We start from the raw sequence: 57,671 nt of genomic DNA on the forward strand, positions 1-57,671 counted from the left end.
TCCATGGTAAAAGCTTTCGGCTAACGTGAGGAAACGGTCATCGCCAGAATCCTCTGCCAAATCTGTGAGGACTTCATTCATACCGCCGAATTCACAGCGCAGCACCTCTTGGATCTGATCTTTATTCAGCCCTGCAAAAATATCTTCAAGCCACATTCCAAGCTTCGTTTCAATAACGAGCGCCTTCTGATTTCCGGCCAATCGATAAGCATCACGAAGACCCGCAAACAGCTTATGCATCGTGTACACCGGTACCCAGCCACCGTTAAGGTCAAAGCCTTGTGAGCGAATGTCGCCTACCTTCACTTCCTCAAACAGCTCTTTGCCACGAGGAATACCGGAAATGAAGCCATTACCATGCACATCCTGACAATGCTCCAATTCGTCTACTACATAATTCACGCGGGTGAGCAGCTCTTCATTCCCTGTAGAGGCATACATTAACGCACATCCAGAGATATAATGGCCTAGCGTATGGCCGCTAATGCCTTGAGATTCCCAGCCTTCATAATGAGCAGCCTTAGGCTCTAAGCCAGCATATTGGCGAAAACGCGACAGAAGCCGATCTGCCTCAAGCTTGAGTAAATAATCCGTGTTTAACTCCATCGCATGGAGAAGTGGACCTGAATCAATGCGTACATTCTGCAAATCAAAAGCTTGCGTCTTCAATGAAATCGCTCCCTCGCAATCTTGTCAGGGTGATATGACAAGTGTATATTTGTATCCATAAGATAACATCGGAACGTTGATTTGTCGGTAGATCAGCCATACAAATAGTGGACAAACCCGACTTATTGATTGCTAGGAGGACCGCATGACCTATTTAAAAATTAATGTAGATGTACCTGTTCATTTTACAGCGGCAGGTGAATTTATCTCAGAAACACCATGGAAGCATGTGGAGCGTGTTATGGGGAACTACGAACTAATCATTGGCGTGAACGAAACGGTATATTTGAGTGAGCAAAACAAACAATTTGAAGTAGGCCCTGACGAAGCCCTTTTACTTATGCCTAATCGCACACATGTCGGCTATAGAGAGTCACGACCCGGGGTTAAGTTTTATTGGTTTCATTTCGAACTGACAACCGAGGGGTTATTACTGAGTGAGGAGGAAATGAAGCCTGAGGCAGAAGAAATCTTTTCGCGCACACAGCGCTTATGGTCCGTACATGATCTATATCTACCACAGTTCATAAAGATCGAGCACAGTGACCGGATTCATATCCTAGCGAATCAAATCCTCCATGTGGCTAACTCAGGATATTTGACCTATTCCAGCGTTAATTATTTGTTGACCTCACTCTTAATTGAGTTATCTGAGCATGCACTTCAGCCGTTCGCCAGTAAGCTAATCCGTGCGCAGCAAGATGTCACCTTTGTAAAAATAGCCGAGTGGACAAGAATACATGCAAGTGAACCTCTTACGGTGGCAATCATCGCGGAGAAATTCAATTACAACAAGGATTATTTAGCTCGGCTATTTAAACAACATACCTCGATGGGGCCTTTGGAGTATATTCATTCAGTACGTGTGACTAAAGCGAAGGAGCTGCTAACCAGAACCGCCCTCAGCGTGAGGGAAATCGCGACAGAGACGGGGTTCACCGACGATAAATATTTCATGCGACTCTTCCGAAAATACGAAAACATGACACCGACCCAATATCGTAACGCCTATCATAAGACGTTTATGAATAATGATTGAAGTAAAAAACTGCGGCAGGCTTCAACGTTTTGAAAAGAGTTTGAAACAACACTCCGTCCGCGGAGCCCCCTCGCCATGGGTTGAAGAAGGGGGAAGCGGATCCTCCGATAGATAATCAGGGAATTTCTCCCTAAAAAATCTGATATTCTGTTCATTTGTCTAGTGATTAGGGAATATCTCCCTAAAATTCGACCAATTTGTTAAAAAGTATAGATATTACCCCGATTTTAGGGGAAAATTCCCTAATTTCATTCGTTTAAAGCAAAAATCAGTATTTTTCAGGGATTTTTTCCCTAATTACTCTCAAGAAAAGAAGCTGCCTCTAAGTAGCATTCACTACTTTTGAGACAGCCCCTTCTCTAACTTACAATCTTTAAATTATTGAATCGTTTGCGAAGAAGAATTCCATCGCCAGCGCGGAGTTGATCCTTGCAGATGCACCCCGCCATACCATTCATCGATTCCTTTTTTCTGAACCCAGTCTTCATTTCCAGCCAATACACTTTTGCCTAGCTCGGTTAATGCAAGCTCGTAGTCTATGAATGGCATTACTGGATCGTTATAACCAGGAAAATCATTGAACCCATGGGTTTGCAGCAAAGGGTACGGGCGTTGTGCCATCTGTCTTAGAATATGCCAATATTGCAAATCGCCCATGCCTAAGATATGAAGTTTATCTCCCACATTTTTGAATAGCTCATAGGGTGATTTTATTCCCTTATGAATCATCTCCAGAGTCATCTGTTCAACAATACCAAGTCCATTAGAGGTCGATGGGAACCGAGATAAATGCGCTATGAAGGCGTCATGTGCAAATGGCAATGCGGATGTATCCTTAGTTAGTAGCTGTTGTAATGATTCTGGATTCGGTGATACATAGGCTTCCCAGAGTGCTTGGCCTACCTTTAGCTCCTTGTCGCCGATTAACTTCCACGTTCCTGATAAAGTCTCCATTTGCTCTACAGATAGTTGTCCAAGTCCTCGAAACAGCTCAATGCCGGGATATTTTCCAATGCACAATAAACTCAGCTTCGTGGATCCCTTCTTCTGCTTCGAGAACCAATGGAGCAAATAGCACAGCATCGTCTGATCGAATAGATCATGCTCGAACCATAATACAACTTCATCATATTTATGAAAATCAGCTAAGATCTTTTCCTGTTCCTTACTGATCTGTATAAATTCCTTCTGCGGAATCCCCATCGTTTGTTCTAAATAATGCGCTCTTACTAAGCGGTTATTCTGTTCCGCAGGCTCTAAAAAGACCGGACCATGAGAGTAGACCTCTCTCCATACTAATACATCCCCTTGCACAATTCCCTGACGCAGCTTCTCTCCCACTACATCTCCATTTACAATATGAAGCACACCTTTTCCCCCTTCGTACAAATGGTTGAATACGGAAAGAACATCTGCCACAGGCAATGCACCTTTCAGTTTGCGGCGGGCATCAAAAAGTCGTTTCTTCAATACCGGGACTGAAGTCCCCAGAAAGTCAGCAATCTCTTGAAGAGAGTATCCCTGAAAATAATATAATTGAACGGCGATCCGCATATTGGATGTCAATGCAGCTATAGACTCGTGAAGCAGTCGTCGCGCTTCTTTTTTCTCAATAATGTCTGTCACATTAAATGAAGATTCTCTCGATTCCACTGCTTCATCGTAGGGTAATGCAGGATGCTGCTTTCTTCGCAAGATGCGATAACATTGCCGCACCACAATAGCTTTAAACCAGCCCGGGAATGCCTCTACTGCTCGTAATTTATTCAAATGCAAAAAGGCTTCTGTGAAAGCTTCCTGCACAGCATCTTCCGCTAATTGATAGTCACGCAGCTTTTCGAACGCAACTGCATTGGCCATCGGTGTAAAGTGCCTAACAATCTGTTCAAAAGCTTGTCGATCTCCTTGTTTAGCCTCTTCGATATACTGAAGCATTTTCTCCCCCGCTCCCTTCTTTCGTATTATATACAAGTGCCAATGAAGTTCCTAAAGGTTACGGATGGGATTGAAAAGTCAGACGTTATTTATTTTTTCCTATTACATCCTTTGCAACCTCTAGAGCTGAAGAGGCTCGCGGCCAACCTACATAAAAAGAAAGGTGGGTGATAGCCTCCACGATTTCTTCAAGTTGTAAGCCATTCTCTAAAGCCAAGCGCAGATGATAGGGGAGTTGTTCCGTCATGCCCCCCATCACCAAAGCAGAAATCGTAATCATGCTACGATCCCGAAGTGATAATTGCTCACGTCTCCATAAGTCCCCAAATAACACATTTTCCGAGTAGTCGACGAATGCCGGAGCGAACTCCCCTAACGATTCCCGTACATTTGTGACGATTTTCTGATGCGCCATATTACACCTCCCTAACCGGAGGTTGTAGCATTTGAGCAACACCGTTACCAAACGACCAATCTTCGAATTCCGTATCGACGAGCACAATGAATATATCTTCTTTTCTGATGTTTAGCGTCATCGATAATTCCTCGGCTAGCCTCGCGTAAAAGCTTTTCTTCTGTTCCGTTGATCTTCCGGATTTTAGCGTAACTTGGATATATATCAGTCCGTCGCTTCGTTCAATATTTAAATAATCTTTACTATAAAAAAATCCCCCCGCTTTATGCGCATGAAAAACCTGAAACATATCATCCTCCGGTACATGGAAATGCTGAATTAACGCGCTCATAATCGCTCTGCATATTCCTTCTAGCTGATGATTGTCGTATTGTTGCTCCAGATAACTGACTCTAATGAATGGCATTTTAATTCACTCCTTCTATGGAATTCTTTTATTGTACTCTCAGTATTTTGATTTATATAATTGAATAAGATAATAATCTTAATCAATTATACCGATAGAGGTGACAATCGATGGATCTAAAAGAACTGATGGCTTTTAAGACCATTCTTCAAGAAGGCACTTTCTCACGCGCTGCCGAGAAGTTGAATTATGCACAGTCTACCATTACCAACCAAATTCAACGACTTGAAAAAGAACTGGGCATACAACTCTTTCACAGAGGCTGGGAAGTAGAACTGACAAGTGCTGGGCAAGTTTTTGCAGCGGAAATCGATAACCTTATTCAACATTGGAACTATGTATCAGAACTCACCAAGGCTTTACAGCATGACGAAATTGGCACACTTCATATCGGAGGCATTGAATCCATGATGGAATCCGTCCTACCGAACGCCTTGCGAAAGTTTCAGGAGCAAAAACCCAAAATGGCATGTAACTTCATTCAGGGTAACACTGATTCCCTCTCACAACTTGTTCTACAAAGTGAACTGGATTTCGCCATCTGCGGTGAGCCGTCCGACCTGTCTTTCTTTTATTTCGAACCTCTCTATCACGAAAAGATCGCTTTTATAGTAGATGAAAATCATCCTTTAAGCGGACGAGACGATATTTCATTTCGAGAAATTCTTGAATATCCAATTATAGCTGGAGGACGCACTTGCTTATATTACCTTCGGTTAGCTAAGCAATTTTCCAGATTCGAATCAAAGCCCACTTTATCCACCATAAGCCAAATTTCTGCTATTCCTCATTTTATAAGAAAGAACCCTGGGGTGGGGGTAGTGCTTGATTCGACAGCTTTAATGACAGATATCGTAAAAATCGATGTTGAACTAAGCGAGCCGTTCATTCAAGTTGGTATATTGCAGCGGCGCAACCGAGAATATCTAGCAACATCATCAAAAAAACTATTCATACAAATCATAAAAGAGGAAATTGAGAGGATTAGTAACGCTAATCCTACTCTCCATATTTGAACCTCAAGCTAGTTCCATATATGATAGCTATATCATTGTTCTCAGGGAGGATTCACCCAAGTGGCCGTATTAATTAACGAACAAATTAGAGCATCCGAAGTAGTACTTACTGGACTTAGAGGTGAAAAGCTGGGGATTGTGTCCAGAGAAGAGGCGCTGGCCATGGCTCGTTCAGCAGGTGCTGATCTGGTATGCACCTCACTAATGAGCAGCCCACCGCCCTGCAGCCTAACTGCAAAGGGCAAAGCAAAAGCGGCCGCGCAGAAAGAAGCAGCCTCAGCACGCAAGGCTAGTGGTGGCTCAGCAGCAAAGGGCGGCAGCAAGGAGAAGGTCAAAGAGCTCCGCTTCACGGCTCATATTGAAGAGCATGACTACGATACGAAGCTCCGTCAGGCTGAGAAGCATCTCCGCTCCGGCAAGCCGGTGCAATTAGTCGTGAAGGCATCCGGCGCCAAAGAAGCGGCTGCCTCCAAGGCCGTATTGGAGCGACTAGTGACTGACTTGAAGGAAGTTGGAACGAAGGACACTGGCATCCAGACAGGTGGTAAAGGGTCACAGGTGAAATTAAATCCACGTTGAAGAGTGCTCTATTCGTTCCGATCATATAGAGCTAGTAAAAAGGCCATCCTCTGTGGGATGGCCTTTCACTTCATAGGCAATGTTCTTACTCACTCTTAAGCATTCACTTTAAACATGATTGCCCATTAATCCCCTCGGGCGATAGTTCATGCCGCTAGCATAAAGGTGGGAGACATCTCCTAGTCCAATACATCTAGGAACCGCAAAGTTCTCGCTGCGCTCTTCAAACAAGATCGTCGTTACCGAGCTTGGCGCTAACCAAAATACGGACCAAGCCAAAGCTAAAGGAATCTGTAATAAATGAGCTAGCCATGCGAGACCAAAGCCGCCATGGCATACTACTCCAATCTTCTTGGTAGAAGGCTCAAGGATCCTATACAGGCCATCTTCTCTTTTATAATGGTGTCGAAGTAAGAATTGATCTGAAGCCACTTGTAATTCGCTGAACCGCAATCTGTATTCCTCTTGCTTCAACCAATGATCTGTTTCATCAGACCATACTCTCTTTCCACTCGATAGTTCGCTAATATGTTCTCCGGGGCTATCCCAAATAGACGACAATTGTCCATCTAACATAATCTCTGTCCAATCCAGTTCACAAGTCCAAGGTTCTGTCTGAATTACAAGTCCCGTCTCTTTGGCCACATAACTGGCTGTTGTCTGTGCTCTACCCAGTGGTGAAGCATATAGTTCATCCAGACCGATAGATGCCATGCGTTTTCCTAGTGCTGCTGCTTCCTGATGCCCGAATTCTGTTAGACCATCTATGGAATAGTCCGGATCACCATGACGAATCAGAAATATTTGCATAATAATGCCCTGCTCCCCTCAAATCCAGCCTTTTTCCTCTGCCAGTCGTACCGCCTCAATTCGACTTTTCACTTCCAGCTTATTGAGTATTTCTGAAATATAATTGCGAACAGTTCCGTAAGAAAGGTGTAGCGAAAAAGCAATCTCCGCCGCCGTTTGCCCTTCACCAGCCAACTTTAAAATCTCTCGTTCCCGTGCTGTTAGTGGATTTTCTTCCCGCAGGCTACCAAAAACTAACTCGGGGGATACCTCCCGATGTCCAGCCATTACACGGCGAATAGATTCAGCCAGCTTATCTACAGGCTCGTCCTTCAACAAATACCCTTGTATACCAGCCTTCACTCCACGCTCGAAATAGCCCGGACGGGCAAAGGTAGTCAAGATGATAATTCGAGTCGGACAACCTTTACTCCGCAATATTTCTGCAACCTCCAAACCGCTCTTGAACGGCATTTCAATGTCCATGAGACATACATCCGGCTGAAGCCTGTCGATTAAAGCTAACGCCTCAGCTCCATCACAAGCCTCTCCGACGACTTCGATATCATCCTCAAGATCCAGCAGCGATGCCATCGCTCCCCGAAGCAGACGTTGATCCTCCGCTATAACGATGGTTATCATGCACTCTCACCTCCTGTTGCTTCCTTAACGATTAGAGGGATCATAACGATCAGCGTAGTTCCCTGACCTTCTTCTGAGCTTAGCGACAGAGAGCCATCAATCAGGGATAGACGTTCCGCCATCCCCTTCATACCATTTCCATCACTAAGCTCACCATTACATCTCTCACCGTTCTGGAGGCCAATTCCGTTATCTTTAACGGTAACTCGAACTTCTCCGGCGGTCTTTACCACCCCGATGAAGCATTTATCCGCTCTACTATGCTTCACAATGTTAGTCACTGCTTCTTTAATACAGAGGCTGAGAATATTTTGCGTCAGATCGGATACTCCCTCTAGCGAGATGTCCCCTTCCACTTCCAAGGCAATCTCCGCCGTGCGCAGCATTTCCCCGGTTTCTGCCAGTTCTTCTGCTACTGAGATCGCACGCATTTCCGACACTAGCTCGCGCACCTGACGGAGCGCAGCCCGCGAAGTACGCTGAATTTCCCGCGCCTCCTCTTGGGCTCGCTCCGTATTTTTGGTCACCAGCTTCTCTACGAGTTGGCTTTTTAATGTAATTAAGGACAGCGTATGCCCGAGGGTATCATGTAAATCACGAGCGATTCTCATGCGTTCCTCACGCTTCACCAACTCTTTAATCACCTCATTAGCTTGATCTAGCTCTTTCTCCAGCTTCTGATGTTGATGCATGGATCTTACGCCGAATGGCATAATCAGCATAATAACGATAAACGGGATTAAAAACATAATACTAACCCATTCCAACTCACGGCCTACTAAGACCAGCACCGCAAGTACCATAACCACAAAAGAAGTAAATGCAATTTTAAACCCTTTATTCTCCGTATAATAAGCTATAAAATTCACGGTGAAAAAGCCCATATACAGATTAAAGGGCGTATAAAACAAGCTAAGCACCACGATGATCACCATTTGAGTCGTTAACCAAACATTAAACACGCCACCCCGAACCCAATACAGCTGGCGATAGCTGATGGCAAACACCGCTATCATAATCCCACCTAGAATGAGCTTCATTCCAGTCTCCCCGCGCAAATTCAGGATGGGCAAAATCAGATAAACAGCCCATACATAAGGGAAAAACCCCTGACTTCTCGGAAATAACTGGAACTGTCCACGCTCGGTCATTACTTTACACCGCTTCCTGTTTTTTTCGAATATAAACCGATAGTAACATAAAAACTACCAAATATCCGAGCAAAATCAAGACATTACTCCAATGTGGGGCTGAACCACGTACAATCTCCCACGCCCCATTTCCATAGTTATAAGAAGGTAACCAATGACCAATCTTCTGCATTAAACGTGGTAAAATCTCAATTGGCATCCACATGCCCCCCGCTACAGCAAGCGCCATATAAATCACGTTACTGACTCCACTAGCCGTATCTACCCGTTTCATAGCACCCACAAGCGTACCAATCGCCAAAAATGGAAGGGAACCGATCAGGATCCAAAGCCCACTAAGCACCCATTGACCCGCAGATAAGGAGACACCATTGATTAAATATCCTGCGGCAAAAATACAAATGACCGAAAACAGATGCATCATCGTTTGCCCGAACATTTTTCCGAAGAAATAGACGGAACCCGGTAGCGGGGTAATCCGAATAAAGGTAGTCCAGCCTTGTGTTCGTTCTTGCACTAAACGGATGCCAAGCGTCATGATCGCAGAGCCCATTACACTAAAGGTTGCCATCGACATTAAGTAGTGAGCGCGCCAAGTCGGGTCATCGTTACCTGTATTAACCACGCGGGTGAAGATGAAGTAGAACATAATGGGCATGAGCAATGACCAGAATACGTAATAAGGATTACGGATGATCCTCAGCATCTCGGCTTTACACTGTACAGTAATTAATCTCATCTTTAGATAGCCTCCTCTTGGTTCATGGTCAATTGTTCAAAAGCGTCATCCAAACGTCCCTGATCTATACGAACATCCTTCACGGGAAGTCCAGTAACAAAAATCGCTCGCAGCGCTTCATCTGTATCGTCTGTCGTCACATGAATTCGGCCTTCTTTTTCATAACAACCCTCAATAGCGGTTAGTTCCAGCAGGCTCCTGCGTAATTTTGATCGATCACCTATTGGCAAAAAGGACAGCGAACGCTTCACAATCCGCGATTTAATCTCATCTGGACTTCCGTCTGCAACTAAATGGCCTTTGCTAAACAATAGAATACGATCCGCAATATCTTCAGCTTCCTGTAAGTAATGTGTCGTGAACACAATCGTCTTGCCCTGCTCCGCAAGTCCACGAACCGTATCCCAGAACCGCCGCCGGGAGGTAATATCAAGTCCAACCGTAGGTTCATCGAAGAAGATCAGCTCTGGATCACCAGCCAGGGCCAGCGCGAAGCCTAGACTACGCTTTTGACCGCCCGAGAGCTTCTCGGCGTATCTATTCAGATCCGCTGGCGCAAGCCCTGTAGCTTTAATTAGAAACTCCATATCCATCGGCTGTGGATAATAGCTACGGATCAGAGCAATGATCTCCCGAACCTTCAGCCGATCCATCACACTTACCTCTTGCAGCATCGCACCGGTCTTTTCACGTACAATTTTATCTTTTGGATGTTGTCCAAATATTTTCACTGTACCTTCAGTGGGCTCTAATAACCCCAATAACATTCCCAATGCCGTTGTTTTGCCTGCTCCGTTTGGTCCAAGAATAGCTGTAATCGAACCTTTGGCAATGTTGAAGCTGATATTATCTACTGCTTTCTTATCCTTATATAATTTGCTAACTCCATTCATCTCAATAACACTATCCATTTCGTAACCCCTCCGATTCCGAATGCGTTTGATCTATTTCAATCATATGGAAAAAGGAGACCTGACATTAGTATGGACTGTCATTTCTTTAAGATGACAACTGTCACCTTCATGCCTCAGGGTACGAAAAAGAGGTTGCCCTACCCGTAGTTTTAACTACGGATAGGGCAACCTCTTTAATAGAAAATACTAGATTACCTCTTAAAGAATCCTTTTCCGAGAAGGAATTCCTTCATATGCATTCGCGCTGGCTGTGCCAACCGTTCTGCCATAATCACAGACCAAGGTGTATCCTTGGCACCATGAGTCCGCTCACGCATATAGTCTGAAGAGACTTTATCGTAAGTCTTGACCTGCTCCACTGTCGTTTCGGCATTGTAGCGATTACGATGTAGAACAGCCTCTAATGGCAGACGCGGACGCAGGCTTGTGGCTCCATCAGGGTAGCCCACACACATTCCAAATATCGGGTAAACCAGCTCGGGCAGTCCAAGCAGCTCAGAAACCTCCGCAATCCGGTTACGGATTCCGCCGATATAAACAATTCCGAGCCCAAGCGATTCCGCAGCTACAGCAGCATTCTGAGCAGCAAGCGCAACATCAACGGTAGCTACAATAAGGTTCTCAGCAGAATCTTCATACGATGTCTCTCCCTGCAAATGAGGTTTTGTCACCTCACGCAACCGATACAGATCCGCGCACCAGACCAAGAAGACTGGGCATTGTTCTATATAAGCCTGATTACCCGCTAATCCGGCAAGCTCTGCTTTTATAGCCGGGTCAGTCACTGCAATAACACTATAGGCTTGTACACTGCTGGAAGTCGAAGCCATTTGGCCTGCTTCAATAATAGCTGCAAGCTGCTCTTCACTTACTGGCTTATCCTGATACTTGCGGACAGATGCATGGTTCATTAATAGAGATATTGTCTCGTTGTTTTCTTGCACAGCGGCCACTCCTTACATAGTTAGGTTTCTCTTAAAGCTTTACCCGCTGCAAACGAAGTGCATTCAAGACGACGGACACAGAACTGAATGCCATCGCAGCTCCAGCTAGCCATGGAGCTAGAAATCCGAGTGCAGCAATCGGTATACCTATTGTATTGTATGCAAGTGCCCAGAACAAATTCTGCTTAATATTACTCATCGTTTTACGGCTCATCATAATGGCATCGGGTATGCTCTTCAGATCTCCCCGCATCAGTGTAATATCTGCAGCCTCCATTGCTACATCCGTCCCTGTACCAATCGCCATGCCCGTATCTGCAGTAGCCAGTGCAGGAGCATCATTGATGCCATCCCCAACCATAGCTACCTTTGTCCCATTCCGCTGCAGCTTACGAACTTCCTCCGCTTTGCCTTCTGGTAGAACCTCTGCTAACACTTTTCGAATACCTGCTTGCTTCGCAATAGCTTCTGCGGTGATTTTATTGTCACCTGTAATCATAATGACCTCTATGCCCATCGCATGAAGCGCAGCTACAGCTGCTTTTGAGGTTGGCTTAATCGTATCCGCCACAGCGACAATCCCGGCAATCTCATCGCCCACCGCTACAAGCATAGCTGTCTTTCCTGCCTCTTCCAGTCTCTTCATGACTGGGGTCCACTCTGTGATGTCCAATTGATGATCTTCCATCATACGCCGTGTACCCACCCTAACTTGTTGATCGGAGACAACAGCCATAATTCCCCGTCCAGGTACATTATCAAACTGTTCAGCGGTGGGTAAGATCAAACCTCTGTCAGCGGCTCCTGCTACGATAGCTTCCGCAAGCGGATGTTCTGATAATTTCTCGGCTGCCGCAGTTAAAGCTAATAGACGATTCTCTGCACTTTCTTTACCATAAGCGGCAATTCCAGTGGTAGTCACGATATCAGTCAGCACGGGCTTACCATTTGTAACCGTACCTGTCTTATCCAAAACAACGATCTTAATCCCTTGTGCGCCTTCTAAATGCTCACCACCCTTGAACAGAATACCAAGCTCCGCAGCGCGGCCCGATCCCGCCATAATGGAGGTCGGCGTTGCAAGACCTAACGCACATGGACAAGCGATTACGAGCACCGCAATAGCTTTTTCAAGGGCATCGGCAAATTGACCAGGTGCTGCCCAGAAGTACCAGACCAAGAAAGTGATCATCGCAATGCCTACAACAATCGGTACAAAAATACCTGAGATGACATCCGCGATCCTCTGGATCGGCGCTTTGGAGCCTTGGGCCTCCTCCACTACTCTAATGATTTGAGCGAGTGCAGTGTCTCTTCCTACTTTGTTGGCTTTGATTCTTAAGATCCCATTCTTATTTAATGTAGCACCGATAACGGTATCTCCAGGTTTTTTCTCTACAGGAATACTTTCTCCGGTCAACATAGACTCGTCCACAGAAGAGGAACCCTCTACTACCTCGCCATCCACCGGCACCTTTGTTCCGGGCTTCACCAATACAATATCGCCGGGAATCACTTCATCTGTCGAAATATTCATTTCTTTGCCATCGCGGATCACGAGAGCCGTCTTTGCCTGAAGCCCCATTAAGCTCTTAATGGCGTCAGAGGAACGTCCTTTGGCTAGCGCCTCGAACCATTTACCGACGAGGATGAGTGTGATGAGTACAGCACTCGTCTCATAATACATTGGGGCGGTATGATTCATTCCCTTCATACTTAATGAATCAATCGTCAGATAAAGACTGTAGAAATACGCTGCTGATGTCCCCAGTACGACCAACACATCCATATTAGTACTTCCGTTACGAAGTGCTTTATACGCGCCTACGTAGAACTGCCAACCGATGATAAACTGTACGGGGGTCGCCAGAACAAGCTGAAACCAAGGATTCATAAATAACTCCGGTGTTGGAATCCAGCTTGTGAATGAGAAATGACCTGCCATCGCCCATAACAATGGGAAAGAAAGAATAGCAGAAATGATCCACTTCCACTTTTTATGCTGAATTTCCTGTACACGACGATCCACATGATCCTTGCGGTCTTCTTTAAGAGTAGCTTTATATCCAATATTGCTTACCTTCTCCATGATCTCTCTTGGACTAATATTACCGGGAGTATATTCTACATGTGCCGTTTCCAGCGCTAAATTCACATTCACTGCTGCGATCCCCGGCGTACGACTCAACACTTTTTCGATCCGCGCCGAGCATGCAGCGCAGGTCATGCCTGATATATCAAAATCCGCGGTCTCTTTGACGGTATCATAACCAAGAGCGCGGATTTTATCTTCAATTTGTGGTAACCCTGATGCAGAAGGATCAAATCCAACTGTGGCTTGTTCCAAGGCTAAATTTACATTTGCGCGAGAAACACCCTCCATCCGGGACAAACCTTTCTCAATTCGAGCTGCACAAGCAGAACAGGTCATGCCTGTAATCTGTACGGTTGCTTGCTGTTCATTGGGTGAAGCTGTTGTTTTTAACTTATCCATGATTCCAAAGCCTCCTCATACCCCTATAGAGTATGATAATTTCTATAAAAAGAAAAGGCATTGGAGCTTATGGCATTCCCATACAGCTCCAAGCCTTATTACTTTGCTTCAAATTAAACTACATCATACCCTTGCTCTTCAATAGCTTCTTTAATAGCTCCAAGGCTCACCTTGTTCTCATCATACTCAACGGAAACTTTTTTAGCAGCAAGATCAACTTTAGCAGTAGCTCCAAGATTACCTACAGCCTTCTCTACAGAGTTGACACAGTGACCACAAGACATTCCTTCAACGTTTAATGTAGCGTTCGACATTATTATTACCTCCAGTAAAAGTTATGAAGCCATGCTCAAGGAGCATTAGCTTATTATTTCATTAATTTGTTAACCGTAATTAGCAGCTCATCGATAACCTCATGTTCACCGGCTTCGATTCGTTCAATAATACAACTCTTCATATGCCCTTCCAGCAGCATCTTACCAACACCGTTTAGTGCCGCTTGAACCGCTGCGAGCTGATTGAGCACATCGTCACAATAAGTATCCCGCTCTATCATACCCTTTATCCCGCGGATCTGGCCTTCAATCCGGTTGAGGCGAGTATTCAAACCATTTTTGAAATCTGTCGAATGATGACTCATTCGTTCTCCAGATGCTGAAGAATGACAGTCAGCTTCGCAGGATTTCTCAGTTTGTTCTTGCTTACTAGTAGACATAAGAATCAGCCTCCTTGCCAATAATATAATATACCCCCGTAGGGTATGTCAAGAGGCATTCTTTATTTCCTATCCCCCAAATCCCATTTTTTCAAGCATAAACGCCTTCGGTGTCCTTATAAGGACGGTAAGCGTTTAAGAGAGAAATATAAGACATATAGTATTGTGTGAAACTTATACTTCTTATATTTGAAAAAAACTATTGCTACCCTATTCAAATTTGAATATAATAAATTTTGCTTCTAACCTATGAACATTTTTTGAACGGATTTATCACTATTAGAAAAAGGAGCCTGCGAAGCATGCATACTAAAGAAAGTAATCTTAAACTCGTAGTTATCGGCCTGCTGCTCGGTATTCTGATGTCCGCGATGGACAATACCATTGTAGCTTCAGCTATGGGAACCATTGTTTCCGACCTTGGCGGTCTGGACAAAATCGTATGGGTCACTTCGGCCTATATGGTCATGGTAATGGCTGGGACCCCTATCTTCGGCAAGCTCTCGGATATGTATGGACGTAAACGTTTCTTCATGTTCGGACTGATTGTATTCCTGATTGGTTCAGCACTGTGCGGTACTGCAACCAGTATTACACAACTAAGTATTTACCGGGCAATTCAAGGAATCGGCGGCGGTGCACTAATGCCTATCGCCTTCACCATCGTTTTCGACATTTTCCCTCCTGAAAAAAGAGGAAAGCTGACCGGCCTTTTCGGTGCGGTCTTCGGAATCTCCAGTGTACTCGGACCCTTATTGGGTGCATATATTACCGACTATGTAGGCTGGCAATGGGTATTCTACATTAACCTGCCGCTCGGAATTATTGCACTTTTTCTGATCGCAACTTCTTACAAAGAATCGATCTCTCACGCTAAACAGCGCATCGACTGGGGCGGAGCCTTCACTCTCGTCGGCGCCATTATCTGCCTAATGTTTGCGCTAGAACTGGGAGGCAATCAATACGCTTGGGATTCCAGTGTCATTCTCGGCTTATTCGCCGGCTTCGCTGTACTCTTGCTGGCATTCATCCTCATTGAGAGAGTGGCGGCTGAACCTGTTATCTCGTTCGCGATGTTCAGTAAACGGTTGTTTGCAACAAGTAGTGTGACAGCCTTGTTCTATGGCTCTGCCTTTATCGTAGCCACCATCTACATTCCTATCTTTGTACAGGGCGTATTTGGCGGCTCCGCTACGAACTCTGGACTGATCCTCATGCCGATGATGATCGGTACGGTCGTGGGCAGTCAGACCGGTGGGCTACTTACAACCAAAACCAGTTTCCGCAACATTATGATCCTATCCGCAGTCTGTTTTGTAGCAGGTGTCTACAGTCTAAGCACTTTATCACCAGATACCTCCCGTCTCATGCTTAATGTATTCATGGCCTTAACTGGATTCGGCGTGGGCTTCTCCTTCTCCGTGCTAAGCATGGCAGCTATCCATAATTTCGATATGCGCCAACGCGGTTCGGCAACTTCAACAAGTACTTTTATGCGCTCGCTTGGGATGACGCTGGGGATTACGATCTTCGGTATTATTCAGCGTAACAACTTCACTAGCAGCATTAGCGAAGCTTTTGGCGGAAGTGAGCAGTCAGCAGCCTTCGGCGATCCACGGGCAGCCCTGACACCTGAAGCAAGAGCCAAGATTCCACCTGAAATTTTAGAGAAAATATCTAGTGCACTGTCCTCTTCAATCGCACATACCTTTATGTGGGCCATGATTCCTGCCGTCCTTGGTTTAGTCTTTGTGCTGCTTATGCCAAAAGACCGTCTCACCATTCCGAGTAAAACTGCTCAGGCGTCCGAGGGTAAAAGGTAACGATTATGTCGATGAAATTGGCTATTCTCGGACTATTGCTTGAACGAAACATGCATCCCTATGAAATTACACTAGTCATGAAAGAGCGCTCCATGGACCGGATTACAAAGCTCCAGCTTGGGTCCCTCTACTATGCTGTCGATAAACTTGCACAAGATGGTTATATCGAAGCTTTAGAAGTGATTAGCAGCAGTGATCGCCCTGACAAAACCATTTACGGTATTACTGAGCAAGGTAAAAATTTATTCGAGCAGTTAATTCTACAGCAAATTAAAAAGAACGAGCCCTTCTATCATCCGATGTATATGGCTCTAGCCATGTCCCGTCATGTTGATCAAAACAAGGTGGAGAAGCTGCTCGAAGAACGTATTCGGGAAACCGAACATCAGGTGAATCTGGCTTATCAGGTATATGAAGAACATATTCCTATTGTTCCTCGTTCCGCCCTTCATCTCATGTACGGCACCTATGAACACACCCTTATTGAACTAAAATGGCTACAACGTCTCTATGATGATGTTGTAGCACGCAAGTTGAATGACATTGGAACACCACTTAATACAGAGTAGAGTCCTTAGGACCTCTACTCTTTTTTTCGCTTTTGCAGAGACAATAAATACCACACTAGAATCTAAGCGTGTACAATATGTACGTGTACGCAATCATATTTTCCTAGGAGGAATCACATTGTTGAGAACACTGCCTTTAAACAAGCGCGGTATACCAGCCAGCCGTATTGCTCTAGGTTGTATGGGATTTGGTGGGGGCTGGGATCATGAACCGATTACCGCCGAGAATGTTAAGCAAGGACATGCAGCCGTCGACGCAGCACTATCTATTGGTATCAATATGTTTGATCACGCAGATATTTATACCCGTGGTAAAGCCGAGAAGGTATTCGGTCAAATCTTTAAAGAACGCCCAGGACTCCGCGAAGAAATCATTATTCAATCGAAGTGCGGTATTAAGCTAATGGAGCCTGGAGACAGCTCTAATGTCTTTGACTTCTCAAGCCAGCATATTCTAAGCAGTGTAGATGGAATATTGTCGCGACTAGGAACGGAATATATTGATATTCTGCTGCTCCATCGGCCTGACCCCCTAATGGATCCAGAGGAAGTAGCTTCTGCTTTGCATCAATTAAAGGCAACAGGTAAAGTTCGTCATTTCGGCGTCTCCAATATGAGCACAGCGCAGATCAAAATGCTGCAAGCCTATTGCGATGAACCTTTTATCGTAAACCAGTTACACATGAGCCTAGCCAAGCTCAGCTGGGTCGATGCTGGAATCAGTGTAAACCGTGAACCTTGGAAGGATATTACCTTTCCCGAAGGAACCCTTGAACATTGTCGAATGGAGAACATTCAGCTTCAAGCTTGGGGCCCACTCGCACAAGGCTTATTTAGCGGACGTTCATTAGAGGATCAACCAGAGAATATCGTCCAGACAGCTGCCATGGTTAAACAACTTGCAGATGAAAAAGGAACAACACCCGAAGCCATAGTGCTATCCTGGCTAATGACACATCCGGCAGCTATTCAGCCTGTGATTGGGACTGTGAATCCGCAGCGCATCGCTGCCTGCGCCGATGCGGACAAGCTGGAGCTTACTCGTAAAGAATGGTATGACCTATATGTTAGTTCACGTGGTACTCGTCTTCCCTAACTGAGCCCACAATTAAACTCGCAAGAATTCTTAATAGCCTAATCGTGCCTCTCGCATGATTAGGCTATTTTTAATACTTTCCCCTCCTATGTATCGTTCTCAATTGAGAATAAAAATAGATATCAAGCGATAAACCGAGATAAATAGAGATAAATTAACATTTTTGTTCTTTATAGAGCACAAACGAGACTTATTGACAGTTTTCTTTTCAATTTATTCCATGTATTATTCATTACAGAAGTTGTTCTCAATAAAGAACAATAATAACGAACCAAAGAAACTCAAGACATTGAGGGGAGGTATTCCTCTGAGACCCAGATCAGCAAAAAGAAGACCTAAACGAAAGAAACAAATCGGATTACGTGTTCTGCAATCAGGAATGGCTGTCTCCGTCTTGTTTCTGACTACCTCGCAGCAAGTGGGTAGTACCTATGGTGGTTTTGGAGCTACTACGCAAACCACTAGCACAATTAGCTTTTGCGAAGTATTTCCAAACTCGATCAAGGGGCTTCTAACAGAACTCAAAGATCATATCGAAAGAGCTACTGCTTTAAAAGGATCGCTGCAAAGCTATACCCCTTCAGGCAGTCTCTCAGACGTTTCGGGAATAGAAGGCATGACGCTGGATGAGCTTGATGTCGCAGCGCAAGAGATTTCCACACAAATCTCCGCGCTTCAATCTCAAATCGATGGCGTGAATGAGCAACTGGCCACCAACAGCCAAATTTGGAACGAAATCAATGGTGAGCTGAACGCAGCAGCAGCCGTCCTATTCCAGATTGGAGGATATATGACCTCTCTAGATTCAAACTGTCTAGAAATCAAGGATGAACAATTCTTCAGAGAGCTGCAAAGCAGCCTGAATCAAAGCGGTGTAATCTCTGAATCCCTGAATGCTTCCTTAAAGGGAGTCATCCAATATCTAAACTCCATACACGACATCGGGCTTCCATTTGCTTCGGTAGTGACCAGTGATGTATATGGACAACCCGAGTTACGCAACGAGGCGTTTCAGCAGCCGTTACCTTTCCTGATTCCTTTTAGTCAGCCGGCCGGAAATATCTCTAGCGAACTTACCTCCACTTATGAAAATCTCAATACTGAAATGAATGGTCTTAAAGAATCGGCTACTTCAGGAATCAGCAATCTTCAGAGTCAGCTCCAAATGATCAGTCAAACCCGTGAACAACAATTGGAAGCACTTGAGAAAGCCCGACTAGAGGCGCTGGAACAAACGAAGAAAGAAGAAGAACGTTTGGCACTGGAGAAAAAAGAAAAGCAAGAAGCTGAGGAGAAAGCAAAATCGGAAGTGACTCCACCGACAGGTGAAGCTGCTCCAGAGAAAATAAATAAAGAACAGCCTGAAGCCCCAGCCACTAACCCGGTCGTTCCGGAAATTGGTGAAGAGCTAACGATTCCAAAAGATGTACCACAGCAAGCGGTTCCTCAGGAGGCGCCAAAAGCGGAAGATACAACCACTTCCCCACCGGTAGCAACACCAGCCCCTTCGGACCCTCAACAAGTTAAAGGTGGCGAATAATATGCGGATTAAAAAAATGATCAACAATACATTATCGAGCATCATGCTTGTGATATTCATTCTGCTGGTGGTAGCCGTAGTTTTATCAAAGGCCTCCGGCGGTGAACCTGCCTTCTTCGGATACCAGATCAAATCGGTACTCTCAGGTTCGATGGAACCAGGGATTCAAACCGGATCGATTGTCGCTTTAAAACCCGGAGGAGATATGAATCGCTTCAAAAAAGGCGATGTGATCACCTTTAGAAATGAAGAAAACCTGCTCATTACTCACCGTGTTGTAGAAGCAACAATGAACAACGCTACTGGTGAAGCCATGTATCGCACGAAAGGCGATAACAATGATGCGCCCGATATGAACCCTACCAGTTCCACGAATGTTGTAGCTGAGTATACCGGGGTCACCGTACCTTACGTAGGTTACGCTATGAATTTCGCAGTTTCCAAAGCTGGAAGTGTTGTGCTCATGATCGTACCAGGCTTGATGCTCCTGCTCTATGCCCTGTATTCATCATGGAAGGCTGTAGCTGCACTCGAAAAGAAAAATGCTGCTATACTTCCCACCTCCCCACCTCCAACTGAAATACAGTAATCCGTTGATTGTCCGCTTCCGCTTACGAACCGGAAGTTACAATATATAACTTTTATAAAAAAACCACAAAAACCGAGGAGGAATTTTAATTATGGGTATCAAAAAAACATTGGGTCTTGGCGTAGCATCTGCAGCACTGGGTTTATCATTGATTGGTGGAGGAACTTTCGCTTACTTTAGCGACACTGCACAAAGCACCGCTACATTCGCAGCAGGTACACTGGATTTGAACTCTGATCCTTCTGTTATCGTTGATTTGAAGGATCTGAAGCCAGGCGATACGATCAAAAGAGACTTCAAACTAAAAAATGACGGTACACTTGATATCGGTTCGATCCTCCTCAAAACAGCTACCTCTATTAATGATGTAGGTGGTAACAACGGCGCTAACGATTTGGCAAAATCCATCAAAGTTAAATTCCTGGTGAATAAAGATAAAAGCGGCATCTTACCTGGTAGTGAAGAGAAAGTAGTTTGGGAAACTACCCTGGCCGATTTGAAGACTCAGACACCGGATCTCGTAAAAAATACTGGACTTGATGCAATCTGGGGTACTAGCGAAGCATCTGGAATTAAGGCCGGCACAAATGATAGCTTCACCGTTCAATTCGAATTTGTTGATAACGGCCAAGAGCAAAACTACTTCCAAAAAGATTCATTAACTCTGACTTGGGATTTCGTAGGTAAGCAAACTGCTGGATCCGCTAAATAATCTAATAAGTCTTCCATTCGAAGAGCAGCAGATTCTTATTCCGGAAAGCGGATAAGTAGATGCTGCTCTTCTCTTTACAATAAACTTTGTCGAATTTATTGATATTTGCTATACTAATAACAAAAATTACGGAGGGGCGTCAGCATAGTGCCACAAAATATGGGCCAACGTATCCAGCATCTCCGCCTAGAAAAGGGATTGTCCCTATCTGAGCTTGCGGACAGAGCGGATGTTGCTAAGTCGTATCTTAGCAATGTGGAGAGAAACATCCAATCCAATCCTTCAATCCAGTTTATCGAAAAGATCGCCGATGCGCTTCAGGTATCCATCCACGCTTTGCTCTATGGAGAACCTAATGATGCTGAGGAGTCACCTTTAGATTCGGAATGGTTCCGATTGGTGCAGGAAGCTATGGCCTCAGGCATAAGCAAACGCGAATTCAAGGAGTTTCTGGACTACCAGAAATGGCGCCTTGATCAGAAGGATTAATATTCCACCTGACCTGATAAGATCCTCTTCTACTCATACTATTAAACATAAGCGCCTTCGCCTCCTAACATGGACTGCGAAGGCGTTTGAATTCTAGCAGAATATAAGGACCAAGTCTGAAACTTATAGATTCTTATATAAAGAAAAAGAGCACAGCGAGTTATCGCTGTGCTCTTTTGATATCTAATGCTCTGAATGTATTACTGCACGGCTTGCACAGTCTTCTCATGAAAGAAGCGACGAATTTCATCTGCCTTTATGCCAGCCTTCTTAGCTGCTAATAATAAATGGACCCACTCTACGTCTAGATCAATGACCTGCTGTTCTCTGTTGCTTCCCTGGTTGGACTTGTCCAAAAAATCTCCTCCTAAGATTTTAGTCCCCAGGCAATCCGGCTGTCATAGTATTTCTACCTTAGACCCGCGACTTTGTGCCCCTGCCTTTCGGCAGGTTTACCTTTTACTGGACCCTTTACACGAAAGGATCTACTTTGAATATATGAAAATCGCTAACTGCAATAACATTATACTATACTAAAGTGGAAAAGTGTGTCGATTTCTGATTAGTTTTTCCATTAAAAAACAAAAAATAGAAGCGATTTTGTGCGATATCTTGTCCTATTAACACGATACTCGTCCCATTCATAAAATTAATTAAGCCAATATAATGATACTTCCTTCCCTATTAGTTAAAAATAAGGATATTAGAATCATTTTAGTGGGCCTTAGGAATGGGTAATGAGAAGAAACAGCGTTCTTTTCATTAGAACAAGCTAACCCATACCATTTTGCGAACGTATTGGACGAAAGAATGAATTGATTACACGTGTGGAAAGTAGCACAATAAGATGAGAAATGAAACCGCAATCATCACAGCTCCAGTAAGCGTTGACACAAAATGTCACGTATGGAGTTCATCCGTTAAGGAGGATGTATTCATGGCAGCCAAAGAGCCCTATAACGAATCCATTTGGAGTAAGTATTACGGACCCAATTTAGGCTACATTCAAGAAAGATATGAACAGTTTGTGAAAGATCCTTCCACCGTAGAGAATAATTATCGCGAGCTTTTTACAAATTCGGGTCCCCCACCCCTAACACCGGATAGCGAACCGGCTCCACAGCCTCGCATTTCGGGAGACACCGAATGGCTTAGAAAGGCAGTAAGAGCTTCCAAGCTAATCGCTAATATTCGTATATATGGCCATATGGCCGCTGATATTGATCCGCTTGAGCGCGATCACAATCCCATGGCTAAATATCTTGAACTCGAAACCTATGAGCTGACTCGTGAGGATCTGCTCGCACTACCTGCCACGCTCATTTGGGAGAATGCGCCGAATGATGTGCATACCGGATGGGATGCAGTTCAGCGTATGCGTCAGGCTTACACCAAGACAATCGCCTATGAATTCGGGCATGTGCATGAAGAACAAGAACTGAAATGGTTGAACAGACAGGCAGAATCCACAAGCTCACCAGCGCCTTTAAATAATGCAGAACGTAAAGAGCTGCTAAACCGCCTGATCCAAGTAGAGCAATTCGAAACCTTCCTCCACAAAACCTTTGTGGGTCAGAAGCGGTTCAGCTTGGAAGGCAATGACGCTCTCGTACCGATGCTGGATGAAATCGTACGCGCTGCTGCGCATGACGGCGCAGAGCATATTCTGATGGGCATGGCGCATCGTGGTCGCCTCAACGTTCTTGCACATATTTTGGGCAAACCTTATGACATTATATTTTCAGAGTTTCATCATTCTCCGAACAAGGAGCTTTTCCCTTCCGAAGGCTCTACAGGCATTAACTATGGCTGGACGGGTGATGTGAAATACCATCTGGGTGCAGATCGCGCTGTCCGTGAAGGAGAAACCGTACGCACAAGAATAACACTAGCGAATAACCCAAGTCACTTGGAATTCGTCAACCCTGTCGTGGAAGGCTTCACTCGTGCTGCTCAAGAAGATCGGAGCACAGCCGGATTGCCGAAGATTGATACCAGTAAAGCTATGGCGGTACTGATGCATGGCGATGCCGCTTTTCCAGGTGAAGGGATTGTTGCAGAAACACTTAATATTGGCAAACTTCAAGGTTATCAGAATGGCGGGACGATCCATATCATTGTTAATAACCGGATCGGCTTTACGACAGAAAGCGAAGACTCCCGTTCAACGCATTATGCGAGTGACATCGCCAAAGGATATGAAATTCCAATTATCCATGTCAATGCTGATGATCCTGAGGCCTGTATATCAGCCGTTCGTTTAGCTAGTGCATATCGCAATCAATTCAAAAAGGATTTCGTTATTGATCTCATCGGCTATCGTCGTCATGGACATAACGAAATGGATGATCCTGAAACTACACAACCTATCGTGTACGGTAAGGTACGCAATCATCCAACCGTTTACAAGGTGTATGCGGAGCGGCTACAGCGTGAAAAAATTCTTACAGCTGAAGATGTACAAAAGATGCACGTTGAAACAGAAGGCGTATTGCAACGTGCGTACGATAGTATGAAGGAAGGCAATCACAAGAAAAAAGAACCAAAGGCCTTCATTCCTCTTCATACAGATCGCTCAGCGGCAGGCACTACAGCCGTACCGATCTCCAGTCTGCAAGAGATTAATCGTGAGCTACTGAGCGTACCTGATGGATTCCAAGTCTATCCGAAACTGGAGCGAATTCTGCAGCGTCGCAAGGACGCACTGAATGAGGGTGAAAAGGTCGACTGGGCACTCGCTGAGTCCCTCGCCTTCGCAACCATCCTGAAGGATGGAACGCCAATTCGACTTAGCGGTCAGGATGCACAGCGTGGCACCTTCGCACACCGCCATCTGGTGCTGCACGACAGCAAGACAGGAGAATTATTCTCTCCGCTTCATCAGCTAAGTAATTCTCGCGCTTCCTTTGGCGTATATAACAGTCCGCTATCTGAAGCTTCTGTGCTAGGCTTTGAGTATGGTTATAATGTGTTCGCACCAGAAACCTTCGTCATCTGGGAAGCACAATATGGCGACTTCGCCAATGCAGGTCAGGTTATATTTGATCAGTTCATTGCCGCTGGACGTGCGAAATGGACGCAGCGCAGCAATCTCGTCGTCATGTTACCGCATGGCTACGAGGGACAGGGACCCGAGCATTCCAGTGGTAGATTGGAACGCTTCCTACAGTTATCCGCGGAAGAGAACTGGACCGTTGCTAACTTGACCACTGCTTCTCAATATTTCCATGTCTTGCGGCGCCAAGCTGCTTTATGTGGACAGGAAGACGCTAAACCACTGGTGATTATGACGCCGAAGAGTCTCATTCGTAATCCGCGCAGCACATCTGCCGGAACTGAGCTCGCTTCCGGACAATTCCAGCCTGTGTTAGCTGAGCCTCTGCTAGGCCAGAAGCCAGGTGAGGTCAAACGTCTAGTAGTCTGCAGCGGTAAAGTAGCTATCGACATCCAAACAGAGCTAGAAGCTGCTTCAGACAAAGATTGGTCATGGCTACATGTACTGCGCTTAGAGCAACTCTATCCGTTCCCAGAACATGAACTGAGTGCTCACTTAAGCTCCTTCACATCCCTTCAGGAAATTGTCTGGGTGCAAGAAGAGCCGAAGAATATGGGCGGATGGAGTTATACCGAACCTCGGTTACGGGCCATCGCACCGCAAAACACTAGCGTGAGATATATCGGACGTCCTGAACGTTCCAGTCCTGCGAGTGGTTATGCAGATGTTCATAGCTTTGAACAGCGTAGAATTGTTTCAGAGGCCCTAAAAGCAAATTCACAAGTACAAACAGCTGTACCGTCCTCTTAAGAGGACGGTATCACAATAGCGTAAACCATTATGTTTGGGGAGGTAACGGCCTGTGTCAGAAATCTTAGTACCCGATCTGGGAGAATCTATATCCGAAGGAACCATCTACAAATGGCTGGTTAAAGAAGGCGACACGGTAGGTCAAGGTGATGTGCTTGCTGAGTTAGAGACGGATAAAGTGAATTTGGAAATTAGTGCGGAGGTGGAGGGTGTCATCTCCTCCATCCTACGTCAAGCGGGCGAGAACGTAGCCGTTGGCGAAGCCATCGGCATCATTGGAGCCGCTAGCGGTAGTACACCGCAGGCCGCTGAGAGCAAAGCGCCTGAAGCGGCACCGGCAAGCGGCAGCGCAGCAGCCGCACCTGTAGCAGCGCCCGAAGTCGCTGTAGCGGGTGGCGAAAGCCCCGCTGCACTGGCATCGCCGGGCGCACGCAAGCTGGCACGGGAGCGCGGCATCGACCTCGGCGATGTTAGCGCCCGTGATCCTATCGGCCGGATTGGTCAGGCCGATGTGTCGGGTCATGGTGCAGCAGCGCCACAGGCCGCTGCACCGGTAGCTCCGGCGGCACAAGCCAAGCCGGAGCCAGCGAAGCCGGCAGCGAGCAAAGCCGCGCCGGAGGATGGCAAGAACGTGGAGCGCAAGCGCATGTCGCGCAGACGGCTCACGATTGCTAGCCGCTTGGTAGAAGCGCAGCAGACCGCAGCCATGCTGACCACCTTCAACGAGGTGGACATGACAGCGATCCTCGACATCCGCAAGCGCCGCAAGGATGCTTTTAAAGAGAAGCATGAAGTAGGACTAGGCTTCATGTCCTTCTTCACCAAAGCCGTGATCGGTGCGCTGAAGACCTACCCTCTGCTGAACGCAGAAATTGACGGTGAAGATCTGGTCGTTAAGAAATTCTACGATATCGGTATTGCCGTTGCAGCTAAGGAAGGTCTGGTGGTTCCGGTTGTCCGTGACGCAGATCGCCTCAGCTTCCCGGAAATCGAACGTCAGATTGGCGAACTCGCTTCCAAGGCACGCGCTAATACACTTAGTCTCTCCGAGCTTCAAGGCGGTACGTTCACTATCACCAACGGCGGTGTATTCGGTTCACTATTATCCACCCCGATTCTGAATACCCCTCAAGTAGGTATTCTAGGGATGCATAAGATTCAATTGCGTCCAATTGCACTGGATGAAGAAAGAACCGTTAACCGTCCAATGATGTATATCGCCCTTTCCTACGATCACCGGATCGTTGACGGCTCTGAAGCGGTTAGCTTCCTTGTCAAAGTGAAGGAATTGCTGGAAGATCCAGAAGCACTGCTGCTGGAAGGCTAACCCTGATCGATCTTTCGACTTAAGAATATAAAGAAGGTATCCCTAAAGCTTTGCATTAGGGATACCTTCTTTTATATCTGAATCAACTTTGAGATGAAGTATTTCATAAGTACAAGGTGAATCATGAATCCCTAGGATAAAAAGTCCGGCGTTGTCAGGAATGCTTCCTACCTTGCATATGATCTAACTGTATTTTATACACTTATTTATTTCTGATCTCCCATATCCTCTTCCTTAATTGCATTCTCTACAACTAAAATCCGTAAAAACGTTTATTTCCACTAATTTAACCAGTAATAGCTGTATTAAATACAACTACAGGGCTTATATAAACGTATTAGTTAACTTTAATTGTACATAGTACAACTAACTTAGCCCATGCAACTACAAAACTACAAGAATCTACTTCAACAGCTCCCCAGCCAACTGTAAAAATTGTTCCTTACTCAAAATCTTATCTCCGTAGCTGCTGAGTGTATAATACGCATCCTGCTTCTCGTTATACCAATTCAGATAATCGTAGCTTACCTCTTTCTTCACTACTTTGTTATAGATCACTTCTGTGCCAGCCACTATAATCTTATCCGCTTGATTCTCAGGTTCTTGCTCCACGAACACTTTCCCGCCATGCATGATCGTGGCAGAGATACCTATAAAAGCATTATTCTTCGAATAAATTGCACTGATCCAGCCTGGTTCCGACCAAGGTATAGCCTTCATAAATAAATTACTACTTTCCTTATCTTTGTTTGCTTGGACAGTAAGATCTTGTAACGTCTCCTGATATAGAGAACTTTTCTTATCCGCATCCGTATTCGGATGATTCGGGTTTATAACCCCATAATTAAAAGCATACCCTGATGCCAATGCAGGGAGCGTCGGCGCCCCTGTCCGCTTGATTTCCTTCAAAAAATCAGAATATTCGCCTATCCGCTGCTCTTTATACTTAAAAGACAATTCTGTTGCCAAGCCTGCTGCGCCTGCATTATTGTTCACAAGATAGGCGATCAATTCTCCCGGTTTAGCGAAAGCATCTACTTTCTGTGCATACTTATCATAGGAAGCTACTCCTGCAGATTCATTCGGCGCAACATGCTGAACCTTTACTACGCCTTCACTATTGCGGATCTGTATATATTCCGATGCAGCATACGCTGTCACTGAGATCATCAGGAACAAAGCTAACATACTGGCAACTGCCGTTGTTTTATTCATCGTCTTCAGCGAGAGCGAGAATGATCGCTTTCGATCTGATATGCCACGGATATGTCCCATAACCTTCTCTTCTACATCGATCTCACCCAGAAGTTCATTCCCGGCTGAGGCATAAATTATATTTTGGTATTCATCGCTGATTGTGGTTCGTTCCATCTGATCTCCTCCTCCAATTTCATAGCTTCCTGCACCTTCCGCTTGATCCGGTTCATTCTCTTCGTCAGTGCATTGGGACTGACGAAGAGAATTTCGCTTATCTCTGCATAAGTCTTTTCTTCAAACACCCGCAGAATAAGCATATTCCTCTCTTCCAGCGACAACTGTGCTAAAGCGGCTGACAATGAGGGATTAAACAACCGATCATCCAGCTCTTGTTCAGGACTTGCAGACATAAAATCAGGATTGAAGATACTCATGACTCGCTTTTGCAAACGCCGTCTGCGCAGCAGGTTTAAGCAATGATGATACGCGATTCGATAGAGCCATGCCGAGAAATGCATCTGTGACTTGTATTGATGGATAGATTGATAGCCTTTTACCAAAATATCCTGAACTGCGTCCTCCGCATCCTGCTTGTTTTCTAACAAACGATAGCAATAGTGGTAGATTGGCGTTTGGAAAGCTCTAACGATAAAAGCATACCGTTCGATATTGCCCTTTTGAATACTAATGATGAACTCTTCCAGCTCCTTTGGGTCTAGCGAATCCTGTGGCGTTGTAAGCACCTCCTTAACCTTTATATCTTCTATAACACTTGGGCAGCGAAAAAAGTGCCTATGCAAACCGAACTATTCTCCCAAATTCACTCCAATTATACACATGTAGAGGCTAATAAGAGCTATACAGTCCGTAACCCTAGCAGAATGAGCCAAAAATCAATAATAGCTGCAATACGGACCGTGTTTCTGTAATATTCTCCAATGAGTAATTCATTCTGAATTCAGATCACCTTAGTTTTTTTGTTTCACATGCTCCACGGACTACTGCCCGCCAATAGAAAAAAGACGTACAACTGTTGTCAGTTTGTACGTCTTTGTTTAATTTATTGTCTTTTTACCTTTAAGCCGTCCGTTCTGTAGCTTTGAGCCGAAGCGCTTTCTTCTCTTTTGCTTTCTCCACCGGCGGTTTTAGCGAAATCGCGATGATGCAGGCCAGAAGACACAAGAGACCAAAGATCACGAAAGTAGGTTTAAACCCGCCCAGGAAGACGGCGATGAACGAACCTGAAAGGGCTCCAATACCGAAACCTTGATATACGATTCCATAGTTCTTACTGTGATTCTTAAGACCAAAGAAGTCACTGACAATTGCCGGGAACACTGTAATGTTACCCCCGAAGCAGAATGCAATGGCAGCTACACAAGTGAAGAACAGTCCGAAATTCAGCGTCGCATAGCTAAGGGTCAACATAGCGGCTGCCGTTACTGCAAGCGAAGCGCCAACCAGCTTCAAACGGCTCATTTTGTCAGACAAGGCACCCAAGATCAAACGTCCTGCTGTATTAAAAATTGCGATCATCGCTACGGCATTAGCTGCCGTCTGTACATCAAGTCCAGCCAGCTGCACACCGATGTCTTTTACAATACCGATCAAATACAAACCACACATACAAGCGGTAAAGAAAATAATGAATAACAGATAAGCTTCTTTCGTGCGTAGCATTTCTTTTACCGTGTAGTCTTTTGGTTTAGCGATAGTCGATGTTGATGTTGCACCCAGTGATGCCGCTTGTACTGGAGCTTCTCTGACGAGTAAGGAACCGATTACAATCATCACCATAACAATCATGCCCCAATACATAAACGTATTAGACACACCCACCGAGTCTATCAAACTACCATTGATATATTTAAAAATCAAACTCCCCGTTCCGTAAGCACCCACGGACACACCGGAGATTAAGCCTTTATTATTCGGAAACCATTTAATTAAGTTAGATAATGAAGTGATATAAGCTGTTCCGTCTGCAAAACCAACGATTACACCAGCCAATATATAGAACATTAGAAGCGAATTCGCCTGAGAGCTAAGAATCAATCCTAGACCAAGCACAATCCCTGCGGCGGCAGTTAACCGGCGAAGACCAAAACGATCCTGCAATTTCCCTGCGAACAAAGTCGCAAAAGCGAGTGCAAAGCTCGTGATCGAAAACGTAATCGAAACAGAATTAAGCTCCCATCCGAATTTTGTTACCAGATGTGCATTGAACAAGCTCCATGTATAAATGGTACCTAGACCCATCTGCATAATTACTGTTCCTAATACGATAAGCCACCGTTTGGCGTTTTTGTTGTCCATCGTCGAAGTCATGGTCTATTCCTTCTTTCCCTCTCGTGATCTGCTACAAGAGCTTCTATTGCCTCTTTATTGTAGCTAAACCAGCGGATGTTGAGAGAAATCTGGCATGAGATGACGAAAATGAAGAATGAACTGCATTTATAGGCGCATGATCTGCCTGAATTCCTTTACCTTGCTTCGACTTACCGGCACCTCAAACTCCAAATCATGCAGGCGCAACAAGTATGTATTGTTGAACCAAGGGATGATTTCCTTGATTTTGGACAGGTTAACGATATAGGAACGATGGCAGCGAAAAAAACGATCCTCCGGCAGTCGATTATAAAAATCGCTGATGCTGAGCGCCATACTATACTCCTCACCTTTAGTTATTACGCTCGTACTTTTCTCTTGTGCGGAGGCGTAATAAATATCATCAGCATTCACTACGATAATCTTTTCATTTTTCCACAGATTCACTTTATCACTAACTGGATTACGCTCCTCTTCCCCCTGTCTTCCGCGAGCAGCGAACGCCCCCTCTAGCTTGTGCAGCATAGCCTTAATGCGAACCTCGCTGTAGGGTTTAAGAATATAGTCAAACGCTTCAATCTCAAATGCCTCGGCGGCATGCTCCTTATACGCAGTAATAAACACTATATAAGGTTTTACCGAGAATCTGCTAATATTCTGAGCCAGCAATACTCCGTCAATCGAGGGAATGTTAATGTCCAGAAAAATCACATCTACCGTCTCAACCTGTAAAAATTTGAGTGCATCCAGCCCATCTTCAAATTGTGCGGCAATGTCGATCCCACTGTGAGTTTCTATTAAATAAGCCAGTTCCTGTCTTGCTAGCTCTTCATCCTCCACAATAATTGCTCTCATAGACCCTCCTTTTTGACATCAAAATAAATGTTCGTCCCTTTATCGAGCCTCTGAATCGTAAGACCAGTTCCATAGATGAGCTTGACCCGTTGATGTACATTAAACAGTCCGATCTTATTCTCCGGCATATCGCCAGCATAGACCTTCTCTATGGTTTCTTCGCTGATGCCAGCTCCGGTATCCCGAATGCCAACTCGCACATTATCGCCCTGATCTTTTACAGAAATCGTTACGGTTCCCGTCCCTCGTACCTTCAGTATGCCATGTATGATCGCATTCTCTACAAGCGGCTGAATGATTAGACTCGGAATCCGAACCTGAACCTCATCAATATCATAGAGGACATTAAGCCGGCTTCCGAAGCGCGCTTTTTCAATCTCTACGTACTGTTGAACCTGTTGCAGCTCGCGCTTAATATCAATGAATTCATCCGTTAGCTCCAGATTGTATCTCATATAACCGGACAGATTCACGATCAGCTCGCGCGCCTTATCCGGGTTAATCCGAATCGAGGACGCAATCGCGTTCAGCGCATTGAACAGAAAGTGTGGGTTAATGCTTGTCTGCAGCGCCTTTAGCTCCGCTTTGTTCGCCATTTCTTTAATGCCCTCAACCCGCGATACTTCCATTAGCGTAGAGATCATTTGCGACAAACCTACAGCCATAGCTTGTAGAGAATAAGTGATCTTGTGGGCTCTGGTGTAATAGATTTTGAGCGCTCCCGTCACTTCGCCTTTTTCCTTCAATGGAATAATAATCAGCGATTTAATCTCCGGATTCACATAATCACTATCGTCGTTACGGATCGTAATTTCACCACTGGACAACGTCACCTTAGTTTCTTCACTTATAATTTCATTGGTCGTAGTATAGTCCTCTTCCCCAACACCAACGTAAGCGAGAATGAGTCTTGTATCCGAAATAGCTACAGCGTCTGCACCGATATCTTCTTTGATAATTTGGCAGATGGTACGAAGCGACTCGGGATTAATATTGCGAAAATAAGGCAAGGTCTTATTGGCAATATCCAGCGCCAGCTTGGACTGCTTCGCCGCAATCCGTTCCTTTTCACCTTCCACACTCTGCACTAGCATGATAATCAGACCGACACTAATCTGGCTCATAATCATCGGAAAAGCAATTTTGGACACGATATCCACACCCAGCGACGACGGTTCGGCCATCACTAGAATGAGCAGCATCGTCAGGGCTTCACAGGCCATCCCGGCCAAAATACCGGCCATCCAGCGACGTTCACCAGAAGTGCGGCGGTATATTACCCCTGACACAATCCCTGCGGTAATACTCGTAATCAGACAAGGAAGAGAGGTTACCCCTCCGATATCAATTAAAAAACGGTGAACCCCTGAGATGATGCCTGTTATGAGTCCTACCCATGGCCCGAACAAAATCCCACCAGACACGATGGCGATAATTCGCACATTCACAAGCGAGCCTTCCACATTAATGCCACTATAGGTACCGAAGATGGCGAATAAACTGAAGATCGTCGTCGCTATGGCAAGCTCCTGCGGAGCGTAGGTTCCTTTTTGAAAAATCTCTTTAAACCGCGGCAGACGAGTCAGCACGAACAGACACATCAGCAGTAGTGCAGCTCTTTCGAATAATTGCAGTAATATCGTAAACGTATATTGCACGGTCTCCGCCTCCAAAGGACTAGATGTCGACTTATTATAAAGATAGTTCATGCCTCTGTCCATTCAGCCTATCCTTTAATACCTCTATTGAAACTCTTGTTGTATGATATGAACAGAATAAAAGCATACATATACGGAGGTGGGCGGTTTGCAAAAATTAGAACACGAGGCAGATATCATACAGCTTGTACAAAATGATCCCTGGATGATGGATATATTAGAAAATGCTAGATCGCTGCAGTTACCTGACTGGTGGGTTTGCGCTGGCTTTGTGCGTGCAAAAATTTGGGATACCCTTCATGGCTTCGAAGAACGGACACCTTTGCCAGATGTTGATGTTATTTATTATGACGACAGCAATCTTCAAGAGGAAGTGGAGAAGGATTGGGAGGCGAAGCTAAGAGATTTAAACCCCAATGTTCCCTGGTCTGTTAAAAATGAAGCAAGAATGCATACCGTCAATCAACTTCCACCTTATACATCAGCTGTTGATGCGATATCCAAGTTTCCGGAAACCGCCACAGCGCTTGGGCTCTCCCTAGATCCATCAGGTAAAATCATCCTAGTCGCTCCACACGGAATTTCCGATGTTATTCATGTAGTATTACGACCTACCCCACATTTTACTGAAAACCCGAGCTTACTCCCTATTTATGAACAACGCGTTATTAAAAAGAACTGGCAGGCGACGTGGAAACAGTTGCAGATCAGCACTACCTAAAATAACAAAAAGCAAGCCCCCAATATAGCAGGGCTTGCTTTTCTGGTTTTATTACACCGCCAAATCGATACCTACTACACCAACGACATCTCCCTGACGATTCTTAATCGCTCTGGATAATGTAATACAAGAACGCTTCGTAATCGCTGATACATAAGACTTCGAGACATATTGACCTTCATTTATGGCCCCATTCCACCAATCACGTCGCTTGGCATTCAAGAGGCCAGCCGCTGGCTCGGAATAGATAAAGGTCCCATCCGTCCGATTGGACCAAATGGCTTGTACATCCGGAATTTTTTTAATGTAAGAGGTCAAAACACCTTGATGAACTTCAGTATCTGGGTCGTACAGTTCTTCCTTAGCTGAAATTGTCTCCAAGAGACTCTGCATTTCTTGAAGCCGGGCAGCATATTGGCTCATCTCGATTTCTTCTCGGGCTGCTATGCTGGTAACCGATTGCTGCAACGATTGCGACTCCGCTAACAGATTAGCGCTGACTTCGTTCAGCTGCCCGATCTGGCTCCGCTGCCGTGTCACCTGTTCCAGCGTAAGATCGACATTGGCAATCGTCTCATTCACGATAGCCACTGCCCCACTCAGCTCCGTCGTCACTTCAACAATCAGCTTGCTCTGCTTCGCGGCAGCATCGATGGTTTCTGTTACGGCGCTGCCTACCTCATCGACTCTCGACGCGATATCATCGAGTCGAAGCTTCACAGTGCCGACCTCGTTCACCCCACGTTCCACTGAAGCTTGCTCTTTCGTCACGGATTCCAGCACCTGCTGTACTCCGTTATTTATGTCGAGCAAGATGCCAGAGGAACGGTCTACCGAGCTCTTGCTTTGATCAGCCAGCTGCCGAATCCGGCTGGCCACCACCGCAAATCCGCGGCCCTGTTCCCCGGCCCGGGCCGCTTCTATAGAAGCATTAAGCGCTAGCAGTGAGGTCTCATCCACAATTCCGTTAATAAGCGTATTGATCTCTTCTACCATCGCAATATGATTACTCAAGATAGTAAACTTAGCTAACATGTCCCCGCTCTGCATCTGTAAATCTTTCATCACAGCATCTGCGATACTCAAGGAATCAACCATGGTTGTCATTCCTTGACGAGCATATTTCATATTTGACCCCAGTCTCTCCGTCAACTCTTCGATATGTGCTGTAACGGATGCTACTCCGCCCATTGTCTGATAAGCACCTTCAATATTAGCTTTAGCTTCGTTACTGCGAATCCGCAAATCCATCTCGTATTCATGTGAATAATCTGCTGTCTGCTGCAGCTCTTCTGTATGACGACTGATTTCTTCGAGTGCACCATGCAGTCGGTCCGAAGTAACTACAATCTCATTGCCAAGCAGCTCCACTTTACTATTAGCTTCCTTCAGCAGCACTTTTTTACGATAACCGTAGCGGGACACATTTAGCAGGACCCAGCCTAGAGAAGCCATAAGCAGGATGATTACCAGCTTATGAATCCAGAACATGTCTATCAACAAACTGTAAACACTGACAAGGAGCAACAGGACGACTACAAAAATCTGGCTAGGGCGAATCTGCATCATTATTCCCACTCCACTCGATTGATGTTATGTATTCTAACATTATATCAGCAGAGTTAATTAAAGGAAATACTTTCTATACTATTCCTTTTCGATCAGTCTTTTCACACGCAAATCCATATCCCTGGAGGACCTAGACCAACGTTACCGTAATATACGAATATATTTGGAGATAATTGGTCGAGAGGGAATCCGTAATTATTGTCGAATATATAAGCAAATTGCCACTGGAAAAGAGGAACACATTATGCATACTACATCTCAAACTCCTCGTCAGACCCATTGGAATCGCGTGCTGCTTAATGCATTCTGGATCATCCTGATTGTGGATTTAAGTATTCATATGTTTGTTTCTCAATGCCTATGGGGCCAACATTCGGATACCCTAACCATGGGAGAGTTTATTACTCAGTCGCTGATTCCTGATTCCATCATATTGACTTTGATCATTATTCTGGAATTTATCTATAGATGGAAACCCTTATGGTCCGAGCTAGCTATTACAGTAGCGAGCCATTTATTTGCGCTTCTGATTATCATCAATCTCAATGATGAACTGTATGTAATGTCATTAATTATGCTGCTGCCGCTGCTTGTATCCATGATCTATATGAAGTCTAGTTATATGATAGCCTCTTCTGCTGTTTGTCTACTGTACACGATCATTTTATTCATCAAGGCATCTAATCACGGATACGTCCCCATCACCCAAACTATCATTATTGTTCTTATTTTTGCTGCTACTGCTTTAGCAGGCTTTGCAGTCATCGGTCGTGGGCGTGATTTGATGAGATCACTGGAGAACTCCGTAAAGTCAGAACAGGAATTACGCATTCAGAATATAATCATGGATCGGCTATCCAAGATCGATCCTCTGACGGACCTTTATAATCATAAGACGTTTCATGAATACTTAGGATGGCTGATCGATCATCAGCAGAGTAATCCATTTCCCATGCAGCTAGCCGTTATGGACATCGACAACTTCAAAAAAGTAAATGATTCCTATGGGCATTCCGTTGGAGATATCGTATTACAAAAGGTTGCAGCGATCCTCCTCGAGCATGTCGGTCCTGATGATTTCGCGGCTCGCTTTGGCGGGGAAGAATTTGTCGTCATTCTGACTTCTAAAACCCTTGATCATTCTCATGAGATTATGAAGCATATTCTAACGTCCATCTCCGATACCCCCTTTGCGGAAATGAACGATAAAAACGTAACCGTCAGTATCGGTATGCACGATTTTATAGGAACAGATTCCAAAAACTCTACATTTCAGAAAGCAGACGATGCACTTTACGAGGCTAAGAACACCGGGAAGAACAAAATCGTAATCAGCTAAAGACCGAACACAAGCAAAAAAGCCTTCGACGTCCCTAATGGACGGTAGGCGTTTATGCGAGAAATATAAGGATAATATATAGCGTGAGACTTATAAATTCTTATATTTGAACAAATAAGCCCACGGATCTTTTCACGGGCTTGTTTGTGTTCATCTGTTTGAATCTGACTGCTAAATCCCATAGCGCCTCTGTGTTTCCAAAAGCTCTTCGACTGCCTGCTTTGGCACAGGTCTGCTAATCAGGTAGCCTTGAACCTTGTCGCAGCCTAATTGCTTGAGCAAATCCATTTGAATAACCTCTTCTACACCCTCTGCTACAACTTTTAGTCCCATATTATGCCCCAACTGTATAATGGACTGCACAAAAGACTGGCTGTTAGCTTTTTCTGAGAGTGAATCAATAAAGGTTTTATCCATCTTGAGCGTTGAAATCGGTAATTGCTGCAAATAGCTAAGTGATGAGTAGCCCGTTCCGAAATCATCCAAGGCGATACTAATGCCCTTAGATTTAAGAAACTGCAGCTTACCCAGAATACTCTCAAATGATTTCATAAAAATAGACTCCGTAATTTCCAGCTCAAGACAGCTTGGATTTAGGCCACTTACTGCCAGACTATCCTGTACCATCTCGATAAAATCGTTCTGGAATAGCTGAATAATCGAAATATTGACTGATATTTTATAAGGAACACCTGTACTATCTTGAATACCTTTCATAAAGATGCAAGATTCGCGAAGCACCCATTCACCAATATCGATGATCAGTCTGGAATCCTCAGCAATTTTTATAAACGAAAGTGGAGATACAGAACCAAGCGATGGGCTGTTCCAACGAATTAAAGCTTCAAAGCCTGAGATGAATCCGGATTCGATATCCATCTGGGGCTGATAGTTCAGTTCAAATTCATTATTGTTCATTGCATTGCGCAAATGTTTCTCTATATTCATTCGTTCATTAAACGCTGTATGCATCGATTTGTCATAGACTACATAAGTTCCCTTGCCATCCTCTTTAGCACGGTACATCGCCACATCCGCATTACTCAAAATTTGCTCGGCCGTCTCCCCATCCTCTGGATAAAAGGAAATTCCGATGCTTAGCGAGACATACAGATTACTCTCTCCTATTAAAAAGGACTGCCTAAACGCTCTCATTATACGCTCTGCCAGATTCAACACAGCCTCACGATCCTCAGTATCCTTAATAAAAATGACAAATTCATCTCCACCTAGCCGTGAGAGCATATCTCCTTCCCGCATCAGTGACTGCAATCTCTCACTTGCCTTCCGGATGAGTACATCCCCGGATTTATGACCTAAGGTATCGTTGATGTATTTGAAATTATCTGAATCTAGAAACAGTAGTGCAAATTTCCCTCCCGGATGCTTTAGATACTTCTCCATGGTCTCCAGCAGACATAAACGGTTAGGTAAATTACTGAGCGCATCCACATAAGCCAGACGATGCATATGTTTCTGATTGTCTAGAAGCATATTATATTGTACTAGAAGCTCCTGTTGAGTAGTCGCGAGCTGCTCATAGGTCGCCCCAAGTTCTTGGTAGCTGTTGCTCAGATTAAGCTCCGCTTGCTTCCGCTCGCTGATATCAATCAAGGAGCCCATGAATAACAGAACTTCATCCTTTGGATTAACGGTAGCCTTACCCCTAACTTCAAACCACACGATTTGATTGTCTTTGGTAATCATGCGGAACTCCGTTTCGAAAATAGGTGTAACACCCTCCAGGTGATCATGTTTAAGCTTACGGGTTGAAGCTAGGTCATCGGGATGAACAATACTAAAAGCTCCCTCTTCAAACGAGTTGATTTCATCCTTCGTGTAACCTATGAGGTCATACCATCGGTCTGATAAATGAAATCGTCTCGCCTCCAAATCAAACTCCCACATATATGCACCAGAACCTTCTGTGGTGAGCCGGAAACGTCGTTCACTGATTTGAAGCCTATTAAATTGTTCCTGTAGATCGACCTCTGTCGCTGAGAGCTCTTCATATGTAGCTTCCAATTCCTTATAACTTAGCTGTAGCCTCAGCTCATTTTGTTTACGATTATCGATATCCACACCTACAAGTACAAAGATATCGGCTGCTTGCTTATCAAGTCCTTTTAATAAGGCTGTCCGGAATGAGAAATATCGCGCTTCAGATGACTGGTCTGGGAGCTTAATTTCTACGTTGTTAACATATTCATTCCGTATTGCCCGCATCAAAAGATCACGGATTGCAGCCGTACTACCTTTTAGACCATTGATATCCTCAATATTTACTCCCAGCACCTCTTTTTCGCTTAAACCCGTCATCCGCTCAGCAAACTTGTTAAACCGCACTACCTTTTTATCTGCCTGCACCGCCCAAACTACCATACCACTATGCTCTATAACATCCTCAAAAAATTGATGCTCTGAATAAACAGCACGCCGTAAACGATTAATATTCATTTTAAGCAGGACTCCACCCAGAATAAGAAGACAGAATAGAAGGATTGCTCCGTAAACCCATCTTTTGTGGATCATGCCTTTATAATAATCAGAATGAACGAAGAAATAGTTCTGGTACAATTCTTCAAAAGCACCCGAATGCTGTAATTCCTCCAATCTCTCGTTAACATAAGAAACTAACTCCGGTGTAGACTTATTGATTGCAAAAGCCACATCCCTGGGATAAAGATCATTCATTTTCTTAATAATACTGTCCGTCTTCCCCTGTTCAACGAGCAGATAATCGACCACCTCCTGATTCTCAAATAGAAGGTCAATCTCCCCTTTTTCTAAAGCCTCCAAGGCTTCAGGTATCGTTGCATATTCTACGTAATCATTAATTCCCAGTTTTCCGTTCAGTACTGTTTCAGAATACTGCCCGTTTCCTAGACCTATCTTATAACCTCCAAGCTTATTTAAATCGATCTCACCCTTAAGCCCTCGCCTTGCGTAGATTGAAATATAGCTTTTGAAAACAGGTTCCGAAAATAACAACTCTTGTTTTCGGCCTTCCGTTACTGCCATTAGACCCGCTGTTTCGATATCTCCCTGAACGAGCCGATTATATACATCAGGCCACTTCCCTGTACTGTAGTGGACATCGTAATCCTGCTTCTCAAAGATCATATTACTCAATTCAATATCAAAACCGGTCATGTACCCATCTTTTATATATTTATAAGGTGGATATTCCAGCTCTACTTGATATTCGATCTCCTTTCTTTCGGCGTGAATGGCAGTAGGAGGTAAGAGCATAGATAGAATGCTAATCAGAAGCAACAGTCTGTACTGCTTCATCGCTCATTCCCCCTTTTTACTGAATTTACAGTAATATCCTAAATGTTATTCGACAAAATATGGCAATACCCCTGCTTTTTCTTTCCTCGTCACATAATATACGCAAATCCCAGCAATGAACCCTTCCCTTTGTAAATTATATAAAATTACGGATGCTACATTTTTATATTGCTTTTTAGATGGAAAATGTGGATAATAGCAATAATGATACAAGTTGATAATGATTATCATTATTAAATAAGTTATTGATTTCACTTTACTATATTTAAGTTAAAAGGAGACTGATCACCCATGAACGTTACCTCTACCCGAACAACACTACAGGTTGACGATTATCTGGATCTGCTCAATCTTGCCGTTAAAGTTGGAGATTTAAAATGGCAAAAAGAAATTAAATCCAGATTGCAATACATTCTTTGTCTGCCGACAAGATAATCTTTCTGAATATTCGCCGCATTCCTTTAGGGAATGCGGCTTTTTTTGCTTGTATGATTGGCAGCCATGTAAGAATAGGAGTATCCCCGCGTCACGTGAAGGTTAATGATATAGTATAATTATCAGCATAATATATTGAATACAAAGTCCTTCAGATTGGAGCGTGTCAGCTTGAAAAAGTATTTAGCTTTATTCTTATTGATCAGCGTGTTATGGATACCCGTTGCATACGCCGCCGAAATCCCTGCTCAACAGGGATTAGTAACCGATAAAGCTGGAATGTTTAGTTCCGCAGAAGCGACGTCCATTTCTGCTGCTGCCACTGGAGATCTCGTTACTATGCATGTACTCACCGTAGATTCCTTAAACGGCACTCCGGCCGATAGATACGCCGAGGATACTTACGCCTCATGGGGACTGTCCACTCGCGATATTCTCTTGCTGATCTCTGCTGGCGATCAGTCCATTGAACTTAATTTTAACAATCCTGGCTTTCAAACCTCGTTAAATGCCTGGTCCCAAAATCAGGGAGGAAAATCAGGAAGTGCTGCCATTACAGCGCTGCTTGATACTTATTTCATCCCTTATGCCAGAGAAGGAGACTTCGCTGGAGGGACAAAGGCTTTAATTAAAGCGGTTCATTCCATCGGGGAGAGTACCGGAAATGCTGGAGGAAGTGCAGGAAGCGGTAGCGCAGTTGGCAGTACGAATAGCGGTTTAGGGAACGGAACCTCCGGTAAACCAGGGAACTCGGTCAGTACAGGAAGCCGCTCCAGTAGCTCCATGTTTACGATTGCCGCCATTCTAATCGGAATCGTACTAATACTACTTGTGCTATTTTTAGTGATCACAGGTCTACGTCGACGCAAACAGCTAAACGTACAACAAGAGCAGTTATCCGATTTGCTAGTACGGGCGAATCGAGCATTGGAGTCATTAAAGCCATTTCAAGGGATCGTTCAGGGAAAAACCGAGGTACTGGTAGAAGGCATTTCAAAACGACTCTCTGCAAAGCTCGTTGAAATCTCTTCACTGCAAAATGATGGGCAAGGTGTACAGCCACCCTTTTATCGTTTGACTGCCCTTAAGGCAGCCGTGGAACAATTACAGCAGACAGAGGACTCCTTCCGCGCAGCGCTTGAGGAGGAAGAGAAGAACATTGCTGTCATCAGTGAAGCTGATCGCAATGTTAAACAGCGAATTACAGAGCTGAAAGAGGATGCACCAGAGCTTGAAGAGCAGCTACAAGGTGCGGTTAAAGAAACCGGCTATGCACTTCAAGAAATTGTAGAAGAGCTCAAGGAGCTTGCCGAGGAGACCTCTAAGGCAGATCAATTGGAGCTTTTTGACCCTATCGCCGCACAAGAAATTACCGAGGATGCACAAGATCGCCAAGAAAAGATTGAACAAGACCTGAAGGATGTCGATCTCTACGATGATAAGCTAAACCAGTTCCCTACGGTATTAGCTGCAGCCCGTACCAAAATCACAAACATCATCGAGCAGAATTCACTCCACAACATGAAGGTAAAACCATTTGACCGTCTGGAGCAGGCCCGCGCAGAATCGCTGACTCTTGAAGCGCCGCTGCGTGTTGGAGATATGGATGAGGTGCGCAAGATTGGCGCCACTCTTGACCTTCTCCTGGATGAGGCTGTTGCTATGACAGAACAACAAGCACTCCTTCGGCAGAACAACCGCAGAGATTTAGAGACATTCCGTACCGAATGGAGCCAATTAAAACAGCGGCGAGACGGACTGCAAAGCCGGATTACCGAAGCACGTATGTATTTTGAAGAACAACATGTGTCAACTGTGGAGAACATCCTTACAGAGTGGAGCACACGCCTTCGGGAAGGTGCTAGTGAAGTGGCGCAGATTGAGAATTGGACCAGTGATGAGCGCGGCGAATATGATAAGGCCCACAATGCGCTAGAACAGTTGCTGTCCCTCCTAGATGAAGCTGCAAGACAGTTCGATGGTGTCTCAGAAAGTCTAAATGCACTTCATGAAAGACTGGATAAGGTCACTCGCCTCTTTTCCGAAGGGCAAAGCCGGGTGGAAACGACCCAGCGAATGCTGCTTAGCAGAGGATTATCTTCTAGAATTCACTTCGAGCTATCCTTACTGCCGGAATACAGTGCACTGGATCACCGCCTGGCATCCCGGCCTTATAATCTTGAGGAACTGGAGTCCCTTGGCCGTTCTTATGATTCACAGATCACTTCCTTTGTGAATGAAGCGAACCGACTCGTTCGTCAGAAGGAAGAAGAAGAACGATTAGCTCAATTAGCTATGATGAGAGAACAGCAACGTCGCGCGCAGGCTCGCAAGCGAATGTCCTCTGGCCCACCTTCATCAGGTGGATTCGGTGGAGGACGCTCCTCCGGTGGCTCCTCCTGGGGTGGCGGCGGCAGCGGTGGCAGATCCTCCGGCGGATCTTCTTGGGGCGGCGGAGGGAAGTCCGGCCGAAATTCATCAGGCGGATCCAAGTGGTAGACTATCTCCAAACAAAAGACTCTTCCAGCCTGCTTGGGCGGAAGAGTCTTTTATTATGAATTACTGCTTGCATGACGAAGAAATAACCAAGACAAGCCCTTTATTTTATTGGCAGATAAATCGTAACGGCCGTACCTACGCCCACTTCACTCGCTATGGCCACTCGCCCTCTATGTGCAGATACTATCTTTTTAACAATCATGATTCCCAGTCCATTACCATCACCTCTGGTCGTATGAAAAGGCTGGCCTAATTTCTCCAGTACTTCCTGGTTCATACCCTCTCCGTTGTCTGTGAAGGTAATCTTCTGGAAGCCATTCTCCACATCTAGGGCAACTGTAATGCTTCCGCCAAAGGGTAAGGCTTCCATTGAGTTTCTTAGGATGTTTAGGAAGACCTGCTTGATATGATTGCGATCACACAAGATATTCGCATCAAAATGGAATTGCGTGTTCAATGATATATTATTCATCTCCACTTGAATCGCAAAGATGCTGAGCACTTCCTGCAGAATCGTGCTACATTGTTCTACCCTATAATGCGCGGCCTGCGGTTTACCTAATATGAGGAACTCACTCACAATGAGGTTCATTCTTTCTACTTCTGACATAATAAGATCATAATGTAGCAGTTGCGAATCTTTATTGGCCAGTTGAAGCATTCCTTTGACTGTAGTTAGCGGATTGCGAATCTCATGTGCGATACTCATGGCTAGTTGTCCAGCAACCACTAGCTTCTCTGTATTGCGCAGCACTTCTTCCGTTTTTTTCATCTCTGTGATATTACGAAGACTCCCAATCACACGAGCTAAACATGCATTCGAATCATAAACCGGAAGCACATCCAGCATATAATGTTCAAACAAACCGTTGCTCTCTTGAATCACTTCCAGCCCAGCACATGCCTCTTGCTGAAGAATGACATGCTGAAAATAAGAGCCCACATTTCGAATTTCGAAGACACTGGCACCGATAACAGATTCTTGATGTTCACCATCCAAATGAAGCATGTTTAAGCAGTTCTCATTTATATTGACGATCGTTCCGAGTTCATCCGTTATAATAACACCCAAATAATTGGTATCCAATAGGATTCGATTTAAAAGCTGAAGCTCAGCATTCCCTCTACGCAGCAAAATCTCGCGTTCGATGGAGTCAGCCATGGTACAGAGTAAAGGCAATAAGTGGGGATGCGCCACATCTATATCCGCCATAAATGATATCGTCCCCAATATTTCTCGTCCATCCTCTTTATAAAAAGGAGCCGTACAGCATACTAAACGATGAAGAATTTGATGATAATGGTCTTGTCCCTTCAACTGAAAAGGCCGCTGGTGTTCGAGACACAACGCAATTGAATTTGTACCCACTTCTTTATTTAGTTGTACACCTTCTTTGATGCCAACCTGCCCAACGAGATCAATAATTGTCGGATCCCCTTTGAACGCCAATAGATAACCTGCATCATCCGATATCGTAACAAGGATCGGATTACCTTTTACTGAAGAAAGGAACTTAGTCACAAAAAAATCAATAACCTCAATCACTTCACTATATACACGGAGTTGTGACCCCAGTTCATCTGCAGCATAACATTTTGGAAAAATAGGAGGCTGCTCAGGGTCTATTCCTTGATCCATGCAATGCTGATTGGAAGCCTTAATGATAGTCTCATCCGTCAGTACCCCTGTTGTCTTTTCCAAAGCCTTACCCCATTCTGTATGAATCTTCAATTTTGTAATACTAATATGTATTCTACTTCTTTCCCCCTAATCCTTTTGAACCCTAAAAAATCAAAATATCCCAATGCGAATAAATTTCTTGCAGCACAAAAAAACTCCGCTCTTTTAAAGAGCGAAGTTGCGGATGCACATTATTTCTTCTTAATCCTTCGTGTCGTCAAGAAAAGGTTTGTTCACATAATAATACATAACCCCCATCAGAACTCCACCGCCAATTAGATTTCCGATTGTAACGGGCACAAGATTATGTACCACACCGCCCCACGAAACCGTTCCGGGATGGTCAAGGACTAATGCAATTGCAAAGGTGCACATATTGGCAATACTATGCTCATAACCGGAGATGAAAAAACAGAATACGAATAAGACCATTGCGAACATTTTGGCCCCATCGCCCTTTATATTCATCGGGATGAAAAAAGCCATACAAACGAGCCAGTTACAGAGGATAGCACGGAAAAAAAGCTGACCTGCCGGAGCCTCCATTTTATGCTCAACCACATATAGTAAAAAACCATTTACATCAGAACTGTAAAACAGGCCTGTTAAAAAAATCAACAGTGCAAATGCAGCAGCACCAAGAATGTTACCTATATAACTCATGACCCACATACGTACAACCTCGGTCCATTTCATTTTGCGCCTCAAAGCCGTGTACGTGTAGTAGAAAGTATCTCCGGTAAATAAGTCCCCTCCCCCGTATGAGATTAGGATGATCGCTGCTCCAAAAGTAATCGCAGCCATTGGATACGCAAATGGTGAATGCTCCATATAGAAGTAGTTGCCTGTCTTGAATGCTACAATTACGCCGAACCCGATAAACATACTGGCCAGCATGGCTCTGGCAATATAGCGCAATATACTTTGCCGATAGATCTTTTGTTTCTTAAGTGCTAATTTTTCAACCTGTAGCAGCGCCTCGTTCTCCATGTGACCTCCTTAGGAATTTGGGTTTTCCAGCTAGTTATGGGCTAATCGTGCAATCTTGCGTTATTATACCCAATAACCAGCTGGAAATTACTTGAACCAAATCATGGTAAAAATCCTAAGTGTCCTCATTCATTTTTGCAATCGCTTCTGCTCTTTCACTACTGGCTACGATGATAAGCACGAGTATCAAGCACCCTAAGATCATATGCCTATCCTCACTTCCTCCACATGTAGTCTTGTGACAACTTATGTGTGAAGAGAGGGCTTTATGATTGAGTATTGGCGTTTAAAAAAGCCTGTTGAATGAATTCAACAGGCTTCTCAATCTATTCTCTGTATTTTTATTATTGTCAAAATAATTTAGTTCAAGAAACTGCTCAGTTGACTCTCAGCCTCTCCTTGCTTCAGTGCCTGAGGCTTGTCCGCCTCATTTAATCCTAAACGATTGCCTAGTTGAGTATTGATTACCGTCATTTTAGACGTATAATCCTGGCAGCTCTCAATAATGCGACGGTTGGACTGTTCTGAAGTGTCTAATGCGCTAAGCAGATCACCGATCGCTTGATTCACAGCTTCCATAGACATAGAAGGCTTAGACAGCAACTCGGTTGTTTTCTCTGTAGTGGTACGCAGCAGACGTGCATTTTCTTTAAATTGATCTTCAATCGTCTTATTCGTCGCTTCTACAGCATTGATGACGTTCTCCTGATCCGCTAAAGACATCGCAATCATTGCCGACACCGTGATCAGATTAGAGGTCTTATCAATAGCGTTATTCACGGAATCAATCAGCTTGTCATTATTGTCATTAATAATATCTGTAGCAGCAATCGCTTGATTGTACAGCAGAATCATTTCTGTCATCGACTGAATTCGAACCATCACTTTACGCAAACCGCGCTCCAGATAAGCTTTACGGTACTCATTCTCAGGCTTCGCGATCTCTACCTCGAACAACTCTTTCAACTTAGTGCCGAAAGCAATTTTGGTCTGTAGGTTATAGATCTCTTCCATGGAAGTACGTTTCAGCTGACGCATATTCACAATGCTCTCTTCGAGGGTGTCTCTACCATCGCGAAGCCCTGTAACAATGGCATCAATGTTCGTGCGGACCGACTGATATTTGTACACATAGTTCTTCATCGGACTCTTGCGTAGCATCTTGCCAAAGAAGCTCACATTCTTACTTTGCTGCAGATTCTCACACTCATTCCGCAGCTTCATAATCATGTTAGGCACTTCAACGCGTTTACCAGACATCAGGTCATTCACTGGGCGATCCAGCAGCTTCAAGGTTTGTCCTGCTTTTTCCTGCGTCTTAACCCCAAGCTTACCGATATCATCCATCAAGGAATCCAGTGTAACAGTATCCGTTTGGGATACCTTCTCAATTAATTGTGCCGCTTCCTCGACTACCTTTTGTTCATCTTCTTTTTTTAATTGGATCAACTGCGTGGACATGGGATTCCCTCCTATAATTCGGAACTGCTGTACCGCTGATGAATCAGTTCCGCCTTCGTCTGAAGTTCCATCAGGTCTTTATGTTCGATCGTGGACGCAATATCCGATATTTTGGAATCGACATCTCTTAGACCGTTCAGCAGCATTCTCCGATTCTTCGTCTTTGCTTCACCGCCTAGGCGTAAGAACGGGTTGATTACACCATTCAAATCCTTCAGAATCAATCTGCGGACCGTATGATTAATCTCGCCGTTATTCAGCTCCTGCAGCAGTGGAATTACACGTTGAAGCCTCGCGAAGAGCGCCAATGATTTCTCGACAATTTCATTGTCCAGCGTATCCTTCTGCCCTTCTGAGATAATCATATCTTCCAGAATGCTAAGATACTCCACAACCGGAGCGAACTCCGGTCCAATCTTCACCGCGCTCTCAGTTCTACCGTCATAGCTGTGATTACCTGATGTAGTATCATTTGTCGTGTTGCTTAATTGAGGAGCACTCGCAGCGGGTGTCGGAGCAATAGGTGTCGTCACAGGGCCTGCTGGCAACACCTCCGCTGGGAGATTGGTTTTTGGACTTCTCGTTACCAGAGCACCTATCCCCGCACCCGCTAAAGGCAACAGCAGAGAGATGAATTCGGGAAGAAAAGAACTCGTTAATACAGCAACAACGTAGCCGATACCGGCGTAAAGCAATACTTTCGATTTAAACTGAATTGTTCTCACCTCTTGTGAGCGACTTTATGAACGCTCAATTCACGGCATCCGGAATGACAGATTGGCCGTTTATTTTCATAATCATCGGTTGCTCCAGATGGCTAGCCAATACATCACCTTCAAAATTCATAGGCTGAACCTCGCCACCGAGTGCGCCTTTGACGGCTAAATAAGGAAAGTTAATCCCTGACAGACATGACATATGCAGTCCACCGGACATTCGTGGGTTAATTTCCAACAGCTTTGGAGTATCTCCATTGTATTTCATTTGAATATTGAAATTGAAGGGGATCTTGTAAACTTCTGCAACTCTAGCTGCAATCTCCTCCAGTTCAGGAATATGCTCCATCAATCGCAGGCGACCGCCTACTTTTCGACGTGGCACAGCTACTAACAGCTTACCGTTCTCATCTGCCAGACAATCTATACTATACTCGTAACCCTCCAGTAATTCCATCACCATCAAATCAGGGAAGGTCTCTTTGCTTGCAAGAATACGATAGGCATCATCAAACGTAATCAATGGAGTTACATACCCAAAAAGCTCTTGAAGAGGATCGCGGGTATTGTCGATAATACGGAAGCCTAACCCGCCTTCTGTTTCAGTAGGCTTAAAGCAAACACGATGTCCCTTGGCAACAAGGTCCTCGTAAGCGTCTTTAAACTGCTCCGCTGTACTAACTACATGATAATCCGGGATACTCATAATGCCCTGCTCACTAACATTCTCGTAAAATTTACCTTTGTCCATAATGGACTCCAGCAAATCAAGATCTCTACAAACCAGAACCTTTGTACCAATCGCATCAAACATTGCCGCATGGAGAGCAATATCAAGCATATGCAACCGTGGAATAAAAACATCGATCTCATTACGCCGACAGAAATCAACGCAAAACTGAACATATTCTATTCCCTTCAGCGCCGGCTCGGTTTCAGCAAAGTCAGCACCTTGTAGCGACATATGGCGGATATCCGGGTGTGTCGCAAAGATTTGAACCGGTATACCATCCTCGTTATTGCGGAGGAGATTCATATAATGGTAAGCCACGGAAAACCAACGATTGAAATAAATATTTACCTTTTTCATAGTGGCCCCACTCCCAATGCAGTTAGATTATTATAGATCATATTTACATACTGCAAAATCTCATCTCCAGCAAATACACCTGATTCTTTCGTGAATGGATATCTTGATTTTACAAGACCACTCTGTTGCTCTGCAAATATTTCACCATGGCAAGGGGCAATAGCATAGTCGGCACTCTCAAGCAGACTCTTATCTAGCAGTGAGTCCCCGGAGGCCACCATAGGTTCAGAGCGAACGGTGCGCCGCAAATGGAGTATAGCGTCGCTTTTGTTCACGGCAGCCGGCACAGCGTACAACTTGCGGCCTTGTAAAGAAACTCTCCAGCCGAGATTATAGAGCCGATCTGATAGATTAGTGATTTCATCTAAAGGCAACTGATCCCGATAAACCATGAAGGAATAGAATAGATCATCACAATAATTCTCACTAATGATCCAATCCTCACACACGACCGCCTTGATATATGATCTAACCTCTTCAGCCCCAGCAGAGTGACGAGCTACCAATCTACCGATTGATTCTCTCCATTCCTTATCGACAACTCCACCGATTAGGATATTCCCCCCATTGCTCGTAACCGCATAGTCAGGTATGACCGTTTCTTGAAACAGATTAATACGCTTATATTGTTGTATCGTACGCGTAGTAACCGGGATGAAAATAATCCGCGTGTTCAGATCCATCAGCTGATTTAATGCTTGCTGCGAAATGTAGGATCTCGTCTTTCCCTCTATAATTTCCGCCGGAATTAGACCTGGGGTATTCTCCGGCACACCTATTGCACCTAAAGAATAGATCAAGGTACGATCTAGATCACTAGCATATATCATTCTGTCTCCCCCTTCAGCGGTTTAATTATTCCGCAGCAGGAGTACGTCATCCCAGGAAAGATCTCAACAGGAACGCCCCGGTCCTTCGCTAAGAGAAGAATATGCTTTAGATTCGGATTATCCATAGTATCGACAAGAATTTTCCAAGGTACTCTGCGCAGTAATACGCGGGTTGTTTCGCCGACTCCCGGCTTTATCAGATTAATGTTATCTATACCGAAAGTCTCCTGAATACTCTGAATATCACGAAGACCCTGCCAAGTGATTTCTGGCGGATGCTCCAACATCTGTCCAGCAATATTCTTCGCTTCTGCTACTACGGATGGAAAATACGGGAAAATCGTATCAATAAATACATTGGACTCGTCCGCATCCAGCCACTCCTTATAAAACTTTGAACCATGAAATTCCTCAGGACCAATGAGATCAGCGTGTAACACCGTTCGGCTCATCAGCCCTGAAACGGTAGAGTTTAAGCAGGCGCTAGGAATGAGATAGTCTTCTCTAGTCCCAAACATGCCTGCGCAGTTTCCCGGGTCAGCCAATACGGCAAGATCATCATTTAAGCGAATACCATACTTCTCATAGAGGGTGTTGCAAGAATCAATCAGCACCCCACGGATAGCCCCTTTTCCTGTCCACCCATCCACAAACTGCAAATCAGCATCAAGTCCATGCTTCTGCAGAATGTAGAGTATCGCATTCTCATCTATACCTTTTCCTCGAATGATAGAAATACTATAATGCGGCAAGTCTACCTTGTATCTCTCAGCTATATAACGCTTAATCAGTATACCAATGGGTGTTCCCGCTCTAGCTAAAGAGACAAGCACCGTACTTAGTCCTCTTCTTGAGACAATCATCTCAGAAACAATGGCAACAGCTAAAGCAACCTTCTTAGCTGATTGCTGCAGCGTCTCATGAAACAAGTCGATATACTGCTCAGTAGGCTGATATTCAACGGGCAACATCTCAGAATAATGGACACCCGATTGGATAGCTTCCTCCCTTTCCTCTGTCGCAAGCTCCAGCGAAACGTCACTAAGATCCTTGAGCAGAAATGTAACATCTGACGGTGGATAGCTACCTAGCGGAACCGGTTCTGCTATTTTTTTGTCCATGACTTTATGATTACTTGTTCCCTTCATACTGGAGGCCTCCACTTCTTCCTTCAGGAGTCAGTACAATAAGATGCACTTTATGGCGGGCAAGTGTCTTCAGTATATCAAGCATAGGTTTCATTCGTTCATGCGGTACATCACGCTCAATCAGCACGAATATATCATCATACTGATCAGAATCCACATTGTAAATAAAGTTTGTAATTTCCGGATCGCTAGCTGAAGGATATGCGGCAGCACTATGCACTCCGTAATCTGGTCGACGTTCAGGGTGGATTGGACTGCGAGTAGAGGACTGATACGAAATGACTTCCCCCATCTCAGCCGCTATCCGCATAGGAAGGTACATAAATTCCCCTACACCCATCACTAGAGTCTTAGAATCTCCCTCTCGTAGTTCTCTTAGCTGTGCAGCTATCCGGGTTACTCCTACATCAAGATCAACATTATTCAGCGACTCCAGTCCGAAACGTCCGCTGTACTTCAAATAAGGAGACGAGTTGGTGTCACCATATGAATCTACGGATGTTGCCTGCAGACGTTCTAAACCGTCCACTACATAAGTGGTCACTACTTCGGATTCCACTGAAGACGATAACAAATCTTTGTCATTCCTAGCATTTAGCAAAGGCGTGCCTTTTACTTCAATACTTCCTTGAAGCAAACATAAGGACTTAATCCGAATCCCCAGTTCCTGTTCTAATTCGCTATAGGTATGAAGATTATTACCGCTCCTCCAATCCAAAATAGAAACGACTACGTATTCCTCCCGAGGGAATTTAGACTGAATATCACGGATCGTATTAATTGCTGTATTCCCTGTTGTAATCTCATCATCCACCAAAATAATCGGCTCAGTCCCTGATAATAGCTTAGTATTCAAGGCGTAACATAGATGGTCAACCGCATGTGAATGCTCTTCTTCAAAGCTAACAATGGACTCCAAATCGATGATATGTTCACGGGTAGTATGAATATATGATGCTGCATCGGCAAACATGTTGTACACACTGTGACCCAGCGCAGTTGCAGTCTCAGCAAAACCAATAAAGACAACAGGCCTAGGAAGAACTAATCTTGCCGCTAATAAATGCTCATAGGCTTCCTTGGCAGACTCAGGGTGCATCAGTCCGTGTACAGCTTTATCTAATAAATCTTCCATCCTATCATTATCCGCAGAATTACCGTTCATCTCCTGATATAACAGCAGCGCTAATGCAGCACCACTTAGCAGAGAGGTGTACGGATTAACAGGGATATGTTTACCAAGTACCTTGCTGACGAACAAAAAGGAGCGTTTCTTATTAATCCGGGCTGCCATGGAGAATAAAGTATCCACAGGCAAATGAAAGGGATTAGATGTTTCGGTAACCGTAACCTGCAGGTTCTCGACTATGTTATACGTGTGTAAATTCGTTTTCGGGTAATAATCCGACAAAATGCTGTTGTTCATGTAACACCCCGTATATTTGTGATCGTAGTAAAATCCGTTTTGCCCAGTTCAAATGCGGCTTAATCTCGTTCATCTTATTAGAATATTGACTCTTGAAGACTCCTAGGCTACCATCGTTACTCTCTACGATACTGCAGGCGTCAACATATTCCTCGTGCATTACCGTGTACATGGCCTGAACAGGTCTGAGGTGTGAGGGATGTATAATCGTCTTGCCCAAGATCCCATTTTCTTTATCTAAAATCACTTCACGAATAAGCCCATCCATGCTGCTAGAAATGTAACTATTTCGCATGTCGCGGCCGTTTTTACCATAGGTGTCCTCAAACGGAGTCTGCCGTAACTGTGGTCTGAGCACCCGATGCCCTTTATTCGCGAAATATTCCCAGACTGGTCCGGAAATTACATACCCTTCTTCCACTCTGCCAAAAATATTAATAATATCCGATATGCAGTCTCGAATAGGGGTAAGATCATAAATACTAATATCAGGACTACGGCGCAGTCCGAATAAACTTGAGAAGTCTGTTGCTCCAATTCTAACGTTCAACACATATTCGCGGTAGTTGCCTAGCAAATTACGAATAGATAAAAGACTATCTACCCGGCTCTCCCGGTAAATAATAGGCGCACTTTCCAGAATTGGCATGCCATAAAGCACTGGGTCTGAGTAACTACGAGTTCTATTGTAATCGGCTATTGCCTCGAAATATTGGATTCCGTTGTCGACCGAAAACTTAGGGAAAACAAACCCTGTTAACATCGTAACCAAAGACCCTAACCGAAAAATTAGCTGCCGTAGCTGCTCCGGGTTACGAACTCGGATAAAGAGAAGCGGAAGACTATCACTCCCGCTTGGCTCGTTCTCCTCATATGCGGCGAGAAAAATAAGATGCTGAATGAGAGACTCCTCTGCATGGTCAACCTCGTTATCTCCGATCGCATCCTCCAGATCAATAATAACGGTTACAAGTCCTGCACTTTTAAGCTTCAAAATGTCTTCGGGAACACTAGCACGAGTTGCTGGCATATAAAGGGCAGCTCCAACAGCATGAGCCAGCAAATCTTTACTCGTAGTATTATGGTTAAATGAAATCGGCGGATTATAAAATAAGGCTATTTCTTGTTCTTTCGTCAGGTAATCGAAGTATCTCAAGATGGTTCCCCCTTATAGTTTTGCGAAGCCAAGCAAAACAAGCGCAGGCCTCTCCTATAGAGAGTGGCAGAACCAGCTATACCCTATCCGGTTCTCTCATATATAAGTGAAGGCCTACGCTATAAACATATACGATTACCTGAAAGCAGCAGTGTTCAACTAGCTTTGAAATCAAGCATTTCTATGGGCTTCTTTTTTCTTACGCAGTACGCTGTAAAGGATCGTACCACCGAATACAAGAATAATGATTGAAAAGAATAATACATGTGGCATTTCGTACCCAAAAGCGCCCGCGAGCATTTTACCAGCAATAATGGCAATAAGCGCAAAAGCGGCACGCTCGAGTTCCGGAATTTTATCAATAAGCTTTAAGAATAATTGCGCTACTCCCCGCATCATCAGAACGCCTATGATTCCGCCCATAAAGAGCACCCAAACCTGGTTACTAACACCAAATGCAGCAATAACACTATCAATACTAAAAGCAATATCCATTAATTCAACAAGGAGAACCGTCTTCCAAAAAGAGAACCCCTTATTCTCGATCTTCTCATCGCCACCGCCCTTAAATAACCCGCCATAAGCGATATAAAAGAGATAGGCTGCACCAAGAACCTTAACCAACATGAATTTAATAAGAAATGTCCCTAGACCGATAGCCAAAAACCTGAATACATAAGCTCCTATAATACCGTAAAAGAGCGCCTTCTTCTGTTGTTCTTTAGGTAAATGCTTAACCATGACGGCGAGAACAAGCGCATTATCTGCAGAGAGCAGTCCCTCTAGCAGAACTAAGCTACCAATAATGCCCCAGCTAACCGGGTCTGAGAGCGTACCTACCACATCGCTCCATGAGAAAAAATGACCGTAGTTCTCACTAATATTCCTAAAAAAATCAGCGAACCAATCCATTACACTTGCGCCTCCGAAAAAATCGTCTATTTACTGCCAGCAACCCAGCGCAGTCCCCAACCATATGCCTCATCAATCTCCCGATGACCACTGTAATATTGGACCAGCCGTTCAACACTGAATGTCTCGTTATTCACATTCCGAAATAACGCGATGGCACACATGCCTTTGCGGTTGTTATGCTCGTCCAAATTGACAATAATATCGGGGCCATCACCCTGGGTAATCGTGACAACACCGTCAGCTTCTGACCAATTGGTAACACCCTTATAAATAAAAGAAAAAATTAGAATCCGTTCAATATCAGCAATTTTGCTGCCATTAATCCGCAGATTCTCACCGGTTGTTACAGAGCCTGTCCGGTCATCTCCATCAAGCATGACATAAGGAGGTTGGTTCAATGAGCCAAAAGCATTGCCCAGCGCCTGAACTACTCCCTTACTGCCATTCTTCAACTCATATAGACAAGCAAGATCTAAATCCACACCATTTTTACGATTAAATAGCCCTCCACCCTGCTTCTGATTCCAGTTAAGGTTAATTAGCAATTCGCCCAAACCACCAGCTGATTTCTTCAGGTTGATCGAATCGCCTTTTTTCTTCAGTTCGATCTTCTTCAGGTTGAGATTGACCGGAGGGGGTGTTACAGGTGAAGGCGCAGCTGCAGGAGGAGGTGGAAACTGAATCTTAGGCTCCGCTACCGGCGCTGATTGACGTTTAAGCTCTGGCTGCGGCGGAGCAGCAGGCTTAGGCACTGGCTGCGGCGGAGCAGCAGGCTTAGGCACTGGTATTGGTGTCGGTGCCGGTTCATCGTTCGCTTCTATCCCAAAGTTCCTACACAGTTCCTGTAGACCACCAGCAAAACCCGCGGCAATGGCGCTGAATTTCCATTCACCGTTATATCTATATAATTCTCCTACCACAACAGCCGTTTCCACGGAGAAATGATTTTCAAGATCACATCGGAGAAGCTCCGCACCTGTTACTTGATTCAGAATCCGAAAATAGGCCTGATTTACCTGCCTAAAACTTTGACCTCGCTTCTCGCCATCATAAATGGTAAGTGTAAACGCGAGTTTCATCACATCAGAAGGAACTTTGTTTAGTTCCACGTCAAATTGCTTGAGGCTGTTTGATGTAGGCATTTCCTTATATCTGATATAAGGTGTAGACGGATTATTATAAAATATCAAATCCTCATCTTTGCTTACTTTACCTTGCGCTCCAAGCAAAAAAGCAGAAGTATCAATCTCAAGTGAAGATGGCGATTGCCAGCCAATCTCTACGATAAGAGAATCAAGTCCAGGATTGCCTTTAGTTAAATCAACCTTTTGTCCTTTGACAACTGTAATACCCATTCTTACACCACCTTTATAAATGGAGCAAGCATAAACGCCTTCGGCATCCTTATAAGGACGGCAAGCGTTTAAGCGAGAAATATAAGACATAATGTATCGTGTGAAACTTATATTTTTAAATAACTCCACAAAGTGGAGTTTATACTTCGAGACCCATTCCATTTCCTTTGTGAGGCAATCCATAAAGAATTAAAAAAAGGGCAGGATCGGTGATGACCCCGCCCGGAAGATGCTATTGCGCGTCCAGCCCATAATTTTTACACAATGCGCTAAGGCCGCCGCCAAAACCACTACCTACTGCCTGGAATTTCCAATCCGCACCATTGCGGTAGAATTCGCAGAATACAACTGCCGTCTCTGTTGAGAAATCTTCACCCAGGTCGAAACGGAGTACTTCACGATCTGTGGAAGCATCCACAACACGTACGAAAGCATTGGAGACTTGTCCAAAGTTCTGTGCACGAGTTTCGTAATCATAAATCGTTACGGTAATACCAATACGCTGAATATGGGCAGGGACTTTGCTAAAATCAACGATAATTTGCTCGTCATCTCCGTCGCCTTCTCCTGTACGGTTATCTCCCGTGTAGACTACAGAGCCTGCGCCACCATTTGGGTTGTTATAGAATACAAAATCATCTGTACCTTTAGCTTTGCCGTCTTCATGAAGCAGAAACGCTGAAGCATCGAGGTCAAAATCTTGACCTCCACTATACTTATTAGTGTCCCAGCCCAATCCAACTACTACCTTTGTCAGACCTGGATTAGTCTTGGTAAGATCAATCCGCTGTCCTTTGGAAAGACTGATCGTCACTGACATAACCTTCTTTCATGAGTGGATTCAGTTCACTGTGTACTACAAGATTTATTGCAAGCCGTAATCGCGAGTCAAACCGCTCAAGCCGTCTTTGTAGCCGCTACCGATTGCATTGAACTTCCACTCTGCACCATGACGGTACAATTCACCGACAACAACGCCAGTTTCAATAGAGAAGTCTTCACCCAAATCGAAACGGATTAGTTCTTCATTGTTCAAATCATTTACGATACGCACATAAGAACGAGAAACTTGACCAAAGTTTTGGCTTCTTGTTTCAGCTTCATAAATTGTAATAGTAAAAGCTACCTTTTCTACATCCGCTGGGATACTCAAAAGATCCACTTGAATCTGCTCATCATCACCATCGCCGTCACCTGTACGGTTATCACCTGTATGAACAACAGAAGCGTTCTCGTTCTGTTTATTATTGAAGTAAATGAAGTTGGTTTCTTTTTCAACTTTGCTGTTCGCATTAGTCAAGAATACGGAAACGTCCAAGTCGAAATCTTTACCGCCGTCATATTTATTAGTGTCCCAACCAAGACCTACTGTGATTTTGGATAGACCTGGATTTGTTTTTGTTAAATCGATCTTTTGACCTTTGGATAGATTAATTGCCATGATAACATTCCTCTTTTCTTTTATTTGGATTATACGTAGCGTTCTGCCAGTTGATTGATATGTGCCGCGTGACTACCCTCACCAATTGCGGCGAACTTCCACTCTCCACCTTGACGGTAAAGTTCCCCACAAATAAGCGCCGTATAGCCATTATAATTATCAGATAGGTTGAAACGGATTAGCTCATTGTTGCCTACAGCGTTCATCACACGGATATAAGCTGATTTAATCAATCCGAAATCCTGTTTACGGTTCGTGGCATCATAAATATTCACAACTACCAGAACCTTGTGTACATCGGAAGGAATGGCATTCAGGTTAACCATGATTTGCTCATCGTCTCCGTCACCATCACCCGTGAGATTGTCTCCGGAGTGAATGACAGAGTTACAAGGACTTTGCTTGTTATGGAAGCACACCAGGTTACCCTTCTTAACTAGCTTACCATTCTCGTTCAGCATCAGTGCTGACGCGTCACAGTCCACGTTAGCCTGTTTCTTCACACCGAAGAATCCTCGAGCTGGCTCAGCCGGATCCCAACCTAAACCTACAATTACGTTAGATAAGCCTGCATTACCTTTTGTGAGATCAATCTTCTGACCTTTTACCAGATTAATTCCAGCCAACTTTACGTACCTCCATTCCCTAAAAAGAATCACCATCTATTAGTCTAGCTTTTGGATGTTATATGAGTGATACGCTAAAGAACTAAATACGTTTCATCCGAACTCATGTATATGGTATTACATCATTTATAAACTGAATTCACCAGGGTTTAATCCCAAGACACCGCAAATATGCCGCACAACTGCTTTTTCATTGTCATCAAAATCACCATCAGCTGATCCAATAGCTGAACACACACCCACAATTACACGTCCCACATCTGGTTTACCGGTAAACTTACCGATTGCTTTCAATGCTTCCTGCTTACCGATTTCTGGTGAGAACTCAAAGTTACTTACATAAAAGTTGAACTGGGTAATGACATCTCTCATGTCAAACACCTTAAGCTCATTACTCATATTCATGTAACCAGCCATTTTATTCTTTTCAGCTTCTTCTATTTTACCGTCGGCAGCAGCAACCAAGGCGCAGCCCGCAACTACCGCATTCATGAAATCTTTATTTTTGAATTTCTTTACTTGTTCTGTTAGTCCGTTTTTGGTT

The 57,671-nt window shown here is 44.5% G+C and carries 52 protein-coding genes and 1 riboswitch (2 of these 53 running past the window's edge); of the genes, 16 read left to right on the forward strand and 36 right to left on the reverse strand.

What is annotated here, in order from left to right; translation table 11 throughout:
- Window positions 1–669, reverse strand: partial view of a beta-L-arabinofuranosidase domain-containing protein gene (locus tag MKX60_RS01935; RefSeq protein ID WP_341058977.1) — the 5' portion only. The gene continues 1,584 nt to the left of window position 1, outside the view; only the first 669 of its 2,253 coding nucleotides appear in the window; its start codon is at window positions 667–669; the stop codon falls past the left edge of the window.
- A gap of 145 nt (window positions 670–814) precedes the next feature.
- On the opposite strand from MKX60_RS01935, the gene MKX60_RS01940 reads away from it, so the two are divergent.
- Entirely contained in the window at window positions 815–1,708 is an 894-nt protein-coding gene (locus MKX60_RS01940) for a helix-turn-helix transcriptional regulator (protein WP_341058978.1), read from the forward strand.
- 378 nt (window positions 1,709–2,086) lie between these two features.
- Here MKX60_RS01940 and MKX60_RS01945 read toward each other — a convergent pair whose 3' ends face one another.
- From MKX60_RS01945 to MKX60_RS01955, 3 genes are all read right to left on the reverse strand, one after another.
- Window positions 2,087–3,643, reverse strand: a complete 1,557-nt coding sequence (locus MKX60_RS01945) for a sigma-70 family RNA polymerase sigma factor (RefSeq protein WP_341058979.1) — start codon at window positions 3,641–3,643, stop codon at window positions 2,087–2,089.
- A gap of 85 nt (window positions 3,644–3,728) precedes the next feature.
- Window positions 3,729–4,058, reverse strand: coding sequence for a carboxymuconolactone decarboxylase family protein (locus tag MKX60_RS01950; RefSeq protein WP_076285150.1), 330 nt, complete (start codon window positions 4,056–4,058; stop codon window positions 3,729–3,731).
- Window position 4,059: 1 nt separating this feature from the next.
- Window positions 4,060–4,464, reverse strand: coding sequence for a tautomerase family protein (locus MKX60_RS01955; RefSeq protein WP_076285149.1), 405 nt, complete (start codon window positions 4,462–4,464; stop codon window positions 4,060–4,062).
- Window positions 4,465–4,574: 110 nt separating this feature from the next.
- On the opposite strand from MKX60_RS01955, the gene MKX60_RS01960 reads away from it, so the two are divergent.
- Window positions 4,575–5,480, forward strand: coding sequence for a LysR family transcriptional regulator (locus MKX60_RS01960; RefSeq protein ID WP_076285148.1), 906 nt, complete (start codon window positions 4,575–4,577; stop codon window positions 5,478–5,480).
- Between the two features lie 60 nt (window positions 5,481–5,540).
- Window positions 5,541–6,059, forward strand: coding sequence for a translation initiation factor IF-3 (gene infC / locus MKX60_RS01965; RefSeq protein WP_042184315.1), 519 nt, complete (start codon window positions 5,541–5,543; stop codon window positions 6,057–6,059).
- Window positions 6,060–6,167: 108 nt separating this feature from the next.
- Here the strand turns inward: infC and MKX60_RS01970 are convergent, their stop codons facing one another.
- The 9 genes from MKX60_RS01970 to MKX60_RS02010 all read right to left on the reverse strand — a co-directional run bounded on the left by MKX60_RS01970 (window position 6,168) and on the right by MKX60_RS02010 (window position 14,372).
- Window positions 6,168–6,869: a histidine phosphatase family protein gene (locus tag MKX60_RS01970; RefSeq protein ID WP_076285147.1), complete on the reverse strand. Its 702-nt coding sequence runs from the start codon at window positions 6,867–6,869 to the stop codon at window positions 6,168–6,170.
- Window positions 6,870–6,887: 18 nt separating this feature from the next.
- A complete protein-coding gene (locus MKX60_RS01975; protein WP_042184310.1) occupies window positions 6,888–7,490 on the reverse strand; it encodes a response regulator transcription factor in 603 nt (200 codons plus the stop codon).
- Window positions 7,487–8,641 (reverse strand): sensor histidine kinase, encoded by a 1,155-nt coding sequence (locus MKX60_RS01980; protein ID WP_076285146.1) that lies wholly within the window; start codon window positions 8,639–8,641, stop codon window positions 7,487–7,489. Before MKX60_RS01980 ends, MKX60_RS01975 begins: the two co-directional genes overlap by 4 nt.
- 4 nt (window positions 8,642–8,645) lie before the next feature.
- Window positions 8,646–9,380, reverse strand: a complete 735-nt coding sequence (locus tag MKX60_RS01985) for an ABC transporter permease (RefSeq protein WP_042184306.1) — start codon at window positions 9,378–9,380, stop codon at window positions 8,646–8,648.
- A gap of 2 nt (window positions 9,381–9,382) precedes the next feature.
- On the reverse strand, window positions 9,383–10,291 hold the full coding sequence (locus tag MKX60_RS01990; protein ID WP_076285144.1) for an ABC transporter ATP-binding protein: 909 nt from the start codon (window positions 10,289–10,291) through the stop codon (window positions 9,383–9,385).
- A gap of 194 nt (window positions 10,292–10,485) precedes the next feature.
- Complete coding sequence (gene nfsA, locus MKX60_RS01995; RefSeq protein ID WP_076299885.1) at window positions 10,486–11,238, reverse strand: oxygen-insensitive NADPH nitroreductase; 753 nt, start codon at window positions 11,236–11,238, stop codon at window positions 10,486–10,488.
- Window positions 11,239–11,269: 31 nt separating this feature from the next.
- On the reverse strand, window positions 11,270–13,732 hold the full coding sequence (locus tag MKX60_RS02000) for a heavy metal translocating P-type ATPase (protein WP_341058980.1): 2,463 nt from the start codon (window positions 13,730–13,732) through the stop codon (window positions 11,270–11,272).
- A 113-nt stretch (window positions 13,733–13,845) separates the two neighbouring features.
- On the reverse strand, window positions 13,846–14,046 hold the full coding sequence (gene copZ / locus MKX60_RS02005; RefSeq protein ID WP_042184300.1) for a copper chaperone CopZ: 201 nt from the start codon (window positions 14,044–14,046) through the stop codon (window positions 13,846–13,848).
- A 53-nt stretch (window positions 14,047–14,099) separates the two neighbouring features.
- On the reverse strand, window positions 14,100–14,372 hold the full coding sequence (locus MKX60_RS02010) for a metal-sensitive transcriptional regulator (RefSeq protein WP_231573462.1): 273 nt from the start codon (window positions 14,370–14,372) through the stop codon (window positions 14,100–14,102).
- Window positions 14,373–14,749: 377 nt separating this feature from the next.
- Here MKX60_RS02010 and MKX60_RS02015 point away from each other — a divergent pair, with 377 nt between their 5' ends.
- The 7 genes from MKX60_RS02015 to MKX60_RS02045 all read left to right on the forward strand — a co-directional run bounded on the left by MKX60_RS02015 (window position 14,750) and on the right by MKX60_RS02045 (window position 21,265).
- Window positions 14,750–16,270, forward strand: coding sequence for an MDR family MFS transporter (locus MKX60_RS02015; protein ID WP_042184296.1), 1,521 nt, complete (start codon window positions 14,750–14,752; stop codon window positions 16,268–16,270).
- Window positions 16,271–16,275: 5 nt separating this feature from the next.
- Entirely contained in the window at window positions 16,276–16,839 is a 564-nt protein-coding gene (locus tag MKX60_RS02020) for a PadR family transcriptional regulator (protein WP_042184294.1), read from the forward strand.
- A gap of 118 nt (window positions 16,840–16,957) precedes the next feature.
- The gene (locus MKX60_RS02025; protein WP_076285141.1) at window positions 16,958–17,935 is read left to right on the forward strand and encodes an aldo/keto reductase; all 978 of its coding nucleotides are present in this window, start codon (window positions 16,958–16,960) and stop codon (window positions 17,933–17,935) included.
- 289 nt (window positions 17,936–18,224) lie between these two features.
- Window positions 18,225–19,475 carry a hypothetical protein gene (locus MKX60_RS02030; RefSeq protein WP_341058981.1) on the forward strand — a complete coding sequence of 417 codons (1,251 nt, stop codon included), beginning with the start codon at window positions 18,225–18,227 and terminating at the stop codon, window positions 19,473–19,475.
- A 1-nt stretch (window position 19,476) separates the two neighbouring features.
- Window positions 19,477–20,064 carry a signal peptidase I SipW gene (gene sipW, locus MKX60_RS02035; protein ID WP_076285139.1) on the forward strand — a complete coding sequence of 196 codons (588 nt, stop codon included), beginning with the start codon at window positions 19,477–19,479 and terminating at the stop codon, window positions 20,062–20,064.
- A 91-nt stretch (window positions 20,065–20,155) separates the two neighbouring features.
- Window positions 20,156–20,776, forward strand: a complete 621-nt coding sequence (locus MKX60_RS02040; RefSeq protein WP_076285138.1) for a TasA family protein — start codon at window positions 20,156–20,158, stop codon at window positions 20,774–20,776.
- Between the two features lie 159 nt (window positions 20,777–20,935).
- Entirely contained in the window at window positions 20,936–21,265 is a 330-nt protein-coding gene (locus MKX60_RS02045) for a helix-turn-helix domain-containing protein (protein WP_042131791.1), read from the forward strand.
- Window positions 21,266–21,465: 200 nt separating this feature from the next.
- On the opposite strand, the gene MKX60_RS02050 is transcribed toward MKX60_RS02045, so the two are convergent.
- A complete protein-coding gene (locus MKX60_RS02050; protein ID WP_231573373.1) occupies window positions 21,466–21,621 on the reverse strand; it encodes an anti-repressor SinI family protein in 156 nt (51 codons plus the stop codon).
- 26 nt (window positions 21,622–21,647) lie between these two features.
- Window positions 21,648–21,732: riboswitch (cyclic di-GMP riboswitch) on the reverse strand.
- 470 nt (window positions 21,733–22,202) lie between these two features.
- Here MKX60_RS02050 and MKX60_RS02055 point away from each other — a divergent pair.
- Complete coding sequence (locus MKX60_RS02055; RefSeq protein WP_042184285.1) at window positions 22,203–25,070, forward strand: 2-oxoglutarate dehydrogenase E1 component; 2,868 nt, start codon at window positions 22,203–22,205, stop codon at window positions 25,068–25,070.
- A 52-nt stretch (window positions 25,071–25,122) separates the two neighbouring features.
- Entirely contained in the window at window positions 25,123–26,397 is a 1,275-nt protein-coding gene (odhB, locus tag MKX60_RS02060; protein WP_076299889.1) for a 2-oxoglutarate dehydrogenase complex dihydrolipoyllysine-residue succinyltransferase, read from the forward strand.
- Window positions 26,398–26,799: 402 nt separating this feature from the next.
- Here the strand turns inward: odhB and MKX60_RS02065 are convergent, their stop codons facing one another.
- The 5 genes from MKX60_RS02065 to MKX60_RS02085 all read right to left on the reverse strand — a co-directional run bounded on the left by MKX60_RS02065 (window position 26,800) and on the right by MKX60_RS02085 (window position 32,378).
- Window positions 26,800–27,768 (reverse strand): hypothetical protein, encoded by a 969-nt coding sequence (locus tag MKX60_RS02065; protein WP_341058982.1) that lies wholly within the window; start codon window positions 27,766–27,768, stop codon window positions 26,800–26,802.
- Window positions 27,729–28,394 carry an RNA polymerase sigma factor gene (locus MKX60_RS02070; protein ID WP_341058984.1) on the reverse strand — a complete coding sequence of 222 codons (666 nt, stop codon included), beginning with the start codon at window positions 28,392–28,394 and terminating at the stop codon, window positions 27,729–27,731. Before MKX60_RS02070 ends, MKX60_RS02065 begins: the two co-directional genes overlap by 40 nt.
- A 277-nt stretch (window positions 28,395–28,671) precedes the next feature.
- The gene (locus MKX60_RS02075) at window positions 28,672–29,910 is read right to left on the reverse strand and encodes an L-lactate MFS transporter (protein WP_445670755.1); all 1,239 of its coding nucleotides are present in this window, start codon (window positions 29,908–29,910) and stop codon (window positions 28,672–28,674) included.
- Between the two features lie 138 nt (window positions 29,911–30,048).
- Window positions 30,049–30,777, reverse strand: coding sequence for a LytR/AlgR family response regulator transcription factor (locus MKX60_RS02080; protein ID WP_042184277.1), 729 nt, complete (start codon window positions 30,775–30,777; stop codon window positions 30,049–30,051).
- Complete coding sequence (locus MKX60_RS02085) at window positions 30,774–32,378, reverse strand: sensor histidine kinase (RefSeq protein ID WP_341060259.1); 1,605 nt, start codon at window positions 32,376–32,378, stop codon at window positions 30,774–30,776. Before MKX60_RS02085 ends, MKX60_RS02080 begins: the two co-directional genes overlap by 4 nt.
- Window positions 32,379–32,640: 262 nt before the next feature.
- Here MKX60_RS02085 and MKX60_RS02090 point away from each other — a divergent pair, with 262 nt between their 5' ends.
- Complete coding sequence (locus MKX60_RS02090; RefSeq protein WP_149646368.1) at window positions 32,641–33,156, forward strand: nucleotidyltransferase family protein; 516 nt, start codon at window positions 32,641–32,643, stop codon at window positions 33,154–33,156.
- A gap of 51 nt (window positions 33,157–33,207) precedes the next feature.
- Here the strand turns inward: MKX60_RS02090 and MKX60_RS02095 are convergent, their stop codons facing one another.
- Window positions 33,208–34,725, reverse strand: a complete 1,518-nt coding sequence (locus tag MKX60_RS02095) for a methyl-accepting chemotaxis protein (RefSeq protein WP_341058987.1) — start codon at window positions 34,723–34,725, stop codon at window positions 33,208–33,210.
- Between the two features lie 244 nt (window positions 34,726–34,969).
- On the opposite strand from MKX60_RS02095, the gene MKX60_RS02100 reads away from it, so the two are divergent.
- The gene (locus MKX60_RS02100; RefSeq protein ID WP_076299893.1) at window positions 34,970–36,064 is read left to right on the forward strand and encodes a GGDEF domain-containing protein; all 1,095 of its coding nucleotides are present in this window, start codon (window positions 34,970–34,972) and stop codon (window positions 36,062–36,064) included.
- Between the two features lie 171 nt (window positions 36,065–36,235).
- On the opposite strand, the gene MKX60_RS02105 is transcribed toward MKX60_RS02100, so the two are convergent.
- Window positions 36,236–39,358: an EAL domain-containing protein gene (locus tag MKX60_RS02105; RefSeq protein WP_341058988.1), complete on the reverse strand. Its 3,123-nt coding sequence runs from the start codon at window positions 39,356–39,358 to the stop codon at window positions 36,236–36,238.
- Window positions 39,359–39,649: 291 nt separating this feature from the next.
- On the opposite strand from MKX60_RS02105, the gene MKX60_RS02110 reads away from it, so the two are divergent.
- Together MKX60_RS02110 and MKX60_RS02115 are read left to right on the forward strand one after the other, a co-directional pair.
- Window positions 39,650–39,793, forward strand: coding sequence for a hypothetical protein (locus MKX60_RS02110; protein ID WP_167348483.1), 144 nt, complete (start codon window positions 39,650–39,652; stop codon window positions 39,791–39,793).
- Between the two features lie 171 nt (window positions 39,794–39,964).
- Window positions 39,965–42,292 (forward strand): septation ring formation regulator EzrA, encoded by a 2,328-nt coding sequence (locus MKX60_RS02115; RefSeq protein ID WP_341058989.1) that lies wholly within the window; start codon window positions 39,965–39,967, stop codon window positions 42,290–42,292.
- A 100-nt stretch (window positions 42,293–42,392) separates the two neighbouring features.
- Here the strand turns inward: MKX60_RS02115 and MKX60_RS02120 are convergent, their stop codons facing one another.
- The 15 genes from MKX60_RS02120 to MKX60_RS02190 form a co-directional block, all read right to left on the reverse strand.
- On the reverse strand, window positions 42,393–43,994 hold the full coding sequence (locus MKX60_RS02120) for an ATP-binding protein (RefSeq protein ID WP_341058990.1): 1,602 nt from the start codon (window positions 43,992–43,994) through the stop codon (window positions 42,393–42,395).
- Window positions 43,995–44,174: 180 nt separating this feature from the next.
- Window positions 44,175–44,963 (reverse strand): formate/nitrite transporter family protein, encoded by a 789-nt coding sequence (locus MKX60_RS02125; protein WP_341058991.1) that lies wholly within the window; start codon window positions 44,961–44,963, stop codon window positions 44,175–44,177.
- 360 nt (window positions 44,964–45,323) lie between these two features.
- On the reverse strand, window positions 45,324–46,424 hold the full coding sequence (locus tag MKX60_RS02130; protein WP_341058992.1) for a toxic anion resistance protein: 1,101 nt from the start codon (window positions 46,422–46,424) through the stop codon (window positions 45,324–45,326).
- 11 nt (window positions 46,425–46,435) lie between these two features.
- Window positions 46,436–47,140, reverse strand: a complete 705-nt coding sequence (locus tag MKX60_RS02135) for a hypothetical protein (protein WP_076285216.1) — start codon at window positions 47,138–47,140, stop codon at window positions 46,436–46,438.
- Window positions 47,141–47,174: 34 nt separating this feature from the next.
- The gene (locus MKX60_RS02140; RefSeq protein WP_341058993.1) at window positions 47,175–48,230 is read right to left on the reverse strand and encodes an ATP-grasp domain-containing protein; all 1,056 of its coding nucleotides are present in this window, start codon (window positions 48,228–48,230) and stop codon (window positions 47,175–47,177) included.
- Window positions 48,227–49,060, reverse strand: a complete 834-nt coding sequence (locus MKX60_RS02145; protein ID WP_076299898.1) for an HAD family hydrolase — start codon at window positions 49,058–49,060, stop codon at window positions 48,227–48,229. Before MKX60_RS02145 ends, MKX60_RS02140 begins: the two co-directional genes overlap by 4 nt.
- Window positions 49,057–50,208 carry a cysteine protease StiP family protein gene (locus tag MKX60_RS02150; protein ID WP_341058995.1) on the reverse strand — a complete coding sequence of 384 codons (1,152 nt, stop codon included), beginning with the start codon at window positions 50,206–50,208 and terminating at the stop codon, window positions 49,057–49,059. Before MKX60_RS02150 ends, MKX60_RS02145 begins: the two co-directional genes overlap by 4 nt.
- Window positions 50,192–51,634: a phosphoribosyltransferase family protein gene (locus MKX60_RS02155; protein WP_445670736.1), complete on the reverse strand. Its 1,443-nt coding sequence runs from the start codon at window positions 51,632–51,634 to the stop codon at window positions 50,192–50,194. Before MKX60_RS02155 ends, MKX60_RS02150 begins: the two co-directional genes overlap by 17 nt.
- Complete coding sequence (locus MKX60_RS02160; RefSeq protein ID WP_231573371.1) at window positions 51,579–52,790, reverse strand: HpcH/HpaI aldolase/citrate lyase family protein; 1,212 nt, start codon at window positions 52,788–52,790, stop codon at window positions 51,579–51,581. Before MKX60_RS02160 ends, MKX60_RS02155 begins: the two co-directional genes overlap by 56 nt.
- A gap of 171 nt (window positions 52,791–52,961) precedes the next feature.
- On the reverse strand, window positions 52,962–53,702 hold the full coding sequence (locus MKX60_RS02165; protein ID WP_042123539.1) for a TerC family protein: 741 nt from the start codon (window positions 53,700–53,702) through the stop codon (window positions 52,962–52,964).
- Between the two features lie 26 nt (window positions 53,703–53,728).
- On the reverse strand, window positions 53,729–55,060 hold the full coding sequence (locus MKX60_RS02170) for a TerD family protein (protein ID WP_341058997.1): 1,332 nt from the start codon (window positions 55,058–55,060) through the stop codon (window positions 53,729–53,731).
- Window positions 55,061–55,292: 232 nt separating this feature from the next.
- Complete coding sequence (locus MKX60_RS02175; RefSeq protein ID WP_076299900.1) at window positions 55,293–55,874, reverse strand: TerD family protein; 582 nt, start codon at window positions 55,872–55,874, stop codon at window positions 55,293–55,295.
- A 51-nt stretch (window positions 55,875–55,925) separates the two neighbouring features.
- Complete coding sequence (locus tag MKX60_RS02180; RefSeq protein WP_042184261.1) at window positions 55,926–56,501, reverse strand: TerD family protein; 576 nt, start codon at window positions 56,499–56,501, stop codon at window positions 55,926–55,928.
- A 29-nt stretch (window positions 56,502–56,530) separates the two neighbouring features.
- Window positions 56,531–57,127 (reverse strand): TerD family protein, encoded by a 597-nt coding sequence (locus tag MKX60_RS02185; protein WP_076285126.1) that lies wholly within the window; start codon window positions 57,125–57,127, stop codon window positions 56,531–56,533.
- A 126-nt stretch (window positions 57,128–57,253) separates the two neighbouring features.
- Window positions 57,254–57,671, reverse strand: the 3' portion of a protein-coding gene (locus MKX60_RS02190) for a tellurite resistance TerB family protein (RefSeq protein WP_042184258.1). The gene runs 29 nt beyond the window's last position; only the last 418 of its 447 coding nucleotides appear in the window; its start codon lies off the right edge, out of view — the gene reads right to left on this strand; its stop codon occupies window positions 57,254–57,256.

It is taken from the genome of Paenibacillus sp. FSL R5-0914 (assembly GCF_038004525.1).
GTDB lineage: Bacteria > Bacillota > Bacilli > Paenibacillales > Paenibacillaceae > Paenibacillus_AQ.

Bases quoted from the DNA above. Each gene is read 5' to 3' on its own strand.
- MKX60_RS01940 (WP_341058978.1), top strand. From the start codon at position 815: ATGACCTATTTAAAAATTAATGTAGATGTACCTGTTCATTTTACAGCG.
- MKX60_RS01945 (WP_341058979.1), bottom strand. From the start codon at position 3,643: ATGCTTCAGTATATCGAAGAGGCTAAACAAGGAGATCGACAAGCTTTT.
- MKX60_RS01950 (WP_076285150.1), bottom strand. From the start codon at position 4,058: ATGGCGCATCAGAAAATCGTCACAAATGTACGGGAATCGTTAGGGGAG.
- MKX60_RS01955 (WP_076285149.1), bottom strand. From the start codon at position 4,464: ATGCCATTCATTAGAGTCAGTTATCTGGAGCAACAATACGACAATCAT.
- MKX60_RS01960 (WP_076285148.1), top strand. From the start codon at position 4,575: ATGGATCTAAAAGAACTGATGGCTTTTAAGACCATTCTTCAAGAAGGC.
- MKX60_RS01970 (WP_076285147.1), bottom strand. From the start codon at position 6,869: ATGCAAATATTTCTGATTCGTCATGGTGATCCGGACTATTCCATAGAT.
- MKX60_RS01975 (WP_042184310.1), bottom strand. From the start codon at position 7,490: ATGATAACCATCGTTATAGCGGAGGATCAACGTCTGCTTCGGGGAGCG.
- MKX60_RS01980 (WP_076285146.1), bottom strand. From the start codon at position 8,641: ATGACCGAGCGTGGACAGTTCCAGTTATTTCCGAGAAGTCAGGGGTTT.
- MKX60_RS01985 (WP_042184306.1), bottom strand. From the start codon at position 9,380: ATGAGATTAATTACTGTACAGTGTAAAGCCGAGATGCTGAGGATCATC.
- MKX60_RS01990 (WP_076285144.1), bottom strand. From the start codon at position 10,291: ATGGATAGTGTTATTGAGATGAATGGAGTTAGCAAATTATATAAGGAT.
- MKX60_RS02000 (WP_341058980.1), bottom strand. From the start codon at position 13,732: ATGGATAAGTTAAAAACAACAGCTTCACCCAATGAACAGCAAGCAACC.
- copZ (WP_042184300.1), bottom strand. From the start codon at position 14,046: ATGTCGAACGCTACATTAAACGTTGAAGGAATGTCTTGTGGTCACTGT.
- MKX60_RS02010 (WP_231573462.1), bottom strand. From the start codon at position 14,372: ATGAGTCATCATTCGACAGATTTCAAAAATGGTTTGAATACTCGCCTC.
- MKX60_RS02015 (WP_042184296.1), top strand. From the start codon at position 14,750: ATGCATACTAAAGAAAGTAATCTTAAACTCGTAGTTATCGGCCTGCTG.
- MKX60_RS02020 (WP_042184294.1), top strand. From the start codon at position 16,276: ATGTCGATGAAATTGGCTATTCTCGGACTATTGCTTGAACGAAACATG.
- sipW (WP_076285139.1), top strand. From the start codon at position 19,477: ATGCGGATTAAAAAAATGATCAACAATACATTATCGAGCATCATGCTT.
- MKX60_RS02040 (WP_076285138.1), top strand. From the start codon at position 20,156: ATGGGTATCAAAAAAACATTGGGTCTTGGCGTAGCATCTGCAGCACTG.
- MKX60_RS02045 (WP_042131791.1), top strand. From the start codon at position 20,936: ATGGGCCAACGTATCCAGCATCTCCGCCTAGAAAAGGGATTGTCCCTA.
- MKX60_RS02055 (WP_042184285.1), top strand. From the start codon at position 22,203: ATGGCAGCCAAAGAGCCCTATAACGAATCCATTTGGAGTAAGTATTAC.
- MKX60_RS02065 (WP_341058982.1), bottom strand. From the start codon at position 27,768: ATGGAACGAACCACAATCAGCGATGAATACCAAAATATAATTTATGCC.
- MKX60_RS02075 (WP_445670755.1), bottom strand. From the start codon at position 29,910: ATGGACAACAAAAACGCCAAACGGTGGCTTATCGTATTAGGAACAGTA.
- MKX60_RS02080 (WP_042184277.1), bottom strand. From the start codon at position 30,777: ATGAGAGCAATTATTGTGGAGGATGAAGAGCTAGCAAGACAGGAACTG.
- MKX60_RS02085 (WP_341060259.1), bottom strand. From the start codon at position 32,378: ATGTGTCTGTTCGTGCTGACTCGTCTGCCGCGGTTTAAAGAGATTTTT.
- MKX60_RS02090 (WP_149646368.1), top strand. From the start codon at position 32,641: ATGATGGATATATTAGAAAATGCTAGATCGCTGCAGTTACCTGACTGG.
- MKX60_RS02095 (WP_341058987.1), bottom strand. From the start codon at position 34,725: ATGATGCAGATTCGCCCTAGCCAGATTTTTGTAGTCGTCCTGTTGCTC.
- MKX60_RS02100 (WP_076299893.1), top strand. From the start codon at position 34,970: ATGCATACTACATCTCAAACTCCTCGTCAGACCCATTGGAATCGCGTG.
- MKX60_RS02105 (WP_341058988.1), bottom strand. From the start codon at position 39,358: ATGAAGCAGTACAGACTGTTGCTTCTGATTAGCATTCTATCTATGCTC.
- MKX60_RS02110 (WP_167348483.1), top strand. From the start codon at position 39,650: ATGAACGTTACCTCTACCCGAACAACACTACAGGTTGACGATTATCTG.
- MKX60_RS02125 (WP_341058991.1), bottom strand. From the start codon at position 44,963: ATGGAGAACGAGGCGCTGCTACAGGTTGAAAAATTAGCACTTAAGAAA.
- MKX60_RS02130 (WP_341058992.1), bottom strand. From the start codon at position 46,424: ATGTCCACGCAGTTGATCCAATTAAAAAAAGAAGATGAACAAAAGGTA.
- MKX60_RS02140 (WP_341058993.1), bottom strand. From the start codon at position 48,230: ATGAAAAAGGTAAATATTTATTTCAATCGTTGGTTTTCCGTGGCTTAC.
- MKX60_RS02145 (WP_076299898.1), bottom strand. From the start codon at position 49,060: ATGATATATGCTAGTGATCTAGATCGTACCTTGATCTATTCTTTAGGT.
- MKX60_RS02150 (WP_341058995.1), bottom strand. From the start codon at position 50,208: ATGAAGGGAACAAGTAATCATAAAGTCATGGACAAAAAAATAGCAGAA.
- MKX60_RS02155 (WP_445670736.1), bottom strand. From the start codon at position 51,634: ATGAACAACAGCATTTTGTCGGATTATTACCCGAAAACGAATTTACAC.
- MKX60_RS02165 (WP_042123539.1), bottom strand. From the start codon at position 53,702: ATGGATTGGTTCGCTGATTTTTTTAGGAATATTAGTGAGAACTACGGT.
- MKX60_RS02170 (WP_341058997.1), bottom strand. From the start codon at position 55,060: ATGGGTATTACAGTTGTCAAAGGACAAAAGGTTGATTTAACTAAAGGC.
- MKX60_RS02180 (WP_042184261.1), bottom strand. From the start codon at position 56,501: ATGGCAATTAATCTATCCAAAGGTCAAAAGATCGATTTAACAAAAACA.